The sequence below is a fragment of the Pseudonocardia sp. NPDC049154 genome, assembly GCF_040648315.1.
Classification (GTDB): Bacteria; Actinomycetota; Actinomycetes; order Mycobacteriales; family Pseudonocardiaceae; genus Pseudonocardia.
Map to the genome: position 1 here is coordinate 49,341 of NZ_JBEZDN010000004.1, position 55,651 is coordinate 104,991.

Annotated in this window: 56 protein-coding genes and 2 pseudogenes (1 of these 58 running past the window's edge); 19 read left to right on the plus strand and 39 right to left on the minus strand. The window is 74.3% G+C overall.

Translation table 11 applies throughout. The annotated features are described in order from the left end of the window. Positions 1–131: 131 nt before the first annotated feature. Positions 132–356: pseudogene (locus AB0B41_RS03850) on the minus strand (iron-sulfur cluster assembly protein); the annotation flags it as partial. Continuing rightward, the gene (locus tag AB0B41_RS03855) at positions 356–1,369 is read right to left on the minus strand and encodes an amidohydrolase family protein (protein WP_358198633.1); all 1,014 of its coding nucleotides are present in this window, start codon (positions 1,367–1,369) and stop codon (positions 356–358) included. The gene AB0B41_RS03855 and the pseudogene AB0B41_RS03850, both read right to left, overlap by 1 nt. A 181-nt stretch (positions 1,370–1,550) precedes the next feature. On the opposite strand from AB0B41_RS03855, the gene AB0B41_RS03860 reads away from it, so the two are divergent. Together AB0B41_RS03860 and AB0B41_RS03865 are read left to right on the plus strand one after the other, a co-directional pair. Beyond that, a complete protein-coding gene (locus AB0B41_RS03860; protein ID WP_358198635.1) occupies positions 1,551–2,975 on the plus strand; it encodes a GAF domain-containing protein in 1,425 nt (474 codons plus the stop codon). Between the two features lie 242 nt (positions 2,976–3,217). After that, positions 3,218–3,871, plus strand: a complete 654-nt coding sequence (locus AB0B41_RS03865; RefSeq protein WP_358198637.1) for a TrmH family RNA methyltransferase — start codon at positions 3,218–3,220, stop codon at positions 3,869–3,871. Positions 3,872–4,516: 645 nt separating this feature from the next. Here AB0B41_RS03865 and AB0B41_RS03870 read toward each other — a convergent pair. Together AB0B41_RS03870 and AB0B41_RS03875 are read right to left on the minus strand one after the other, a co-directional pair. Next, a complete protein-coding gene (locus AB0B41_RS03870; protein WP_358198640.1) occupies positions 4,517–5,215 on the minus strand; it encodes an SDR family oxidoreductase in 699 nt (232 codons plus the stop codon). 2 nt (positions 5,216–5,217) lie between these two features. Then, a complete protein-coding gene (locus AB0B41_RS03875; RefSeq protein ID WP_358198642.1) occupies positions 5,218–6,426 on the minus strand; it encodes a thiolase family protein in 1,209 nt (402 codons plus the stop codon). Positions 6,427–6,607: 181 nt separating this feature from the next. On the opposite strand from AB0B41_RS03875, the gene AB0B41_RS03880 reads away from it, so the two are divergent. Continuing rightward, a complete protein-coding gene (locus tag AB0B41_RS03880; RefSeq protein ID WP_358198644.1) occupies positions 6,608–6,952 on the plus strand; it encodes a DUF1330 domain-containing protein in 345 nt (114 codons plus the stop codon). A gap of 31 nt (positions 6,953–6,983) precedes the next feature. Here the strand turns inward: AB0B41_RS03880 and AB0B41_RS03885 are convergent, their stop codons facing one another. The 4 genes from AB0B41_RS03885 to AB0B41_RS03900 form a co-directional block, all read right to left on the minus strand. Continuing rightward, positions 6,984–7,427 (minus strand): hypothetical protein, encoded by a 444-nt coding sequence (locus AB0B41_RS03885; protein ID WP_358198646.1) that lies wholly within the window; start codon positions 7,425–7,427, stop codon positions 6,984–6,986. A gap of 65 nt (positions 7,428–7,492) precedes the next feature. Continuing rightward, positions 7,493–8,131, minus strand: coding sequence for a DJ-1/PfpI family protein (locus AB0B41_RS03890; protein WP_358198648.1), 639 nt, complete (start codon positions 8,129–8,131; stop codon positions 7,493–7,495). Between the two features lie 71 nt (positions 8,132–8,202). Continuing rightward, the gene (locus tag AB0B41_RS03895; protein WP_358198650.1) at positions 8,203–9,207 is read right to left on the minus strand and encodes a helix-turn-helix domain-containing protein; all 1,005 of its coding nucleotides are present in this window, start codon (positions 9,205–9,207) and stop codon (positions 8,203–8,205) included. Positions 9,208–9,303: 96 nt separating this feature from the next. Beyond that, on the minus strand, positions 9,304–9,765 hold the full coding sequence (locus tag AB0B41_RS03900) for a DUF4262 domain-containing protein (protein WP_358198652.1): 462 nt from the start codon (positions 9,763–9,765) through the stop codon (positions 9,304–9,306). A 54-nt stretch (positions 9,766–9,819) separates the two neighbouring features. On the opposite strand from AB0B41_RS03900, the gene AB0B41_RS03905 reads away from it, so the two are divergent. After that, positions 9,820–10,908: a glycoside hydrolase family 76 protein gene (locus tag AB0B41_RS03905; protein WP_358198654.1), complete on the plus strand. Its 1,089-nt coding sequence runs from the start codon at positions 9,820–9,822 to the stop codon at positions 10,906–10,908. A gap of 13 nt (positions 10,909–10,921) precedes the next feature. On the opposite strand, the gene AB0B41_RS03910 is transcribed toward AB0B41_RS03905, so the two are convergent. The 4 genes from AB0B41_RS03910 to AB0B41_RS03925 are packed head-to-tail and all read right to left on the minus strand — an operon-like array spanning position 10,922 to position 13,363. Next, positions 10,922–11,632 carry a DedA family protein gene (locus tag AB0B41_RS03910; protein WP_358198656.1) on the minus strand — a complete coding sequence of 237 codons (711 nt, stop codon included), beginning with the start codon at positions 11,630–11,632 and terminating at the stop codon, positions 10,922–10,924. Positions 11,633–11,668: 36 nt separating this feature from the next. Then, on the minus strand, positions 11,669–12,394 hold the full coding sequence (locus AB0B41_RS03915; RefSeq protein ID WP_358198658.1) for a VTT domain-containing protein: 726 nt from the start codon (positions 12,392–12,394) through the stop codon (positions 11,669–11,671). Between the two features lie 35 nt (positions 12,395–12,429). After that, complete coding sequence (locus AB0B41_RS03920) at positions 12,430–12,714, minus strand: hypothetical protein (protein ID WP_358198660.1); 285 nt, start codon at positions 12,712–12,714, stop codon at positions 12,430–12,432. Between the two features lie 22 nt (positions 12,715–12,736). After that, positions 12,737–13,363: a SigE family RNA polymerase sigma factor gene (locus AB0B41_RS03925; protein ID WP_358198662.1), complete on the minus strand. Its 627-nt coding sequence runs from the start codon at positions 13,361–13,363 to the stop codon at positions 12,737–12,739. Between the two features lie 159 nt (positions 13,364–13,522). Between AB0B41_RS03925 and fbaA the strand changes: the two genes are divergently transcribed. Genes fbaA through AB0B41_RS03940 form a run of 3 tightly spaced genes read left to right on the plus strand, consistent with a single transcriptional unit; the run spans position 13,523 to position 16,114 of the window. Then, entirely contained in the window at positions 13,523–14,557 is a 1,035-nt protein-coding gene (gene fbaA / locus AB0B41_RS03930) for a class II fructose-bisphosphate aldolase (protein WP_358198664.1), read from the plus strand. A 44-nt stretch (positions 14,558–14,601) separates the two neighbouring features. Further along, positions 14,602–15,015 carry a DUF3151 domain-containing protein gene (locus AB0B41_RS03935; RefSeq protein ID WP_232873817.1) on the plus strand — a complete coding sequence of 138 codons (414 nt, stop codon included), beginning with the start codon at positions 14,602–14,604 and terminating at the stop codon, positions 15,013–15,015. A 10-nt stretch (positions 15,016–15,025) separates the two neighbouring features. Then, positions 15,026–16,114, plus strand: a complete 1,089-nt coding sequence (locus AB0B41_RS03940) for an FUSC family protein (protein WP_358198666.1) — start codon at positions 15,026–15,028, stop codon at positions 16,112–16,114. Between the two features lie 36 nt (positions 16,115–16,150). On the opposite strand, the gene AB0B41_RS03945 is transcribed toward AB0B41_RS03940, so the two are convergent. Continuing rightward, positions 16,151–17,764 carry an ATP-binding cassette domain-containing protein gene (locus AB0B41_RS03945; RefSeq protein WP_358198668.1) on the minus strand — a complete coding sequence of 538 codons (1,614 nt, stop codon included), beginning with the start codon at positions 17,762–17,764 and terminating at the stop codon, positions 16,151–16,153. A 126-nt stretch (positions 17,765–17,890) separates the two neighbouring features. Further along, positions 17,891–18,607, minus strand: coding sequence for a hypothetical protein (locus tag AB0B41_RS03950; protein WP_358198670.1), 717 nt, complete (start codon positions 18,605–18,607; stop codon positions 17,891–17,893). Between the two features lie 94 nt (positions 18,608–18,701). Here AB0B41_RS03950 and AB0B41_RS03955 point away from each other — a divergent pair, with 94 nt between their 5' ends. From AB0B41_RS03955 to AB0B41_RS03970, 4 genes are all read left to right on the plus strand, one after another. Continuing rightward, positions 18,702–19,130 carry a hypothetical protein gene (locus AB0B41_RS03955; RefSeq protein WP_358198672.1) on the plus strand — a complete coding sequence of 143 codons (429 nt, stop codon included), beginning with the start codon at positions 18,702–18,704 and terminating at the stop codon, positions 19,128–19,130. Positions 19,131–19,305: 175 nt separating this feature from the next. Beyond that, positions 19,306–19,980, plus strand: a complete 675-nt coding sequence (locus AB0B41_RS03960) for a lysophospholipid acyltransferase family protein (RefSeq protein ID WP_358198674.1) — start codon at positions 19,306–19,308, stop codon at positions 19,978–19,980. 64 nt (positions 19,981–20,044) lie between these two features. Beyond that, a complete protein-coding gene (locus AB0B41_RS03965; RefSeq protein WP_358198676.1) occupies positions 20,045–21,310 on the plus strand; it encodes an aldolase/citrate lyase family protein in 1,266 nt (421 codons plus the stop codon). Positions 21,311–21,469: 159 nt separating this feature from the next. Further along, complete coding sequence (locus AB0B41_RS03970; protein ID WP_358198678.1) at positions 21,470–23,071, plus strand: alpha/beta hydrolase; 1,602 nt, start codon at positions 21,470–21,472, stop codon at positions 23,069–23,071. A gap of 51 nt (positions 23,072–23,122) precedes the next feature. Here the strand turns inward: AB0B41_RS03970 and AB0B41_RS03975 are convergent. The 4 genes and pseudogenes from AB0B41_RS03975 to AB0B41_RS03990 form a co-directional block, all read right to left on the minus strand. After that, positions 23,123–24,548: pseudogene (locus tag AB0B41_RS03975) on the minus strand (nucleobase:cation symporter-2 family protein). Next, the gene (pucL, locus tag AB0B41_RS03980; RefSeq protein ID WP_358198680.1) at positions 24,548–25,444 is read right to left on the minus strand and encodes a factor-independent urate hydroxylase; all 897 of its coding nucleotides are present in this window, start codon (positions 25,442–25,444) and stop codon (positions 24,548–24,550) included. Before pucL ends, AB0B41_RS03975 begins: the two are co-directional and overlap by 1 nt. A 31-nt stretch (positions 25,445–25,475) precedes the next feature. Then, positions 25,476–26,984 carry an NCS1 family nucleobase:cation symporter-1 gene (locus tag AB0B41_RS03985; RefSeq protein WP_358198682.1) on the minus strand — a complete coding sequence of 503 codons (1,509 nt, stop codon included), beginning with the start codon at positions 26,982–26,984 and terminating at the stop codon, positions 25,476–25,478. Positions 26,985–27,103: 119 nt separating this feature from the next. Beyond that, a complete protein-coding gene (locus AB0B41_RS03990; RefSeq protein WP_358198684.1) occupies positions 27,104–27,853 on the minus strand; it encodes an aspartate/glutamate racemase family protein in 750 nt (249 codons plus the stop codon). A 155-nt stretch (positions 27,854–28,008) separates the two neighbouring features. Between AB0B41_RS03990 and uraH the strand changes: the two genes are divergently transcribed. Further along, positions 28,009–28,332: a hydroxyisourate hydrolase gene (uraH, locus tag AB0B41_RS03995; protein ID WP_358198686.1), complete on the plus strand. Its 324-nt coding sequence runs from the start codon at positions 28,009–28,011 to the stop codon at positions 28,330–28,332. A 51-nt stretch (positions 28,333–28,383) separates the two neighbouring features. Here the strand turns inward: uraH and AB0B41_RS04000 are convergent, their stop codons facing one another. From AB0B41_RS04000 to AB0B41_RS04045, 10 genes are all read right to left on the minus strand, one after another. Further along, positions 28,384–29,238, minus strand: a complete 855-nt coding sequence (locus AB0B41_RS04000) for a phytanoyl-CoA dioxygenase family protein (RefSeq protein WP_358198688.1) — start codon at positions 29,236–29,238, stop codon at positions 28,384–28,386. A 198-nt stretch (positions 29,239–29,436) separates the two neighbouring features. Beyond that, positions 29,437–30,597, minus strand: coding sequence for an allantoicase (gene alc / locus AB0B41_RS04005; protein ID WP_358198874.1), 1,161 nt, complete (start codon positions 30,595–30,597; stop codon positions 29,437–29,439). A 65-nt stretch (positions 30,598–30,662) separates the two neighbouring features. Continuing rightward, on the minus strand, positions 30,663–32,006 hold the full coding sequence (gene allB / locus AB0B41_RS04010) for an allantoinase AllB (RefSeq protein ID WP_358198876.1): 1,344 nt from the start codon (positions 32,004–32,006) through the stop codon (positions 30,663–30,665). A gap of 5 nt (positions 32,007–32,011) precedes the next feature. Then, positions 32,012–32,881 (minus strand): urease accessory protein UreD, encoded by an 870-nt coding sequence (locus AB0B41_RS04015; RefSeq protein ID WP_358198690.1) that lies wholly within the window; start codon positions 32,879–32,881, stop codon positions 32,012–32,014. Between the two features lies 1 nt (position 32,882). Further along, entirely contained in the window at positions 32,883–33,611 is a 729-nt protein-coding gene (gene ureG, locus AB0B41_RS04020; RefSeq protein ID WP_358198692.1) for an urease accessory protein UreG, read from the minus strand. Between the two features lie 22 nt (positions 33,612–33,633). After that, positions 33,634–34,377 (minus strand): urease accessory UreF family protein, encoded by a 744-nt coding sequence (locus AB0B41_RS04025; RefSeq protein ID WP_358198694.1) that lies wholly within the window; start codon positions 34,375–34,377, stop codon positions 33,634–33,636. Next, a complete protein-coding gene (locus tag AB0B41_RS04030) occupies positions 34,377–36,077 on the minus strand; it encodes an urease subunit alpha (RefSeq protein ID WP_358198696.1) in 1,701 nt (566 codons plus the stop codon). The genes AB0B41_RS04025 and AB0B41_RS04030 overlap by 1 nt, the downstream gene beginning before the upstream one ends. Beyond that, on the minus strand, positions 36,074–36,448 hold the full coding sequence (locus AB0B41_RS04035) for an urease subunit beta (RefSeq protein ID WP_358198698.1): 375 nt from the start codon (positions 36,446–36,448) through the stop codon (positions 36,074–36,076). The genes AB0B41_RS04030 and AB0B41_RS04035 overlap by 4 nt, the downstream gene beginning before the upstream one ends. Then, positions 36,448–36,750, minus strand: a complete 303-nt coding sequence (locus AB0B41_RS04040) for an urease subunit gamma (RefSeq protein WP_358198701.1) — start codon at positions 36,748–36,750, stop codon at positions 36,448–36,450. Before AB0B41_RS04040 ends, AB0B41_RS04035 begins: the two co-directional genes overlap by 1 nt. Positions 36,751–36,832: 82 nt before the next feature. Next, positions 36,833–37,519, minus strand: coding sequence for a hypothetical protein (locus tag AB0B41_RS04045; protein WP_358198703.1), 687 nt, complete (start codon positions 37,517–37,519; stop codon positions 36,833–36,835). 44 nt (positions 37,520–37,563) lie between these two features. Between AB0B41_RS04045 and AB0B41_RS04050 the strand changes: the two genes are divergently transcribed. Then, positions 37,564–38,844, plus strand: coding sequence for an adenylosuccinate synthase (locus tag AB0B41_RS04050; RefSeq protein ID WP_358198705.1), 1,281 nt, complete (start codon positions 37,564–37,566; stop codon positions 38,842–38,844). Here the strand turns inward: AB0B41_RS04050 and AB0B41_RS04055 are convergent. From AB0B41_RS04055 to nth, 5 genes are read right to left on the minus strand one after another with little or no spacing between them, the layout of a single operon-like run. Further along, a complete protein-coding gene (locus AB0B41_RS04055) occupies positions 38,828–39,247 on the minus strand; it encodes a PaaI family thioesterase (protein ID WP_358198708.1) in 420 nt (139 codons plus the stop codon). The two genes, AB0B41_RS04050 and AB0B41_RS04055, sit on opposite strands and share 17 nt — an antisense overlap. After that, positions 39,244–40,440, minus strand: a complete 1,197-nt coding sequence (locus tag AB0B41_RS04060; RefSeq protein ID WP_358198710.1) for a MarP family serine protease — start codon at positions 40,438–40,440, stop codon at positions 39,244–39,246. Before AB0B41_RS04060 ends, AB0B41_RS04055 begins: the two co-directional genes overlap by 4 nt. Before the next feature lie 22 nt (positions 40,441–40,462). Next, positions 40,463–41,185, minus strand: coding sequence for a CoA pyrophosphatase (locus tag AB0B41_RS04065; protein WP_358198712.1), 723 nt, complete (start codon positions 41,183–41,185; stop codon positions 40,463–40,465). Next, positions 41,182–41,835 carry a TlpA disulfide reductase family protein gene (locus tag AB0B41_RS04070; protein WP_358198714.1) on the minus strand — a complete coding sequence of 218 codons (654 nt, stop codon included), beginning with the start codon at positions 41,833–41,835 and terminating at the stop codon, positions 41,182–41,184. Before AB0B41_RS04070 ends, AB0B41_RS04065 begins: the two co-directional genes overlap by 4 nt. A 7-nt stretch (positions 41,836–41,842) precedes the next feature. Further along, positions 41,843–42,592, minus strand: coding sequence for an endonuclease III (gene nth / locus AB0B41_RS04075; protein WP_358198878.1), 750 nt, complete (start codon positions 42,590–42,592; stop codon positions 41,843–41,845). Between the two features lie 202 nt (positions 42,593–42,794). On the opposite strand from nth, the gene AB0B41_RS04080 reads away from it, so the two are divergent. The 3 genes from AB0B41_RS04080 (at position 42,795) to AB0B41_RS04090 (ending at position 45,198) form a co-directional block, all read left to right on the plus strand. After that, entirely contained in the window at positions 42,795–43,043 is a 249-nt protein-coding gene (locus tag AB0B41_RS04080; protein ID WP_037041896.1) for a hypothetical protein, read from the plus strand. Positions 43,044–43,229: 186 nt separating this feature from the next. Next, a complete protein-coding gene (locus AB0B41_RS04085; protein ID WP_232873804.1) occupies positions 43,230–43,904 on the plus strand; it encodes a Crp/Fnr family transcriptional regulator in 675 nt (224 codons plus the stop codon). Positions 43,905–43,983: 79 nt separating this feature from the next. Then, positions 43,984–45,198, plus strand: a complete 1,215-nt coding sequence (locus AB0B41_RS04090) for an MFS transporter (RefSeq protein WP_358198716.1) — start codon at positions 43,984–43,986, stop codon at positions 45,196–45,198. On the opposite strand, the gene AB0B41_RS04095 is transcribed toward AB0B41_RS04090, so the two are convergent. Both AB0B41_RS04095 and AB0B41_RS04100 read right to left on the minus strand, forming a co-directional pair. Beyond that, on the minus strand, positions 45,187–45,978 hold the full coding sequence (locus AB0B41_RS04095) for an MBL fold metallo-hydrolase (protein WP_358198719.1): 792 nt from the start codon (positions 45,976–45,978) through the stop codon (positions 45,187–45,189). The genes AB0B41_RS04090 and AB0B41_RS04095 overlap by 12 nt on opposite strands. Continuing rightward, a complete protein-coding gene (locus AB0B41_RS04100; RefSeq protein ID WP_358198721.1) occupies positions 45,975–46,811 on the minus strand; it encodes an NUDIX hydrolase in 837 nt (278 codons plus the stop codon). Before AB0B41_RS04100 ends, AB0B41_RS04095 begins: the two co-directional genes overlap by 4 nt. A gap of 242 nt (positions 46,812–47,053) precedes the next feature. Here AB0B41_RS04100 and AB0B41_RS04105 point away from each other — a divergent pair, with 242 nt between their 5' ends. After that, positions 47,054–47,947, plus strand: coding sequence for a Gfo/Idh/MocA family oxidoreductase (locus AB0B41_RS04105; protein ID WP_358198722.1), 894 nt, complete (start codon positions 47,054–47,056; stop codon positions 47,945–47,947). A gap of 192 nt (positions 47,948–48,139) precedes the next feature. Here the strand turns inward: AB0B41_RS04105 and AB0B41_RS04110 are convergent, their stop codons facing one another. The 4 genes from AB0B41_RS04110 to AB0B41_RS04125 are packed head-to-tail and all read right to left on the minus strand — an operon-like array spanning position 48,140 to position 54,102. Then, positions 48,140–52,855, minus strand: a complete 4,716-nt coding sequence (locus tag AB0B41_RS04110; protein ID WP_358198724.1) for a hypothetical protein — start codon at positions 52,853–52,855, stop codon at positions 48,140–48,142. Positions 52,856–52,874: 19 nt separating this feature from the next. Continuing rightward, entirely contained in the window at positions 52,875–53,471 is a 597-nt protein-coding gene (locus AB0B41_RS04115; protein WP_358198726.1) for a hypothetical protein, read from the minus strand. Beyond that, positions 53,471–53,929, minus strand: a complete 459-nt coding sequence (locus AB0B41_RS04120; RefSeq protein WP_358198728.1) for a RidA family protein — start codon at positions 53,927–53,929, stop codon at positions 53,471–53,473. The genes AB0B41_RS04115 and AB0B41_RS04120 overlap by 1 nt, the downstream gene beginning before the upstream one ends. Continuing rightward, entirely contained in the window at positions 53,926–54,102 is a 177-nt protein-coding gene (locus AB0B41_RS04125; RefSeq protein ID WP_197040498.1) for a DUF4177 domain-containing protein, read from the minus strand. Before AB0B41_RS04125 ends, AB0B41_RS04120 begins: the two co-directional genes overlap by 4 nt. Positions 54,103–54,257: 155 nt before the next feature. On the opposite strand from AB0B41_RS04125, the gene AB0B41_RS04130 reads away from it, so the two are divergent. Then, complete coding sequence (locus AB0B41_RS04130; protein ID WP_358198730.1) at positions 54,258–55,262, plus strand: ArsA-related P-loop ATPase; 1,005 nt, start codon at positions 54,258–54,260, stop codon at positions 55,260–55,262. After that, positions 55,259–55,651, plus strand: the 5' end (the start) of a protein-coding gene (locus tag AB0B41_RS04135; RefSeq protein WP_358198732.1) for an ArsA family ATPase. The gene runs 783 nt beyond the window's last position; 393 of the gene's 1,176 nt are visible here — the first part of the coding sequence; the start codon lies at positions 55,259–55,261; its stop codon lies beyond the right edge, outside the window. Before AB0B41_RS04130 ends, AB0B41_RS04135 begins: the two co-directional genes overlap by 4 nt.

A 55,651-nucleotide genomic window follows, 5' to 3' on the forward strand; every position in this document is an offset into this window, starting at 1 on the left:
CGCCCCCCCTCTGGGCCCTGCGGTGCGGGGGGGTGTTGGGGGCGGGGGGCGCGGCGGCGGGCGCCCCCCCGTTTTTTTCGGGGGGGGGGGGGGGGGGGGCCGCCCCCCCCCCCCCCCACGCGGCGGGTCCACGGCAGCGCCGTGAGCACGTCCTTCGCGTCCGACGCCATCAGGTAGGCGAAGTTCGGGGCGCAGAAGCTGGTGGGCAGCCGCAGGTGCACCATGACGTCGGCGCCGGTCACGTCGAGGGACCGCACGAACTTCAGGTCGGTGATCGGCTCGTCGAGCTCGGGGTCGACGACGGCGTCGAGCGCCCGCCAGGCGTCCTCCTGCCGGGACCGGCCGACGGGGCTCATCACGCCACCGCCACGGCCTGCGGCTCCTCGCGCGGGAGCTGCAGCTCGGCCGGGACCGGGATGTCGTACATCGCGGCGGCGTTGAGCCCGAGGATCTTCTTCTTCTGCGCGGTGGTGAGCGGCGCGTACTCGGTCATGTCCTCGGGGATCTGGAAGTCGACGAACTTCTCGACCAGCCAGCGCGGCGTCCAGAGGGCGTAGTCGCTGGAGAACTGGATGCGGTCCTCGTCGAGCCAGTAGAGGAGCTCGCCGATGATCTGCGCGAAGTACTTCGGCCGGGTGTGGATGAAGGGGATCGCGACCGCGAGACCGGCGTGGACGTTCGGCTCCTGGGTGGCGATCCAGCAGAAGTCCTCGAGCCGCGGCAGGCCGCAGTGCTCGACCACGAAGTTCATGTCGGGGAAGTCGGTGGCGACCTTGTCGACGTCGGCCACGTCGAACGCGTCGCGGTCCAGCGGCCGGATGGTCGGGCCCTTGTGGATGTGGATGTTCGTGATCCCCAGCTCCTGGGCCGCCTCGAGGTAGCGGTAGGACCACGGGTCGTCGAGCTTCCAGCCGCGGGAGTCGCCGTGCCACTCCGCGGTGTAGAGCTTGCAGCCCTTGAGGTTGAACCGCTTCGCGTCCTCGCGCAGCTGCTTCAGGCCTACCTCACCGAAGCGCGGGTCCCAGCAGTGGTTGTAGGTGAGCTTGTCCGGGTGGGCCTGCGCGAGCGCGAACGCCTCCTCGGTCTGCCCGAATCCGTTGTTGTAGAACTCGCCGAGCGCCGCCGGCTGGAAGATCGCGTGGTCGACGTAGCCGACCTCGAACAGGTCGTGCATCAGCCGGTCGCCGCCCTGGTAGAGGTACTCCTCGTAGGGCCAGACCTCGGACTCCGGGCTGAGGTTGCGGTGGTAGTCGTAGAAGCAGTCGATGAACTGCTTGCCGTGGATGTTGCGCTGGTTCTCCGGTCGGGCGTCCCACAACGCGATGTGGGCGTCGACGATGAGGTAGTTCTCCCCGTCCTTCGAGTACATCGTTGTCCTCCTGGCTGGTCGGCTCTGGTCGTCGCAGCAGCGTGTTCGGGTTGGCGGCGACGCTAGGCAGCCGGACGGCCGGGTTGGGCCGATTCGAGTCTCAACCTGAGACGCGGGTCGCACCGGGCGTCCGGCGCGCTGTGTCAGAGTCGAGGGGCGGGTGGCGCTCGAGGAGGTGCGCGTGGAGGAGATCCGACGAGGCGGCGGTGTCGCGGCCCCGCGGTTGTCCGCGTCGTGGCGGCGCAGCGAGAGCTACGGGATCCCGCTCGACGCGGTGAACCCGGCGTTCACCGGCGCGGTCGACGACCAGTCGCTGTTCTACGAGTGCGGCAACGAGGTGCTGCACGGCCTGCGGGACACCCTCGCCGGCGAGCCGGTCAGTCTCATGCTCACCGACGCCGACGGCCTCGTGCTCAGCCGGATGTGCGACGAGAAGGCGCTGGTCGACGCGCTCGACCGGACCTACCTCGCCCCCGGCTTCGCCTTCTCCGAGCGGGAGGCGGGCACCAACGGGCTCGGCCTCGCGCTGGCCGACCGCGCGCCGTCGCTCGTCCGCGGCGACGAGCACTACTGCACCGGCCTCTGGGGCTACACCTGCGCGGCGGTGCCGGTGATGGACCCGGTGTTCGGGCGGCTCGTCGGCAGCGTCAACCTCACCACCTGGTCGGACAAGTCCGACGGGCTCCTCCTCGCCCTGGCGCAGATGGCCGCCGGGCACACCAGCGCGCTCATGCTCGCCCGCGGCCGCGGCGCCGAGCCGCGGCCGACCCCGCGGGGCGAGGTCTTCCGCGTGTACTCCACGCACCGCGGTGCCGACGCGCCGCCCGAGCTCGGCCGGGCCTGGCGGGCGGCGCTCGACGAGGTGGTCGCGGCGCTGCGCGCGGGGCAGGTCGTCGCCGTGGTCGGCGAGGCCGGCGCGGGCAAGACCGCGCTGCTCGGCACGGCGCTGCGGATGGTGCACCGCGACCACCGGATCCTCAACGCCCGGCCGCCGAACCCGCGCGACGCCGAGGCCTGGCTCGCGCTGTGGACCCCCGAGCTCGCCAAGGAGACGACGAGCGTCATCGCCGGCGGGGTCGACGCGCTCCCGCAGTGGGCCGCCACCGAGCTGGCGGGGATCGTGGCGGCCGCGCCGCGGTCGTCGCTCGCCGTGACCGCGTCGGAGGCCGCGGCGATCCCGGCCCCGCTCGCCCGGCTCGTCGACGTCGTGGTCGAGGTGCCGCCGCTGCGCCGCCGTCCCGACGACGTCCTCCCCCTCGCCGAGCACCTCGGCGCCCGGGCCCGCGGGCGGGAGGTCCGGTTCACCCCGGCCGCGGTCAAGGCGATGCGGACCTTCTCCTGGCCGGGCAACGTCGAGCAGCTGCGGCGGGTCGTCCGCGAGGCCGTGACCCGAAGCGACGTCGTCGACGCCCGGCACCTCGCCCCCGAGGTCCTCTGCGGCTCCAGCCGCACGCTGACCCGCATCGAGACCCTCGAGCGCGACGAGATCGCCCGCTGCCTCGCCGAACCCGGTGTCACGGTCACCCAGGCCGCCGAGATGCTGGGGATGAGCCGCGCCACGGTCTACCGCAAGATCGCGCAGTACGGCATCCGCACCTCCGACTGACTGCTCCCTGCACCGCAGTCGGCGGCAAGATCCACGGTTCGGCAGCGAACGTCCGGAAAGCGAACGTTGCGCTGCCCGGACGTGGATCATGGTCGACGGCGGCGCGCATTGCTGATCGGGAGTCCGGTCGACCGGGGTGGCGCAGTCTTTGCGGGCACTCGCGCACGGGTTGTGGGGGTGCGGCGGGTGTGCGGTGGCGGAGTCGTGTGCGACTGGGCGACGTCGGGCGGGATCATGGGGTCGTGGAGGAGGACAGTCGCGGGGCGACCGAGTGGGCCGTGCCCGACCAGGTGGGCGTCGGCCCGTGGGAGGGGCCGTGGCCCGACGACCCGCGCTACGACCCCGAGCTCCTCGCCCACGGTGACCGGCGCAACGTCGTCGACGCCTACCGGTACTGGCGGCGCGAGGCCGTGGTCGCCGACCTCGCGACCCGCGTCCACCCGTTCCACGTCGCGATCGAGAACTTCGGGCACGACCACAACATCGGCACGGTCGTCCGCACCGCCAACGCGTTCGCCGCGGCCGCGGTCCACATCGTCGGTCGACGGCGCTGGAACCGGCGCGGCGCGATGGTCACCGACCGCTACCAGACGCTGCACCACCACCCGGACGTCGCCGAGCTGCTCGCCTTCGCCCGCGAGCACGGGCTCGCGGTGGTCGCGGTCGACAACACCACGGGCTCGGTGCCGCTGGAGACCGCCGAGCTGCCGCGCGAGGCGGTGCTGCTCTTCGGCCAGGAGGGCCCGGGCCTGACGGACGAGGCCCGGGCCGGCGCCGACCTCCTGGTCTCGATCGCCCAGTTCGGCTCCACCCGCTCGATCAACGCCGGTGTCGCCGCCGGCATCACCATGCACGCCTGGGTCCGGCAGCACGCCGACCTCTCCCGCGCCTGGTAGCGGCGCCGCCCAAGATTCGCACGAGTGTGACAGCGCGGCGGGTCCGGCAGCGCTCCGGTCACGCCGGCGACGATCACGGCCCGGTCAGCAGCACCATGATCGCTTCGAGTGTGACGGCGCGGCGGTGCCGACGCTCCTGTCGCACTCGCGTGGATATCCGGGAACGGGTACCGCCAAAGATCGCCGCGAGCGTGACGGTGCGGTCGTGCCGACAGCTCTCCTGTCACACTCGCGCGGATCTTCAGGGACGGGTACCGCCAAGATCGCTGCGAGTGTGACGGTGTGGTGGTGCCGACAGCCCTCCCGTCACGCTCACGCGGATCTTCGGGAACGGGTACCGCCAAGATCGCCGCGAGTGTCACGGTGCGGTGGTGACGACGACGCTCCTGCCACATTCGCGCAGATCTTCGAAGCGTGTGCCGCCAAGATCCTTGCGAGTGTGACGGTGCGGTCGTGCCGACAGCCCTCTCGTCACGCTCACGTGGATCTTCAGGGACGGGTATCGCCAAAGATCGCTGCGAGTGTGACCGTGTGGTGGTGCCGGCAGCGCTCCCGTCACGCTCGCGCGGATCTTCGGGGAGGCGTGCCACCACGATCCCCGCGAGCATCGGTCCGTACCTCGACGTCCGTCACCGCGCCCGTTGGTCAGCGCGACGGGGCGAGGGCGCCGGGAGGTCCGCTGAGCAGCTGCTTGGCTCCGCGGGTGATGTCGTCCGCCAGGACCTCCTCCTCACCTGCGGCGACGGCGTCGAGGATCTGCGCGGCGACCTGTGCCGGCGGGATCTTCGGGACGTCGAGACTGGCGGTCATGTCGGTGTCCATGTAGCCCATGTGCGCCCCGACGACGAGCGTGCCCTGGCCGCGCAGCTCGGCGCGGACCGAGTTGGTCAGCGACCACGCCGCCGCCTTCGACGCCGAGTACGAGCCGGAGGCCGGCAGCGCCAGCCAGGACAGCACGGACAGCACGTCGACGACCGCGCCGCCGCCGTTGCGCGCGAGCACCGGCGCGAACGCCCGGACCACCTGCAGCGGGCCGAGGTAGTTCGTCTCCAGCTCGGCCCGCACCGCGTCGAGGTCGGCGGTGAGCAGCGACCCGGCCCCGGCCCGGCCGGCGTTGTTCACGACGAGCGTGACGTCGCCGCACGCCTCGGCGGCCCGCCGGACCGACTCGGGGTCCGTGACGTCGAGCGCCACGGGGACCAGCCGCTCGTCGCCGACCGACTGCGGGTCGCGGACGGCCGCGTAGACGATCTTGGCGCCGCGCTCGAGAAGCTGCGCGGCGAGCTCCCTGCCGAGCCCGCGGTTCGCGCCGGTGACCAGCGCGACGCTCCCGGAGATGTCCATGGTCAGAGCCTCTCGATGATGGTGGCGTTGGCGGTGCCGCCCGCCTCGCACATGGTCTGCAGTCCGTAGCGCCCACCCGTCCGCTCGAGGACGCCGAGCAGCGTGGTGGCGATCCGGGCGCCGCTGGCGCCGAGCGGGTGGCCGATGGCGATGGCGCCGCCGTCGACGTTGACCTTCGCCGGGTCCGCGCCGGTTTCGGCGAGCCAGGCGAGGACGACCGAGGAGAAGGCCTCGTTGACCTCGAAGGCGTCGATGTCCGCGATCGTCAGCCCGGCCCTGGCCAGGACCTTCGCCGTCGCCGGGATGATCCCGGTGAGCATGTACACCGGGTCGTCGCCGGTGACGGTGGTGGTGTGGATCCGGGCGCGCGGCCGCCAGCCGCGCTGTGCGGCGATCTCGCTCGTGGTCACGACGAGGGCGGCGGAGCCGTCGTTGATCGGCGACGAGTTGCCCGCGGTGACCTTCCAGTCGAGATCGCCGAAGCGGTCGGTCCAACGCGAATCGGCGAACGCCGGCCGCAGCCCGGCGAGCGCCTCGAGGGTGGTGCCCGGACGGACGGTCTCGTCCCGCTCGAGCTGTGTGACGGTGCCGTCGGCGTGCGCGACCTTGAGCGGCGCGACCTGTGAGGCGAAGAACCCCTGCTCCCACGCGGCCGCGGCGCGCTGGTGGCTGGTCAGCGCGAACTCGTCGAGCTGCGTGCGGGACAGGCCCCACCTGCGGGCGATCAGCTCGGCGCTCACGCCCTGGGGGATCAGCCCGCCGGGGTAGATCCGGGCGATCGACGGGCCGTGCACGTCCGCCCGCACGCCGTCGACGTTCGCGGAGCTGCCGATCGGCACGTGCGACATCGACTCGACGCCGGAGGCGACGACCACGTCGTAGGCCCCGGCGATCACGCCCTGCGCCGCGAAGGACAGGGCCTGCTGGCTGCTGCCGCACTGGCGGTCGACGGTGGTGGCCGGCACCGACTCCGGCAGGCCCGCGGCCAGCGCGGCGAACCGGGTGGTGTTGCCGCTCTGCTCGCCGACCTGCCCGACGACCCCGCCGATGACGTCGTCGACCTCGCCCGGGCGCAGCCCCGGCACCCGCTCCACCGCACTGCGGATGGCGTGCGCGTGCAGCTCGACCGGGTGCACCTCGGCGTACGCGCCGCCCGGCTTGCCCTTGCCGACTGGCGTCCGGACGGCCTCGACGATCACCGCGTCCCGCATCGGATCCTCCTCGATCTGAGTGCCTCGATGCAACCCAGTCTGCGTTGCAAAGAGGAACTCAGCAAGGGTGCGCCGCGTCACGTCCGGTCGAGGTGCACAGCGGCCTCATCTCCGACGTCATCGACCGGCGCCCGCTCCGGGGCGACGCTCGACGCCGACACCCGGAACGAGGAGGAACGACATGACCGCCTACGCCGTCGCCCACCTGCGCAGCGTGACGCCGAACGCCGAGATCGTGGAGTACCTGCAGCGGATCGACGCCACGCTCGCGCCCTACGGCGGCACCTTCCTGATCCACGGCGACCTGCCCGAGGTGCTCGAGGGCGAGTTCCCCGGCAACCTCGTGGTGATCGCCTTCCCCGGGCTCGAAGAGGCCCGGGCGTGGTACCGCTCGCCCGGGTACCGGGCGATCCTGCCGCTGCGGACCCGCAACTCGGAGGGCGCCGCGATCCTCGTGCAGGGCGTGGGGCCGGAGCACCTCGCCACCGACGTCCTGGCCGGTCTCCCGGTCGAGGCCGCCCGGTGACGAGGTGACCCGCGGGTGGCGCGGCCCGCGGCTAGTGGTGGTGGCCGACGTACTCGGCGGGCCGGCGCAGCATCGCCAGCAGCATGGCCGGGAGCATCAGGACGTGCCCGGCCATCATCACGCCGTGCCCGTCGAGGAGGCCGGCCCAGAACGGCACGAAGAGCACCACGAACGGCAGGTACATCGCCGCCGCCATCTCGCCGATCGCCGCCCACGAGTGCCGGCGCACCAGCATCCACGCGCTCATCCCGACGGTCATCGAGGTGGCCATCAGCAACGAGTGCAGCTCGACCGAGCCGCTCACGTCGGGCAGGCCGGCGAGCCGCCAGAGCGGGAGCAGCACGACCATGCCGAGGACCATCGCGACGACCATCTCGACGTAGTGCCGGACGAACCGGCGATCCGTCACGACGGCGCGCAGCTCGGCACGGGTGCGGGGGCGGGTGGTGACGGGAAGCGTGGAACGGATCGACATGACGTCTCCTTCGACGGTGGCCGGAGGTCCGGGTCGCGGACCCTCGGCAGAGGGCGGAACACGGATCAGGAGCGGGCGGCGCGGTACTCCGCGATCCGCGCCATGACCTCCTCGCCGACCTGGTCCGGGTGGCCGGCCTTGTACGGCGGCTCCGGGTCGTACTCGACGTAGACCTGGGCAGCCTGCGCGGCGACCTCGTCGACCAGGCGCGCGACCAGCCGGATCGCCATGTCGATCCCGGACGAGACGCCGGCGGCGGTGGTGATCCGCTGCTCCGGCAGCTCGACGACGCGCTGCCGCACGGGCTCGGCGCCGAAGCGCGCCAGGATGTCGACCGCGCCCCAGTGCGTGGTCGCGGGCAGGCCCCTGAGCAGCCCGGCCGCGCCGAGGATCAGGGATCCGGTGCAGACCGACGTGGTCGCACGGGTGCCGGGGTGCACGGCGCGCACCCAGTCGACGAGCGGGCTGCCGTCGAGGTGGTCGCGGCTGCCGATCCCACCGGGCACGACCACGACCGCGGGATCGGGCACCTCGGCGAACGTCGCGTCGACCGTGAGGCCGAGCATCCCGTTCTCGGTGCGGACCTCGCCGTGCTCGGCGCCGACGAACACCACCTCGAGGTCCGGCACGCGCTGCAGCACCTCGTAGGGGCCGATCGCGTCGAGGGCGGTCAGGCGGGGGAAGAGCGGGATGGCGACCTGCATGGCGGGCTCCTTCGGGCAGGACAGGACCGGCTGACCGGCCGACGGCGACGGTCGGTCGGACGGTGCGCGGGTCAGCTCCCGGCGATACCGGGCCGGCCGGCGAACCGGCGGCGGTAGTGGTCGGGCGCCACCCCGAGGCGGCGGAGGAAGGCGCGGCGCATGGTCTCGGCCGAGCCGAACCCGGCCCGCGAGGCCACCGCGGTGACGGTGAGCCCGCCCGACTCGAGCAGGCCGCGGGCCGCCTCGACCCGCACCCGCTCGACGTACACGCCGGGCGGGGTGCCCACGAGCCGGGTGAACTCGCGGGCGAAGTGCCGCTCGCTCATCCCCACTCGCGCCGCGAGCACCGGGACCCGCAGGTCCGCGGCCGGCTCGGCGTGCACGATGTCCTGGGCCGCGCGCACGGACGGCCGCGGGGCCGGCGGCGCCCAGACCGGGCTGGCGTACTGGCTCTGCCCGCCCGCGCGGCGGACCGGCAGCACCAGCTCGCGCGCCACGCTCTGTGCCACGTCCGGCCCGAGGTCCTCCTCGACCAGCGCCAGCGCGAGGTCCATCCCCGCCGTGACCCCGGCCGAGCTCCAGATCCGACCGCTGCGCACGTAGATCGGGTCCGGCAGGACGTCGACCTCCGGGTGTTCCTCGGACAGCCGCTCGGCCCACCGCCAGTGGGTGGTCGCGGGCTCGCCGCGGAGCAACCCGGCCGCCGCCAGCAGGAACGCCCCGGTGCACACCGACACCAGCCGCCGCGTCTGCGGCGCGACGTGCCGGATCCAGTTCACCAGCTCGGTCTCGTTGCCGCGGCTGCCCGACGGCCCCTGCCGACGCGCGCCGCCGCCGCCCGGGACGAGCAGGGTGTCGATCGGCCCGGTCGGCAGGCCGCTGCGGGCGACGAGGTCCAGCCCGGTCTCCGAGCGCACCGGACCCGGCCGCACGCCGACCAGCTCGACGTCGTACCCCCGGCCGCCCGCCACGTAGGTCGCGATGCGCAGCACCTCGTGCGGCCCCACGACGTCGAGCGGCTGGATGCCGTCGAAGAGGGGGACCACCACGCGTTGGCGGCCGGATCGGTGGGTCACGACTCCACGGTCGCGGACCCCGGTCATGGCGTCAACGACGGGGAGCCCTCGGATCCGGCCACGGATTCCGCCGCCGCACCCCGCGGATCCCGCCCCTCACCCACAGAACCGGCAGGGCAGGTCCTCCCCGGGCTCCTCGGCGTAGCCCTCCTCGGGAACCACCAGCAGCGCCTCGACCGGTGGCCCGCCCGGGACCCGGTACAGCCGGTTTGCGCCCAGCAGCCAGTCCGCGGAGTCGGGGAAGGCGAGCAGGCTGACCAGGCCCTCGGGCAGGCCCACCGTGTCCCCGGGGCCGAGCCGGCCGCCGAGCCGGACGTACTCCCCCAGCCGGTTCAGCGCCCGCGCCGCCGTGGCCTGGTTGACCGCGAACACGATCAGCTCGGGATGGTCGAAGCCGGACAGCCCGACCGTGTAGACGAACGGCGGACCGTCGGCATCCCCCAGCACCGCCTGCAGCGCCCAGCCGTGCCGGCGGATGGTCTCGCGCTGCCAGGCCTCGTACTGGTCGATGCGGTGGACGAGCTCGGAGGGGATCTCGGACGGGATCTCGGGGTTCATGCCGCGGACGGTAGGCCCGACCCCCGACAGAAAATCTCTGCGATGATCGCGGCGATGACCAGCCTGTGGACGGACCGGGCGGCCGCCGCGGAACGCGCGGTCACCCGTCGTTACCTGCACCGCGTCGGCGGCGCGCTGCCGGCCACCCGGATCGGGCAGGTCCGCAGCCCGCGGCCCGCCGCGCCGCGCGAGCGGGCCCGGGCGCTCGTCGGGCCGTGGCACTACTGGTGGCAGGCCCACCTGCTCGACTGCCTGGTCGACGCCCAGATCCGGGCGCCGGACCGGAGCCGCGCGGCCGCGATCGCCGGGATGGTCCGGGGCGTGCGGGTCCGCAACCTCGGCCGCTGGACCAACGACTACTACGACGACATCGCCTGGTTCGGCCTGGCCGTCCAGCGGGCGGGGGTGCGGGTGCGCAGCCGCCACGGGGCGCTCGACGCCGTCACGGCCCGGATCCGCGCCGCGCACACCCCGGCGGGCGGCGGTGGGATCTGGTGGCGCCGCGGCGACGACTTCAAGAACGCCCCCGCCAACGGCCCGGCCGCGATCCTGCTTGCCCGCACCGGCTCGTCGGACGACCTGGTGACGGCCGCCGCGCTCACGGACTGGATGGCGGCCACCCTCGTCGACCCGGCCTCGGGCCTGGTCCGCGACGGCGTCCGGCTCGACGCCGGGGGCGCGGTCCGGGAGGTCGCGGGCACCACCTACACGTACTGCCAGGGCGTGTACCTCGGCGCCTGCGTCGAGCTCGCGCAGCGGGAGGGGGACGCCCGCTGGCACGAGCGGGCCGCCGCGGTGCTGGCGGCGACGGCGCGCGGCCTGGCCGAGCCGAGCGGGGTGATCGGCGGCTACGACGACGGCGGCGACGGCGGCCTGTTCAACGGCATCCTCGCCCGCTACCTGGCCGACGCCGCGGTCCGGCGGCCGAGGCTGCCGCACGCCCGCGACCTCGTCCTGGCCAGCGCGGAGTCGGTGTGGGAGAACCGGGCGGACACGGCCGCGGGGCCGGCGTTCGCGCACGACTGGCGCCGGCCCGCCCGCCGGCCGGCCGCCGGGGCGCCGGAGGGTGACCTGTCGGTGCAGCTCTCGGGCTGGATGCTGCTGGAGGCCGCCGCCCGGCTGGAGCGCACGGGCGCCGCCTGAGGATCGGGGCCGATCAGGGCCGGTCGGCCGCCGTGGGGTCGACGCCCGGGCCGGCCCCGGAGGGGGTGGCGCCGGATCCGACCCGCGCCTCGTCGTCGACCGGCCGCCGCACCTCCATGACGTACCGGACGACCCCGACGGCGGTGCCGACCACGAAGAAGGCGATCGCCGCGACGACCGCCACGTGCCGCACCCACGGGATGCGGTCGAGCAGGCCGGCGGCGTAGTAGCCGAGCATCATCAGCGTGGGCACCCACGCGAGGGCGCCGACCAGGTTGGCCAGCAGGAACTTGCGGTTGTCCATCCGCGCCGCGCCCGCGATGGCCGGGGCGAGCGTGCGGACCCACGGCACCCACCGGGCCACGACGACCGACCAGAACCCCCACCGGTCGAGGAAGCGGCCCGCCCGGTCGAGGTTCTCCCTGGTCAGGAGCTTCCCGCCCTTGCGGACCTTGATCCGGTTCCCGGTGTAGCGCCCCACGAGGTAGCCGACCTGGTTGCCGGCGACCGCGACGATCACCGCGGCGGCCGAGAGCAGCCAGGCCGAGAGCTCGTGCTGCTGGGCGGCGAGCACCACGCCCGCCGCGACGAGCAGCGAGTCGCCCGGCAGGAACAGCCCGATGACGAACGCGCACTCCAGGAACACGAACGCGAGCACGACGACCCAGACCGTGACCGGCCCGGCCGAGCCGAGCGGGTCGAAGGCCAGGACCGTCTGTCGCACGTGCTCCTCCGGGTCGGCTGCGTCGGTCGGCGTCGATCAGCGGTGGTGGCCGGGCGGGCGCTCGTCCGGCCGGACGACCGGGATGCGGGTGGTCGCGTCGGGGTCGTGGCCCTCGACCGCGACGGCCCCGTGGGACTGCCGCCGCGCGCGCAGGAACTCGACCGCGATCGGCACCACCGACAGCAGCACGATCAGGATGAGCATCAGTTCGATGTTCTCCCGCACGAACTCGATCTGGCCCAGGAAGTAGCCGAGCACCGTGACACCGGCGGCCCAGGCCACGCCCCCGATCAGCGAGTACGTGAGGTAGCGCTTCGCGTCCATCTTCCCGACGCCGGCCATCACGGTGATGAACGTGCGGACGATGGGCACGAAACGGCCGAGGACGATCGCGCGGTTGCCGTACCTGTCGAAGAACTCCTGCGTCTTCGTCACGTGTTGCGGCTTGAACAACCTGCTCTTCGGCTTGTCGAAGATGGCCGGGCCGGCCTTGCGCCCGATGCCGTAGCCACACGCGTTGCCGACGAAGGCCGCGACCACGAGCAGCAGGCAGACCACCCACAGCGGGGTGCGGATCGCCCCCGTTGCCACGAACAGGCCGGCGGTGAACAGCAGGGAGTCACCGGGCAGGAAGAACCCCAGCAGCAGGCCGCACTCGGCGAAGACGATGAGGGCCAGGCCCAGCAGCGCCCAGGGGCCGAGCCAGCCGATGATGACGTCGGGCTTCAACCATTCGGGCCCCAGGGCAAGCGTGTGGGTCACGCGGAGGACGGTACCGGGCGTACCTGTGCGTCCCGTCAGCCGACCGTGGGAAGGACCCCGGGGAAGAGCAGCGAGACGAGCCCGATCCCCGCGCCCAGCACCAGGCCCGCGAGCAGGGCGATCACCAGCGCCCACACGATCTGCCGGCGCAGCGCGGCGTCGGCCCGCGGCTCCGGGGACCGCCGCGGGGCGGTGTGCGCGACCGGGTGCCCGGCGGGCGCGGACGCGGAGGAGACCGCCTGCGCGTGCAGCGCCTCGGCCAGCCGGCGACCGGGGTCGACCGAGGGGTTCGGGTTCGCGTGGGCGTGCGGGTTCGTCATGGTTGGTGTGTCCTCCCGGGGACTATCTTCCCCCGGACCGTTCGGCCATGACACGGGCCACCGCGTCGAGCGCCCGGCTGGCCGTCGACTTGACCGTGCCGCGGGTGATCCCGGCGGCCTCGGCGATCTCGGCCTCGGACAACCCGCCGTAGTAGCGCAGCACCAGGACCTCCCGCTGCCGCGGGGGCAGCGTGCCCAGCGCGTCGACGACGGCCTGGTGCTCGGCCGAGAGCATCGCCAGGGACTCGGCGGACCGGGCGTTGACCTGGTGCGGGGCCACGTACTCGCGGGCCGTGCGGCGCCGGCGCAGCACCGACCGGGACCCGTTGACGACGGCGGTGCGCAGGTACCCGACGGCGGCGGCCTCGTCGCGCAGCCCGGCCCAGTGCCGGTGCAGCCCGGCGAAGGCCTCCTGGACGACGTCCTCGGCGGTGGCCGGCTCGTCGACGAGCAGCACGGCGAGCCGGACCAGCCGCATCCGGTGGTCGCGGTAGAGGTCGGCGAGGGTGAGCGGGGCGCCCGGGGCCTGCGGCGGCGGGGCGGCCACCGCGGGATCCGGCCGCGAGTCGATCCGGCGCAGCCTGCTCAGCGTGCGCTCGACCGTGCTCTCGTAGCCGCCGGTGTCCACCGGGTTCGCTCCAGCCCCCACGGGGGCCACCTTATCGAGCGTGCGGTTCGCGCAGACGGAGCTCGCGGAGTCGGTGCCGTGGACGGGGCCCGCGGAGTCGACCATCACGTCATTCGGCGCGTCGGCGCTGGTGGGTGATACTGGCGGGCGAAATACGCGGACCCGAGGAGGGCACTTCAGATGCCGATCGCCAGCCCCGAGATCTACAACGAGATGCTGGACAAGGCCAAGAGCGGGGAGTATGCGTACCCGGCCATCAATGTGACCAGCTCCGAGACGCTGCACGCGGCCCTGCGCGGCTTCGCCGAGGCGGGCAGCGACGGCATCGTGCAGGTCTCGACGGGCGGTGCCGAGTTCCTCTCCGGCACCCGGGTGAAGAACATGGTCACCGGTGCGACCGCGCTCGCCGAGTTCGCCCACGTGGTCGCGGACTCCTACCCGGTCAACGTGGCGCTGCACACGGACCACTGCCCGAAGGACAAGCTCGACGGCTTCGTCCGCCCGCTGATCGCGATCAGCCAGGAGCGCGTGGCCAAGGGCGGGAACCCGCTCTTCCAGTCGCACATGTGGGACGGCTCCGCGGTCGAGCTCGAGGAGAACCTCAAGATCGCGGCCGAGCTGCTCGACGAGGCGGCCAAGGCCAAGATCATCCTGGAGATCGAGATCGGCGTGGTCGGCGGCGAGGAGGACGGCGTCGCCAACGACATCAACGAGAAGCTCTACACCGCGCCCGGCGACTACGAGCGCACCGTGGAGGCCCTCGGCGCCGGCGACAAGGGCCGCTACCTGCTGGCCGCGACCTTCGGCAACGTGCACGGCGTCTACAAGCCGGGCAACGTCAAGCTGCGCCCGGAGATCCTCAAGGAGGGGCAGCAGGTCGCCACGCAGAAGCTCGGCCTGGCGGAGGGCTCCAAGCCGTTCGACCTGGTGTTCCACGGCGGTTCCGGCTCGCTGCTGGAGGAGATCCACGAGGCGCTGTCCTACGGCGTCGTGAAGATGAACGTGGACACCGACACCCAGTACGCCTACACCCGGCCGATCGCCGGGCACATGTTCGAGAACTACGACGGCGTGCTGAAGGTCGACGGCGAGGTCGGCAACAAGAAGACCTACGACCCGCGCTCCTACGGCAAGAAGGCCGAGGTCGCGATGTCCGAGCGCGTCGTCGAGGCCTGCGAGTCGCTGAAGTCCGCCGGCAAGTCCCTGGCGGGCTGAGCCCGGGCGGATCGCACGAGGGGTCGACGGGGCAGGATGGAGACATGAGCCTGCACGGCAACCTGCTGGGCCCCGAGCCCACGCGCCTGCCCGTCGACCCCGCCGCGGCCGCGCTGGCCGCGGGCGAGGACCCGGCGGACGTCGCGGCGGCCAACCCCGCGTCGTCGATCGCCTGGGCCGTCCTGGCGGAGAACGCCCTGGCCGAGAAGCACACCGTGGCCGCGTACGCGTACGCCCGCACCGGCTACCACCGCGGCCTGGACCAGCTGCGCCGCAACGGGTGGAAGGGCTTCGGCCCGATCCCGTGGTCGCACGAGCCGAACCAGGGCTTCCTGCGTGCGCTGGGTGCGCTGATGCGCTCGGCCGAGGCGATCGGCGAGACGGACGAGGTCGAGCGGATCCGCGGCTTCCTCGCCGACTCCGATCCCGCCGCGGCCGCCGCGCTGGGCGTGTCCTGACCGCTGCACCGTGAACGTGGGGGCGCGGGCGCGCGCCCGGCTGCACCTGGGCGCGCGCCGCCTGCGGATGTCGGCGGTGCCGATCGTGCAGTGCGGGCTGGCGGCGGGCCTGGCGTGGTTCGTCGCGGCCGACCTCGTCGGGCATCCACGCCCCTTCTTCGCCCCGATCGCCGCGGTGATCATCCTCGGCGTCTCGCTCGGGTCCCGGTTGCGCCGGACCGCCGAGCTGGTGGTGGGTGTGAGTCTCGGGGTGCTGGTCGGCGACCTGCTGGTCGCCGCGATCGGCTCCGGGCCGTGGCAGATCGCCCTGGTGGTGATGCTCGCCGTCGCGGCCGCGGTGTTCACCGACGGCGGCACCCTGATCGTCGCGCAGGCCGGCTCGTCGGCCGTACTCGTCGCGACCCTGCTCCCACCGGGGCAGACGGGCGGGATCGACCGCTGGGTCGACTCGCTGATCGGCGGCACGGTCGGGCTGCTCGTCGCCGCGCTGCTGCCGTCGCACCCGCTCGGCCCGGTCCGGCGGCAGGCGCGCCGGGCCCTCGACGAGCTCGCCGCCGTGCTGTTCGGCGTGGCCGAGGCGCTCCGGCAGCGGGACGAGGCGGCGGCGGCCGAGGCGCTGCAGCGGGCCCGGCGCAGCCAGCCCCTGGTCGACGAGCTGCTCGCGTCCGTGAAGTCCGGCCGCGAGGTCACCGCGGTGGCCCCGCTGCGGCGGCCGCACCGCGCCGAGCTGACCCGGTTCGGCGAGCTGGCCCAGCGCACCGACTACGCCTTCCGCAACGCCCGGGTCCTCGCCCGCCGCGCGCTCACCGCGCTGCAGGACGACGAGCCGGCCGTCGAGGCCCTGCCCGACGCCGTCGCCCAGCTCGCCACCGCGGTGCAGAAGCTGACCGCGCAGGTCGGCGGCGGCGACCGTGAGGCGGCCCGGGAGCCGATCCTCGACCTCGTGCACAACTCGCCGATCCTGGGCGCGGCCGCCGGCGACCTCGGCATGTCCGAGCAGGTGATGATCGCGCAGCTGCGCTCGATCGCGATCGACCTGCTGCAGGCCACCGGCCTGAGCCGGCCAGACGCCCAGCAGGCCCTCCGCGCCGAGCTGTAGTCCCGCCGTGCGCGGTGAGTGGTGCTGGAGCACCACTTACCGCGCACAGGCGCGCAGCGCCAGCTCCCGGCCCGCCCAGCGGCGGCGCAGCCAGCGGTCGTGCGAGGCGACGACGACGGCGCCGGGCCCGCTTCCCAGGGCCTCCTCCAGCTCGTCGGAGAGCCGCGGCGAGAGGTGGTTGGTGGGCTCGTCGAGCAGCAGGAGCTGCGGCGGGTCGGCGATCAGCAGGGCCAGCGCGAGCCGCCGGCGCTGCCCGACCGACAGCTCGCCGACCCGGGCGCCCAGGTCCCGCGGCGCGACCAGGCCGAGCGAGACGAGCGGTACCGCCTCGGCGCGCTCGGGGCCCAGCGTGTGCTCCCAGGTCTCGCGCACCGTGCGGTCCGGCCGGGCGAACACGGTGTCCTGGGCGAGCATCCCGACGCGCAACCGGCGGCGGCGCCGGACCTCGCCCTCCGCGGCGAGCGTCCCGGCCAGGACGGCGAGCAGCGTGGACTTGCCCGCCCCGTTCGGCCCGGTGACCAGCAGCCGGTCGTCCGCGGTCACGTCGAGCCTGTCCACCGCGAGCCGCCCGGGGACGCGGATCCCGCGGAGGGTCACGAGGACGCCGTCCGACGACGCCGCCGCCAGCGCGGGCGCGCGGAACCGCAGCGGCGCGGGCGGGCGGCGCACCTGGTCCCGCTCCAGCTCCTCGAGCCGCCGGGTCGCCGCCCGGACCCGGCTCGACACCTGCCGCTCGATGCGCTGCGAGCGCCGGCCGTAGCCCATCTTGTCCCGGTCGGGCATCGGCCGGTCGTGCGCGACCCGCCGCGAGGTCACCGCCACCGAGTGCCGCAGCTCGGCGAGCTCCTCCTGCTCCTCGGCGAACCGGCGCTCCCAGCGCTCCCGCTCGGCGCGCTTCTCCGCGAGGTAGTCGGTGTAGGTGCCGCCGTAGCGGGTCGGCCCGTCGAGTGCGGGGTCGAGGTCGACGACGTCCGTGCACACCGCGTCGAGGAACGCGCGGTCGTGGCTCGCCACCACGACCGCCCCCGGCATGCCCCGCAGCTCCTCCTCGAGGAAGGCCGCGGCGGCGTCGTCGAGGTGGTTGGTGGGCTCGTCGAGCAGCAGCGCCGCGGGCCGGCGGAGCAGCAGCGCGGCCAGCGCGAGGCGCCCGCGCTGCCCGCCGGAGAGGGTGCCGAGCGCGCGGTCGTGCCCGACCCCGCCGAGCCCCAGCCCGGCGAGGACCAGCTCGGCGCGACGGTCGGCGTCCCACGCCGCGTGCCGCTCGGCCGACTCCAGCCGCTCGCCGTAGGCGGTGAGGAGGTCGCCGTCGTCGGGCGCCTCGGTGAGCGCATGCCCGATCCGGTCCAGCTCGGCGAGGTCGGTGCGAGCCTCGCGCAGGGCGTCGTCGACGACGTCGGCGACGGTGTGGGCCGGGTGGTACGGCATCTCCTGGTGCAGGAACCCCAGGTCCGCCGGCCGCGTGACGGTGCCGCCGTCGGGCTCGTCCGCGCCGGCCAGCAGCCGCAAAAGGGTCGACTTGCCGGCCCCGTTCTCGCCGATCAGGCCGATCCGCCGGCCGGGGGCGGCGGTGAGGGACACGCCGTCGAGCACCCGGCGCGTGCCGAGCGTGCGGACGAGGTCCTGGGCGACCAGAGCAGAGGGAGCGGACATGGCGACACCACCGGGGAAGATCGGGATCTCGCCCGCCGGGCTCGTGCCGCGGCCGCGGGCGCAGGGTGGTGTCAGAGCTCCATGATGTGATCACCCTGGCGCACGGCGGCCCGGCCCGGCAACCGATTAACGGCCGAGGAGCATCCGCCAGGCCGATCGGCGCAGGCCACGGGGCAGGCGCGGGGCCCTGCGCCGGGCCGGGTCGGGCTCGTCGAGCCGGGCCCGCAGGTGCTCGGGGACCCACGGCCCCTCGTCGCGGAGCAACCCGCCCGCGACCGCTCCCGCGCGGACGTGCCGGCGCACGAGCGGGACGTACGCCGGGCCGAACCAGCACCACAGCGGGGGCTCGGGCGGCAGGCCCACCCAGTCCCCCAGCGCGGCGAGGTACGGCTCCTCGCCGCCGGGCCGGTCGTGGACGAGCGTTCCGCGGTCGAGGAGGACGTCGCGGCACACCGAGGCCGACACGTAGAGCGTGTGCCGGCCGGCGAGGGCGAGCGCGAACGCGCGCACCCGGTCGTCGGCCGCGCCGCGCTCGGCGTGCAGGGTGTGCGCCGCGACCGGCCCCCAGCTCGTGGTCGGCCGGGCGGCGAGCGAGGCCGCGTGCACCGGCGGGGTGCCGGCGAGGAAGAGCAGCTGCTCGGCGCGGGCGTGTGCGGCGGCGAGGCCGGCGTCCCCTTCCCGGTCGAACCGCCCACGGAGGGGTTCGCCGTCGCCGAAGCGGCGCGGCACGGCCTCGGGCAGGTGCGCCCGGGCCGCCGCGAGCCAGCGGGGCACGATCGGGCCCGGGCCCTCGCGGCGCTCGTACCAGCGCACGGTGAGCACGTCGAGACGGCGTCCGGCCATGATCCGTGACGGTAACGGGTGGGGGCCGCCCCACCGCGGGCTCGGGGGCCGGCCGGGCGGACCGCGACCCGCCCGACGGGAAGCCTTGCGGAGCATGACGACCACCACCGGGACGGCGCCCGCCGCCGTCAACACCTCCGTCGCGCTGTGGTTCACCGCGATCGGCTGCGGGGTCGCGGAGACCCTCGTGCGGTTCGCGACCCCCGAACCGCCCGGCCCCGTCGCCCTCGCCGTCCGGTTCGCGATCCATCTCGGGCTCGCCGGCCTCGTCCTCGGGCTGTACTCCGGCCGCGACGCGGTGCGGTGGGCGGTCGCGCTGCTGATGGGGCTGCTCGGCACCGTCTCGCTCGTCGTCGAGCCGCTGCGGTGGCTGGCCGCGGGCGGCGCGGTGCCGGAGTTCCTCGCCGCGGCCGACGGCCCGACGATCGTGATCGTCGTGCTGCGCGCGGTGCACGTGCTGGCCGTGCTCGCGGCGCTCGTGGCGATGTTCCGACCGGCGGCGGACCGCTGGTTCCGGCGCTAGGCACGCCTGGCGGAGCGCACAAATCCGCACGACCTCCCTCACGTGGCGGAACCGCCGACGTCACGTCGTCGGTACGTTCCAGGGCGGTGACCTGGGCGTCACAATGGGTGCGCGACACTGGTCCGGACGACGTCGGGGTGCGTCGCGCCGGGTCCCGGGGGAGGATCGAAGAGTCATGCAGTTCCTGATCAGGTGGGTGCTGGCGCCGCTGGTGCGGATGATCTGGCGGCCGCGGGTGCGGGGGGTGCAGAACGTGCCGGCCCACGGGCCGGTGATCGTCGCCGCGAACCATCGTGCGGCCGTCGACACAGCCGTGATCCCACTGGTCACGCCGCGGCCCGTGGCCTTCCTCGCCAAGGCCGAGTACTTCACCTCGCGCAGCCTCAAGAGCCGGCTGATCGGGCGCTTCCTCGGCGCGCTCGGCTACGTCCCGGTCGACCGCGCCAACGCCAAGGCCGGGCTCGCCGCGCTGGAGGCGGGGCGCACGGTGCTGCGGGCCGGTGGCGCCTTCGGCATCTACCCGGAGGGCACCCGCTCGCTCGACGGGCGGCTGCACCGCGGGCACACGGGTGTCGCGTCGCTCGCGCTGTCCACCGGCGCCGTGGTGGTGCCCGTCGGGCTCGTGGGCACCGAGAAGGTGCAGCCCGTGGGGAAGAAGCTGCCGCGCGTGGCCCGGGTCGAGGTCCGTTTCGGCCGGCCGCTGGACTTCAGCCGGTACGACGGCCTGGAGGGCTCCGCCGCCATCCGCCGCGCGGTCACCGACGAGATCATCGACGCGATCGCGCAGCTGAGCGGCCAGGAGTACGTCGACCGCTACCACCGGCGCCCCGGCGAGGCCGCGGCCGCCTGAGGCGCGGGAGGGATCACGCCGCTCCGTCCGGTGTGACCGGCCCCCGGTGAGGCAGGATCCGTCCATGACGGATCTCGCCGAGGAACTGGCGACCGCGGTCGACCGCGACCTCGCCCCGGTCGACGCCGTGCTCGCGACCGCCTACCCCGGCGACCTCGGGACCCGCCAGCCCGTGCACACGGTGTACGTACCGGCGGACCGGTTCGACCGGTCCGTGTCCGCCGCGTGGGGCGCCACCGCCTGCGAGGTGTTCGACTCGCACGCCCCCGGCCGGGCCGAGCTGGCCGCGTGCTGGGGGATCCCGGCCGGCGCGGCCGACGCGCTGCGCGCCCGGGTGCGGGACAAGCTCGTCACCGAGCCGATCGAGGACCTGCGGATCGACTTCGAGGACGGCTACGGCGTGCGGCCGGACGCCGAGGAGGACGCCGAGGTCCGCCGCGCGGCCGCGGAGCTGGTCGCCGCCGTCGACGCCGGGACCGCGCCGCCCTTCACCGGGATCCGGTTCCGCAGCCTGGAGGCGCCCACCCGTCGTCGCGGGATCCGGACGCTGACCGCGTTCGTGGCCGAGCTGGCCGCGCGCGGCGGAGTCCCGGCGGGGTTCGTCCTCACGCTGCCGAAGGTCACCGCGCCGGCCCAGGTCACCGCCCTCGTCGCGGTGCTCGACGCGCTCGAGGAGGCGCACGGCCTGCCCGCCGGCACGCTCCGGTTCGAGATCCAGGTCGAGACCCCGCAGACCGTGATCGGGCTCGACGGCGCCTCGCCGCTGCCCGGCATGATCGTCGCCTCCGAGGGCCGCTGTTCGGGCCTGCACTACGGCACCTACGACTACTCCGCCTCGCTCGGCATCGCGGCGGAGTACCAGAGCATGGAGCACCCGGCGGCCGACCACGCCAAGGCCGTGATGCAGGTGGCGGCGGCGGGGACGGGTGTGCGGCTCTCCGACGGTTCCACCAACGTCCTGCCGGTCGGGACCCCGGAGGCGGTGCGCGCGGCCTGGACCCTGCACGGCCGGCTCGTCCGCCGCTCCCTCGAACGCGGCTTCTACCAGGGCTGGGACCTGCACCCGGCCCAGCTACCCAGCCGGTTCACCGCGGTGTTCGCCTTCTTCCGCGGCGCCGCCGACCCGGCCGCCGTCCGGCTGCGCGCCTACCGCGAGCGTGCCGACTCCGGCTTCCTCGACGAGCCCGCGACGGCCACCGCGCTCGCCGGGTTCCTGCTGCGCGGCATCGACTGCGGCGCGCTCGACGGCGCGTGGGTCGAGAAGGAGACCGGCGCCGACCTCGCCGAGCTGTCCCGGCTCGCCCGCCGCACCACGCGTTCCCCTCGCTGACCGGGCCCGGACGGGGCCGGCCCCACCCCGGCCGTCGGGTCCACCCCCGCCGGTTCGGGTGTGCGCTCCCTCGTCCGGGTGACCCCCACGCCCCCATCCTCCGCTGAACCCCGCCGCGGACCCGTGGCCGGGACCGCGGAGGATCGGGGAGGAAGGACTGTGGGGACCAGGAGAACCAGGCGGGCGGCGGTCGCCGTGCTCGCCGCGGCCGGAGCGGCGGTGCTGTCGTCGTGCGCGGTACCGGGACTACTGCTGACGGCACCGACGCCGGCACCGGTACCCGTCGCGGCGGCACCGGCCGAGCCGCCGGCGGCGCTCGCGCCCTATTACACGCAGGTGCTGGCCTGGGGCCCGTGCCTCCCGCTCGCCGACGACGACCGCGAACGCGAGCTGTTCGGCGCGCCGGGGGTGGAGTGCGCGCGCCTGACCGTGCCGCTCGACTACGCGAAGCCGGAGGGCCGGACCGCGCAGATCGCCGTCCTGCGTGCGGCGGGTGGGGGCGCGAACCACATCGGCTCGCTCGTCCTGAACCCCGGCGGTCCGGGCGGCTCGGGCGTGGAGATGGCGGCGGCCTTCGCGGCGCAGGGGGCGGCCGGCGTGTTCGACATCGTCGGCTTCGACCCGCGGGGGGTCGGGAAGAGCACGCCGACGATCGACTGCACCACCGACGCGGAGTGGGACGCCGCCCGGGCCGAGTCCCTCCGCGACCTCGTCGCCGAGGGGACCGCGGCCGCCGAGGCGCGGGCGCGGCAGGATGCCGAGAACTGCGTCCAGCGCTCCGGCGGCGCCGACGTACTGGCCAACTCCGGCACCCGCGACGTGGCCCGCGACATGGACGTCCTGCGCGCGGCACTGGGCGACGAGAAGCTGACCTACCTGGGCTACTCCTACGGCACCCGGATCGGGGCGACGTACGCGGAGATGTTCCCGCAGAACGTCCGCGCCATGGTGCTCGACGGTGCCGTGGACCCCACGCAGACGGCGGCCGAGGGTGCGATCGCGCAGATGGCCGGCTTCCAGGGCGCCTTCGACACCTACGCCGCGGACTGCACGCGACAGGCCGACTGCCCGCTGGGCACAGATCCCGCACGGGCGACGGCGGAGTTCCAGTCCCTGACCCGGCCGCTGCTCGACCGTCCAGCGCCCGTGTCCGACGGGCGCACCCTCTCCTACTCCGACGCCGTGACCGCTGTGGTCGCCTCGCTCTACAACCCGGCGGCCTGGCCGGGCCTGACGCAGGGCCTCGAGGCCCTGCGCGCCGGTGACGGCACCCCGCTGATGACGGAGGCCGACGGGTACTTCGGCCGCCGTCCGGACGGCAGCTACGGCAACGACCAGGAGGCGCTCATGGTCGTGAACTGCCTCGACGGCGGCCCGATGGCGGGCGAGGCGGAGCGCGCGGAGCTGCAGCGGCGCGCCGCCGAGGCGGCCCCGTTCGCAGACCCCGGCCTGCCGGCCGCGGACGCCGCCCCCGACACCTGCGCGATGCTGCCGGTCACGCCGACCTCGCAGCCGCACCTGCCGCACGCCGAGGGGCTGCCGCCCACCCTGGTGGTCTCGACGACGGGTGACCCGGCCACGCCCTACCAGGCGGGGGTCGACCTGGCCGCGGCGCTGGGCTCGCGGTTGATCACGGTCGAGGGGACCCGGCACACCGCCGTGCTGCAGGGGAACTCCTGCGTGGACTCGGCGGTGGGCGCCTACCTCGTGAAGCTGGAGGTGCCGACCGAGGACCCGCGCTGCCGGTTCGCGGACAGCTGATCGACGAGGGGGCCCGGTGGCAGTTCCCTGCCGCCGGGCCCTCGCGCGTGCTCAGTGACCCCCGGCGGGTTCCTGCGTTCGCGAGAAGTGGTTGAACAGCAGGTTGAGCAGCACGGCGAAGATGGCGCAGGCCGAGATCCCGGACTCGAAGATCGTCGCCAGCCACTCCGGCAGGTGCAGGTAGACCTCGGGCACGGTGATCGGGACGAGCCCGACGCCGATCGACGTCGCCACGATCAGCACGTTCGCGTTCGTGAACTCCACCCGGGACAGCGTCCGGATGCCCGCCGCGGCGACCGAGCCGAACAGCACGATGCCGGCGCCGCCCAGCACCGGCTGGGGGATGGCGTTCATGATCCGGCCGAGCACGGGCAGCAGGCCGAGGACGACGAGGATCCCGCCGCCCGCGGCGACCACGAACCGGGACCGGATGCCGGTGATGGCCACCATGCCGACGTTCTGGGCGAAGGCCGAGATCGGCATGCCGTTGAACACCGGCGAGATCGCCGTCGCCCCCATGTCGGCGCGCAGCCCTGCCGCGATTCCGCTTCCGGTCGACCTTGGTGCCGAGGATCTCGCCGACGGCCAGCAGGTCCGCCGTCGTCTCGGCCATGATCACCAGGATGACGATCGTCATGGAGACGATCACGCCGATCTGGAACTGCGGCGCGCCGAAGTGGAAGGGCTGCGGCAGGGCGAAGACCGGCCCGGTCGCGACGGCGCCCCAGTTCACCCGGCCCATGAGCGTCGCGACGACCGTGCCCACGACCAGGCCCAGCATGACGGCCAGCCGGGACCACAGCCCCTTGCCGAAGCGCGCGATCGCCAGCGTGACCACGAGCGTCAGGAACCCGAGCAGCAGGCTCGTGCCCGAGCCGAAGTTCGGGTTGGGCGCCCCGTTCACCGTGGGGTTCCCGCGGATCCAGCGCAGCGCCACGGGGAACAGCGAGATGCCGATGATCGTGATGACGCAGCCCGTCACGACGGGCGGGAAGAACCGCACGAGGCCCGCGAACAGCGGGGCGATCACGAAGCCGATCACGCCGGCGACGATCACGGCCCCGAAGATCGTGGCCATCCGCGCGGCCGGCGGGACCGACTCCTCGGTGGCGACGGCGGTCATCGTGCCGACCGCGGCGAACGAGACGCCCTGGACCAGCGGCAGCTGCGAGCCGACGTACCTCACGCCGAGCGACTGCAGCAGGGTGCCGAGGCCCGAGACGAACAGTGCGGCGGTGACCAGGAGCGCCTGGTCGGCAGCGGAGAGCCCGGCCGCGCTCGCGACGATGATCGGCGGCGAGACGACCCCGGCGTACATCGCGAGGATGTGCTGCAGGCCGAAGAAGAACGCGGTGCCGACGCGGACCTTCTCGTCCTCCGGCCGGGGCGCCGGGGTCGGGTCGGTGGTGGTGGTGGACGCGTCGGCCCGCTCGTCGGTGCCGGTGTCGGGCGTGGACTCCGTGGGGTCGGCGGCCATCAGATGAAGCCCTTGACGCCGTCCCACGCCCCCGGGGCCGGGGGCGCGTCGTCGCGGACGATCGACGCCTCGATCAGCCCGTAGGGCCGGTCGGCGGCGAACCAGACCTCGTTCGGGTTGTCGAGGCCCCACTTCTCCAGGTCGACCAGGAAGTGGTGCTTGTTGGGCATGGAGAACCGGATCTCCGCGACCTCCGGGTGGGCCGCCAGCGCCGCCTCGCCCATCGTGTACAGCGTCTGCTGCAGCGACAGGCTGTGGGTCTGCGCGAAGCGGTCGAGCAGGATCTGCCGGATCGACGTGAAGGACTTGTCCCAGTCGACGTCCGTGCCGAGGTGGCGCCACCGGGCGGTGACGGCCGTGGCGAGGATCCGGTCGTCCGTCTCGACGAGCGAGGTGTACGGCACGTCCGGGAACCCGTGGAACTCGCTGCCGGTGCTCTTGAGCACCGTCAGCCCGGTGAGCCCGGAGATGACAGTCTCCTCGGCCCCGTGCTTGGTCACCACGCACGTCCGGACCTCGGAGCCGGCCTTCGTGAACGCGTGGTCGTGGGGGCCGCCCTCGGTGGTCGGGATCCGCTCCCAGTGGTCCAGGTTCACCTCCTGCCGCGCGCCCGTGACCTGCGCGAAGCCGTCGACGAAGTACCGGGCCAGGAGCAGCCCGAACGCCTCCGGCGACCCGACGCCGTGCTGCCGGGCGAGCGCGTACACGGTGTTCTTCTGGGTGTCGGTGGCGATCACCTTGCCGTTGTCGCCGGTCAGGTGCGTGTCGGCGAAGTCGCCGATCAGCTGGCTGGTCACGGTGACGTCGGTGATCGCGTGGACCGGCGTCGACCGGTCCACATGCACCATGTGGCACTCCGCCTTGCCGTACTGGTTGTAGCCGAGCGAGATGCCCATTCGTCCTCCGGTGGTCGTGCTGCATGCGTGCTCAGGCCGCGTCGGCGGCAGGCTCCGGCGTGCTGCCGGTCCGGCTCCGGGAGATCGTCCAGTGCAGGACGAACGCCACGGCCGCGCCGATGAACCAGCTGAAGGCGGCGGCCGTCGTCGAGCCGAAGAGCACCACGGCCATGGCGACGACGGCGCCGGCCACGGTCGCGACGATCGCGACCGGGTTGTAGCCCTTGCTGTAGTGGTAGGTGCCGTCCGCCTTCAGCGTGTACAGGTCGTCGACGACGACCCGGCCCTTCTTGATCAGGTAGTAGTCGGCGATCAGGACGCCGTAGAGCGGGCCGATGAAGGCGCCCAGGGTGTCCAGCGTGTAGTGGATGACCTCGGGGCTGGAGTAGAGGTTCCACGGCGTGATCAGCACGGACCCGACGGCGGCGATCATGCCGCCCATCCGCCAGCTGATCTTCCGCGGGTTGACGTTGGAGAAGTCGAAGGCGGGGGACACGAAGTTCGCGACGATGTTGATGCCGATCGTGGCGATCATGAAGGTCAGCGCCCCGAGGACCACGGCGAACGTGCTGTCCAGCTCCGCGACCGTCTCGACCGGGTCGGTGATCAGCCGGCCGAACACCGGCAGGGTGGCGGCCGCGGTGATCACCACGAGCAGGGCGAAGACGATGAAGTTCAGCGGCAGCCCGAGGAAGTTGCCCTTCTTCACGTCCCGGAAGGTCCGGCCGTAGCGGGCGAAGTCGCCGTAGTTGAGCATCGGGCCGGAGAAGTAGGACACGATCAGCGCGATGGCGGTGACCATGACGCCGATGGACTGCCAGCCCGACAGGTCGACCTCGGACAGGTTGAGGTCGATGTTGCTCCAGCCCGCCTCGATCACGAGGTAGCCGGCCAGGAGGAACATGACGACGTAGACGGCCGGGCCGCAGAAGTCGATGAACGTGCGGATGGCCTCCATGCCGCGCCAGAACACCGCGGCCTGCAGCACCCACATGGCGAGGAAGCAGATCCAGCCCAGCAGCGACAGCCCGGCGAAGCCATACTGCCCGACCTCGGCGTACGGGGCGAGCCCGGGCCACAGCTTCAGCGCGACGATGACCAGCGAGTGCGAGGCCAGGTAGGTCTGGATGCCGTACCACGCCACCGCGATCAGGCCGCGGATGATCGCGGGGATGTTGGCGCCGAGCACGCCGAAGGACACGCGGGAGATCACGGGGTACGGCGTGCCCGTGGCCTGCGACGGCTTCGCGACCAGGTTGCAGAGGTAGTAGACGATCGTGATGCCGATCAGCAGCGCGACCAGCACCTGCCAGGCGGCCAGGCCGAGGGCGAACAGCGAGCCGGCGGTGACGTACCCGCCGACGCTGTGCACGTCGGACATCCAGAAGGCGAAGAAGTTGTAGGACTTCCAGCTCTGCTTCTTCAGGGGGGCGAGGTCCTCGTTGGTGAGCCGCTCGTCGTACCCGGCCTTCACCTCGCCCGGCGTGCCGCTCGTGGCGACCGGCGCGTTCCCCGCCGTCGCGTCCACCGACTCCGTCATCTCCCGCTCCGCCCTCCGCCGACCAGAAGTCCAGTGCGGATGACGGTAGGTGGCCCTCGTACCCGAAAGAGGGATACGGCCGCGGAATTCACGAGACCGATGCGTGAGTCAACGCAGTCTCAACATATATCCGCAATCCCGAGCTGGAAATCGCGCAGCAGCCCGGTGTAGGGCTTCGCCGGGGGCCGCGCGAACTCGCCGCGGTCCCCGGTGCGCAGGCCCAGCGCGACGAGCGACTCGACGGTCCGGGTGGCCGCCGCGACGCCGTCGACCACCGGCACCCCGACCGCCGCCGAGATGTGCGCGCACAGGTCCGCCATGCCCGCGCAGCCGAGCACGATCGCGTCCGACCCGTCCTCGGCGACGGCCCGGCGGCACTCCTCGGTGATCCGCTCGCGGGCCCCCGAGGCGGGGTCCTCGAGTTCCAGGACGGGGATCTCGCAGGCGCGCACGCCACGGCAGAAGCGGGCGACGCCGTAGTGTTCCGCCAGGTCCTCGGCCCGCCCGACGGTCCGGCCGAGCGTCGTGACCACGCTGAACCCGCGGCCCAGGTAGCTCGCGGTGCGCATGGCGGCCTCCGCGATCCCGACGACGGGGCCGCGGGCGAGCTCGCGCGCCGCGTCGAGGCCGGGATCGCCGAAGCAGGCGATGACGTAGCCCGCCGAGCCCGCCTCCTCGCCGGCCGCGATCTCGGCCAGCAGCCCGGGGACGGCCAGCGCCTCGTCGTAGTGGCTCTCGATCGACGCGGGGCCGGTGGCGGGGGTGACCGCCCGGACCGTCGTGCCGGGCGACGCGACGGCGGCGGCGGCCTTCCCGATGGTCGCCGTCATCGATTCCGTGGTGTTGGGGTTGATGATCGTGAGCAGCACCGCGGCCCGTCCTTTCCGTGCGCCGGGACTCGGCATCGACGCTAGCCGCTCGGGCGCAATTCCGGGACGCGGGCGGATATATGTGACGACGGCGTGAACGATTTCCCTGAGCCCATTCCGGAAGAGTTCCGGTGGCTCCTGCAATGCTCTGCGGCATGGCAGGCATCAGCACGCACGTCCTCGACGCCGCCCTCGGCCGCCCTGCCGCCGGCGTCGCGGTGACCCTGACCGCGCCGGACGGCACGGTCCACACGGGCACCACGGACACCGACGGGCGGGTCGGCGACCTGTACACCGGCGCGCTCGCGGCCGGCACGTGGACCGCGGTGTTCGCGACCGGCGGCTACCACGCCGCGACCGGGCAGGAGGCCTTCTTCCCCGAGGTCACGATCGCCTTCACCGCCGACCCCGAGAGGGGCCACTATCACGTCCCGCTCCTGCTCTCCCCGTACTCGTACACGACGTACCGCGGCTCCTGACCCCCGTGAGTGGCGATAGTCGCCATAGCAGCTATCGCCACTCACGAGGTGTCAGCGGGCGGCGTTCTTCACGAAGCCCGTCTCGGTGTCCCGCAGGCCCGGGTCGCCGCCCTGCCAGCCGCCGCGGACGTGCCGGCGGACGGTGGCGTCGTCGGTCGCGCGGGCGGCGGAGTGCCAGAGGAACGCGTCGTGCAGGATCACGTCCCCGCGCTCGGCGTAGACCGGGAGCTCGCCGCGGACCTTCTCGAACCCCAGCGGCATCGGGAAGGGCGGCGGGGTGTCGGTGTAGCCGCGGGCCGCCGGGGCGCCCTCGGGGACCACCGCGCCGTTGACGTTCTCGAAGGGCGAGGGCGTGGCCCACAGGTGGCTGCCGGGCACGACGCGGAGGAAGCCGTTGGCCGGGCTGGTGCCGTCGACGTGGATGGTGAAGGCGGTGCCGGGCCAGATGTCCAGGTGTGGCACGGCCTGCCAGTCCGCGTGCCAGCCGATGCGGCTGTAGCCGGACTCCCGGCCCGGCCGCGCGTCCTGGTAGACTACGCCGTTCCGGTTGCGCCAGAAGCCCTCGCCGAGCAGGTCGGCCACCAGTGCCTGCAGCGCGGGCAGGGCCAGCGCCTCCTCGACGCCCGGCGCCAGCTCCTCGACGTGCTCGACGTAGTTGACGAACTTCTCGACCTTGCCCTCGTCGTCGAGGTACTTCGTCGAGCCGTACCGGGGTTCGGCGGTGCCGGCGAGCACGTCCTGCTGGGCGGCCACGCACTCGGTCTCGATCCGCTCGAGCAGCGCGGCCGGGAGCAGGTCGCGGAGGACCACGAAGCCCCAACGGCGGTAGAACTCGGCGGCCGCGGCCGGCTCGTCGGGCGTGTACACGCCGAGATCGGTGAACGCGCCCAGGTCGAGCGTCTGCACGGTGCCTCCACAGGTGTGAACCACTTGGTTCACCGAGCATGACCGGCGCGTCCCGTGCCGCGCAAGACACCACGGTTACGTTCGCGTGAAGGCCGCGATGACCGCCAACGGCATCTGGCGCCGCACCCGCACTCCCGTTGAGCGAACGGCGCTTTCGCTCATTCCTCATGACCGAGAGCGCCGCTCGCTCAGGTCGGATCAGGGGCGGCGGGGGGCGAAGGCGTCGAGCAGCTCCTGCGGCCACTCCGAGCCGGGGGCGCGGGCCGCGCGGAGGGCGCCGTTGATCAGGGCGGGGTCGAGACCCGCGCCGGTGAGGGCGTCCCGCAGGTGCATCGGCGGCAGGGCGTCGAGCCAACGACCGGCCGCGGTCTCCACCCCGCCGTCCGTCAGCTCGCCGTGGGCGCGCAGCCGGGCGAACCCGCCGTCCGGGTAGATGTCGATCTTCAGGTGCGTGACGACGGGGGAGCCCGGCCGGATCCCGAAGCGGTGCGGGGTGTCGGGCCGGACCGTCCGGCGCGGCACGACCGGCGTCCACACCCGCGAGACCAGGGCGTCGGGCGAGATCGGGCCGTCCACCCGGCAGCCGCTGATCTGCACCTCGCCGGGCGCGTTGCCCACGAAGTGGCTGGTGTCGAACTCGATGTCGCGCAACCGGCTCGGCCCCGCCAGCGCGACGATCACCCAGTCGTTCCCGGAGTCCCGGCGCCGCGCCGTCTCCCAGCCCTCGCCCATCGTGCGGGCGGGCCCGGGGAGCAGCAGGTTCGCCGGGGACGAGAAGAACATGTCCGAGCAGGTCATGACGAGCCCGCCGCGGTCCTGCGCGGCCAGGTCCACGGTGCCGTGCAGCAGCCGCGGGTCCACCACCGCCTTGCCGTGGACCCGGAACCGTGCGACGCCGCCGTCGGGGTGGATGGTCAGCCGGACGTGGGTCCAGCGGTGCGGGTTGCGGACGTCGTAGACGTTGGCCCGGTCGCCCTTCGCCGGCGAGCGCGCCACGAGCGTCTCCCACTCGGCGGCGGCCAGCTCCTTCTCGCCGGGGTAGTCCTCCAGCGCGGTGGCCTCGACCGAGATCTCGGGCGGGTAGTTGCCGCGGAAGTACGAGGTGTCGACGACGACGCCGTGCACGATCCCCGGGATCCCCAGCCGGACGATCGCGTGGTCGGAGCCGGGCTCGCGGCGCCGGCGGGTCTCCCAGCCGTCGTAGACCTTGCCGCGGTAGCCGAACTCGCTGCGCGGCTGCACCGGACCGGGCATGACGAGCGCGGCGCGGTCGGCGAAGAAGTCGTCGTTGGCCGCCACGACCGCCCCTCCGAGCCGCCGCGCGGCGAGGTCGGGCAGCCGCACGAAGTCTGCGTCCATGTCGGGCCCGTCGAGGCGGGCCGCGTCCGCGGAACGCGAGCGTGCGGGTCGGGTGTCGGGCCGGGTCATCGGTCTCCTCGTCGCAGCAGTCGGCCGGCCGGTGGGCCGGAGGTGGTGGAGTCGGCGCAGATCGTCGACCCGCGCAGCCAGGTGCTCCGCACGACCCCGGACAGCGCGCGGCCGTCGTACGGGGTGACCGGGTTGCGGTGGGCGAGCCGGTGGGCGTCGACGACGAACGCGTCGTCGGGGGCGAACACGCAGAAGTCGGCGTCGTTGCCCAGCGCGATGCTGCCCTTGTGGGCCAGCCCCGCCAGCCGGGCGGGCCCGGTCGCCATCCACTCGACGACGTCGGCGAGCGTGTGGCCGCGCACCCGCGCCCCGGACCACACCGCGGGCAGCCCGACCTGCAGCGACGCGATGCCGCCCCAAGCCGTGCCGAAGTCGCCGGTGTCGAGGTGCTTGAGGTCCGCGGTGCACGGCGAGTGGTCGCTGACCACGATGTCGATCACGCCGTCGCGCAGGCCCTGCCAGAGCAGCTCGCGGTTCTCGGCCTCCCGGATGGGCGGGCAGCACTTGAACTGCGTGGCACCGTCCGGGACCTCCTCGGCGTCGAAGGTCAGGTAGTGCGGGCAGGTCTCGACGGTCACGCGCACCCCGTCGCGCCGGGCGCTGGCCAGCATCGGCAGGGCGTCGGAGCTGGACAGGTGCAGCACGTGCACCCGCGCCCCGGTCCAGCGGGCCCGCTCGAGCAGCCAGGCGATGGCGAGGTTCTCCGCGCCGCGCGGGCGGGAGGCGAGGAAGTTCGCGTACAGCTCGCCGTGCGGTGTCTCCGCACGATCGATCGCGTCCGAGTCCTCGGCGTGCACGATCAGCTGCGAGCCCATCGCGGCGATCCTCCGGAGGACGCCCTCCAGGTCCTCCGGCGGCAGCGGCCGGAACTCGTCCACCCCGGAGTGCAGCAGGAAGCACTTGAAGCCGAACACGCCGGCGTCGTGCAGGCCGCGGAGCTCGTTCTCGTTGCCGGGCACGGCGCCGCCCCAGAACCCGACGTCGACGTGCGCCTGGGTCTCGGCGGCCTTGCGCTTCACCTCGAGCGCCGCGACGTCGATCGTCGGCGGGATCGAGTTCAGCGGCATGTCGACGATCGTGGTGACCCCGCCGAGCGCAGCCGCCGCGGTCGCGGAGGCGAAGCCCTCCCACTCGGTGCGGCCGGGCTCGTTGACGTGCACGTGCGTGTCGACGAGGCCGGGGAGCAGCACCTCGTCGTCGCCCAGCTCGACGACCTCGGGCGCGGTGAGCGGCGAGTCGTACGGCTCGATCGCGACGATCTCACCGCCCCGGACGCCGACGCACCGGGCCACCTCGCCGTACGCCGTGACCACCCGGCGGGCGCGGAACACCAGGTCCAGCTCGGTCACGGTGCCTCCTCGGCGAGTGCACGAACGGCGGTCCCGCTCGTACCTGGCGAGCGAGCGGGCCGTTTGTGCAGGGTTGCGGCGGTCCAGCCGGGGTGGGCCGCGACGGCCTCGGCGAGGGCCCGCTGCGCGCTCACCGCGTCGGGTCCGACGGCGGTGGCGAGGCTCCCGCGCACGGCGAGCGGGGTGAGCGACCACCAGCTCCCGGCCGCGGCCTCCCCGTCCTCGCCCCAGAGCAGCACCTCGGTGCCCAGCACCCGGCGCCCGGCGAGGTGCGCGGCCGAGCCCTGCAGCACGGCGTCGCCCAGCTCCTGGGTCTGGTGCAGCAGGGGCCTTGTGCGGACGGCGCTCTCGCTCATATCTGGTGAGCGAGAGGGCCGTTCACCGGACTCCTCGATCCGCACCGTGCCCCGGTACCGCCCGCTCGGCTCGCCGGCACGCCCGGCCACCAGCACCTCGCGGGCGCGCAGCCGGGCGGTCGGGTGGAGCCGGGCGTGCAGCAGCGTGTGGTGGTGCGCCCGCGCGGTGACGACGGTGGGCTCGGGCAGGTACTGCACGCTCGCGTCCTCCGCGACGGTGAACCGCAGCGTGAGCGAGCTGGGCCGGTCGGTCCCCGGCAGGGCGACGGCCGCGGCCACCCCGGTGAGGACCAGGTCGGCGCCGGGGCCGACGCGGACGTCGAGCTCGACGTCGTCGCCGGCCAGGGGCGTGCTCGCCGAGCCGACCATGTGGACCGTCACCGCGAGGTCGGCCGCCGCCGCGGTGCCGCGCCGGGGCACGAGCGAGAGCGGGGACTGCGACCGCAGCTCGCGCACGACGGTGCGCCCGCCGGCTCCCCGCTCGACGGTCAGGACGGCCCGGGCGTGCATCTCAGGCGGCCACCCGCGACGACAGCTGCGCCAGGACCCACGACCCGACCTCGCCGGCCGACGGGTCCTCCACCAGCGACTGCGTGATCACCGGCAGCGCGCCCCGGATCCGGCGGGCGTCGCCCGTCATCACGTCCATGTCCGCCCCGACAAGCGGCGCGAGGTCGGTCTTGTTGATCACCAGCAGGTCCGCGGTGGTGACGCCGGGGCCGCCCTTGCGCGGCACCTTGTCGCCGCCCGCGACGTCGACCACGAAGATCTGGGCGTCGACGAGGCCGCGGGAGAACACGGCGGTGAGGTTGTCGCCGCCGGACTCGACGAGCACGAGCTCCAGGCTCTGTCCGTCGCTCGAGGCGAAGCGCTCCTCGAGGGTGTCGATGGCGTCGAGGTTGGCGGTGATGTCGTCCCGGATCGCGGTGTGCGGGCAGCAGCCGGTCTGGACGGCCTCGATCCGCTCCGGGGGAAGCACGGCGTTGCGACGCAGGAAGTCCGCGTCCTCGGTCGTGTAGATGTCGTTCGTCACGACGGCGAGCCGGACCCGCTCGCCGAGGCTGCGCGCGAGCGCGGCGACCAGCGCGGTCTTGCCGGACCCGACGGGCCCGCCGATCCCGATCCGCAGCGCCCGGCCCTGCGCGGGCGGCGCGGCGTGGTGGTCGGGCTCGGACTCGGTGGGGTCGAACGAGATCAGATGGCCGTGACCGTGGCCGTGCTGCGCGGTGGGGTCGCTCATCGGCGTGCTCCGTTCATCGGGGTCAGGAGGCGAACAACCGCAGGCGTCCGCGGTGCTGGTCGACGTGGGCCTGCGCCATGAGGTCGAGCACGGGGGCGCTCGGCGCGGGCAGGTCGGACGGGGGACCGTCGGCCGCCGACACCGCCTCCGCGACGACGGCCTCCAGCGCGGGGCCGAGCCGGACCAGCACGGCGTTGACGGCGAAGGGGTCCAGCCCGAGCAGCCGCACCGCCGCCGACGCGGGCCCGGAGATCGCCAGGTACGCGACGCACCGCGCGGCCTCCCCCGGCGGCTCCCCCGCGACCCCGCACACCGCGCCGACCAGCAGCGGATGGTGGGGGCGCGGGTGCACGGCGACGAGGTCGTCGAGCACGGGCGACGGCCAGGCGGCGCGGACCGCCCGGAGCGTTCCGCGACCCTGCGCCCGGGAGGCCTCCCGCTGGGCCGCGGACGGCGTCCGGGCCTCCAGCTCCGCGTCCAGCTCCGTGAACCGTGCGCGGATCGCGTCGGCGTCGTCGCAGCTCAGCGAGGGTCGTGAGTGGGAAGTGCTGCTAGAGGGGCAGTAGGCACTCACGGGTACGGAGGCCGCGGCGAAGGCAGCCGCGACCAGCCCGGCCGTCCGCAGCCGCCCGAGGAGGAACCCCTCCAGGGACGGGACGTCCGAGACCAGGTCGCGGGAGACCGCCTCCTCCAGCCCGCCGGAGTGCACGTGCCCGCCGCCCGGGAACCGGGCGTCGGCGAGCACGAGGGATGCGAGGCCCGGCATCAGAACAGGAAGTACCGCTGCGCCATCGGCAGCTCGGACACCGGCGCGGGCTCCACGAGCGTCCCGTCGATGCGGACCTCGAAGGAGTCCGGGTCGACCTTCACCGCCGGTGTCGCGTCGTTGAGCAGCATGGACGCCTTGGTGATCGACCGCGTGTCGTCCACCGCCACGGCCCCCTTCGCCAGGCCGGCGAGCGCGCCGGTCCCCAGCGCCACGGACGCCACGAAGTTCAGCGAGGTCGCCGACGCCACCAGCGGCGCCGCCCCGAACTGCGGGCGGGCGAACACCGGCTGCGGGGTGGGGATGGAGGCGTTCGCGTCCCCCATCTGCGCCCACGCGATGAACCCGCCCTTGAGCACGACGTCCGGCCGCACGCCGAAGAACTTCGGCTCCCACAGCACCAGGTCCGCCAGCTTGCCGACCTCGACCGACCCGATCTGCGACGCCATGCCGTGCGCCAGTGCCGGGTTGATCGTGTACTTCGCGACGTACCGCCGGGCGCGCAGGTTGTCCGCGGGCCCCTCGAGTGCGCCCTGGGACTCCTTCATCACGTGCGCCGTCTGCCAGGTCCGGATGATCACCTCGCCGATCCGGCCCATCGCCTGCGAGTCCGAGCTCATCATCGAGATGGCGCCCATGTCGTGCAGCAGGTCCTCGGCGGCGATCGTCGTCGGCCTAATGCGGCTCTCGGCGAAGGCCAGGTCCTCGGGCACCGAGGAGTTGAGGTGGTGGCAGACCATCAGCATGTCGAGGTGCTCGTCGAGCGTGTTGACGGTGTGCGGCCGGGTCGGGTTGGTCGACGACGGCAGCACATGGCCCGTCCCCACCACCTCGATGATGTCCGGCGCGTGCCCGCCGCCCGCGCCCTCGGTGTGGAAGGCGTTGATCGAGCGTCCGGCGATCGCCTCGAGCGTCGACTCGAGGAAGCCGGCCTCGTTGAGCGTGTCGGTGTGGATGGCGGCCTGGACGCCGGACTCCTCGCACACCCGCAGGCAGGCGTCGATCACAGCAGGGGTGGTGCCCCAGTCCTCGTGCAGCTTGAACCCGCCCGCACCCGCGCGCAGCTGCTCCCACAGCGCGTCGGCGCTGGTGGTGTTGCCCTTGCCCATGAGCAGCACGTTGATCGGCAGGTGGTCCAGCGCCTGCAGCATCCGCCTCAGGTTCCGCGGGCCGGGCGTGACGGTGGTGGCCTTGGTGCCCTCGGCCGGTCCGGTGCCGCCGCCGGCCAGCGTGGTGATGCCCGCGGCGAGCGCGGTGTCGACCAGGCCGGGGGTGATGAAGTGGACGTGGGCGTCGATGCCGCCCGCCGTGAGGATCTTGCCGTTGCCGGAGAGGACCTCGGTCGACGGGCCGATCACGAAGTCGACGCCGTCCATCGTGTCCGGGTTGCCGGCCTTGCCGATCCCGGTGATCCGGCCGTCCGTGATCCCGACGTCCGCCTTGACGACGCCCCAGTGGTCGAGGATCACGACGCCGGTGATGACGAGGTCCGGCGCGCCCTCGGCCGAGGTGACGGCGGACTGCCCCATGGACTCGCGGATCACCTTGCCGCCGCCGAAGAGCACCTCGTCGCCCGACGCGGCGCCGCGCGAGCGGTCCTCGGTGACCTCGATCAGCAGGTTCGTGTCGGCGAGCCGGATCCGGTCCCCGGTCGTCGGGCCGAAGAGGTCGGCGTAGCGGCCGCGCTCGATGCTCGTCATCCGCCGTAGTTCCTCTCGGTGGGCTCCGCGGAGCGGGAGTCCAGCTCACCGGCGTACTCGGCGCGCAGGCCCGGGACCTGCCGCTTCCCGGCCAGCGGCACCAGCACGACCTCCTTCTCGACGCCCGGCTCGAACCGCACGCTCGTCCCCGCCGGGATGTCGAGGTGGGTGCCCCAGGCCGCCTCGCGGTCGAATGCCAGGCCGGGGTTGACCGCGGCGAAGTGGAAGTGCGAACCGACCTGCACGGGCCGGTCCCCGGTGTTCGTGACGACGAGCGTGGTCCGCTCCCGCCCCGGGTTCAGCTCCACCGGCTCGTCGCCCGGAATGATCTGGCCGGGGGCCCAGCCCCCGGACGTCGCCCCGCCCGCCATCAGACGATCGGGGAGTGGACGGTGACGAGCTTGGTGCCGTCCGGGAAGGTGGCCTCGACCTGCACCGAGTCGATCATCTCGGGCACGCCCGCGAGCACCTGCTCGCGGCTCAGGACGGTGCGCCCCGAGTCCATGAGCTCGACCACGCTCCGGCCGTCCCGCGCGCCCTCCAGGACGTGATCGGTGATCAACGCCACCGCCTCGGGGTGGTTCAGGCGCAGGCCGCGCGACTGCCGCGCCCGCGCCACGTCCGCGGCGACGTGCACGAGGAGCTTGTCGCGCTCCTGGGGGCTCAGATGCATGGCGACAGTTCTACGGCCCGGATGTTTCCGCACCGTTTCGCGTGACAGATATCCGCGCCGCCCCGTCTGGGATCACCGCAGGTCAGGGACGCACGAGCAGCCAGTCCGCGGTGTGCCGGTACCAGGTCCAGCGGGGCGCCCGCCGCGGGTGCGGCACGCCCTCGATCTCGACGCGAGCACCCGTGGAGCCGATCTGCAGCGCCCGTCCGGTGGCCGCCCGCACCCCCGTGCCGGGCAGCGCGGACACCCCGCCGGGCCCGGGCACCGCGACGAGCCGGCGCACCCGCCCGCGCAGCACCAGGGTGTTGTCGCAGTAGGCCTCGCCCTCGACGTCCCGGAGTACCCCGCGGCCGACGAGCACGCCGCCGGCGTCGTCCCGGATCAGGGGCGTGGGGCGGGCGGGGCCGTCCAGGGCCAGGGCCGCCGCATCGCGTGGCAGCTCCCACGCCATCGCGACGGCCGAGCGCCGCACGGCGGGCACGAACGCCACCTCGACGTGGAGCAGGTCCCGTCGCAGCAGCCTGACCAGCACGGACGCGAGGTCGGCGTCGTCGCCGTGGACGATCACCCGGCGCGGTTCGCGCTCCTTCAGCACCGGATCCACGTCGTCCTTGCCGGGCCGCGCCGGCAGCGCGACGGCGGGGACGTGGGCGAGCACGCCGGGCACCCGTCCGAGCCGCGCCGCGGGGCGGCTACCGTGGAACGGGAAACGGCGCACCGGCCTGTCGCCACAGGTCAGCAGCACCAGTTCCTGATCGATCGAAGCCACCTGATCGGTTACCCTCCCGCCGCAAGCCAGGACTGGAGTTTCACATGCCGGCGATCGTGCTGATCGGTGCCCAGTGGGGCGACGAGGGCAAGGGCAAGGCCACGGACCTGCTCGGCGGGTCCGTGCAGTGGGTGGTGCGCTACCAGGGCGGCAACAACGCCGGCCACACCGTCGTGCTGCCCGACGGGCAGGACTTCGCGCTGCACCTGATCCCCTCGGGCATCCTCACCCCGGGCGCCAAGAACGTGATCGGCAACGGCGTGGTGGTCGACCCGGGCGTGCTGCTCGAGGAGCTGAAGGGCCTGGAGAACCGCGGGGTGGACACCACGGGCCTGATGATCAGCGCGGACGCGCACTTGATCATGCCGTACCACGTGGCCATCGACAAGGTGACCGAGCGCTTCCTGGGCAAGTCCAAGATCGGCACCACGGGCCGCGGCATCGGCCCCGCGTACCAGGACAAGGTGGCGCGCGTCGGCGTCCGGGTGGCGGACGTGCTGGACGAGAAGATCCTGCACCAGAAGGTCGAGGCGGCCCTCGACTTCAAGAACCAGGTGCTGGTCAAGGTCTACAACCGGCGGGCGATGGACCCGGCCGAGGTCGTCGACGGCGTGCTCGCGCAGGCCGAGGGCTTCAAGCACCGGATCGCGGACACCCGGCTCCTGCTGAACCAGGCCCTCGAGGCGGGCGAGACGATCCTGCTCGAGGGCTCGCAGGGCACGCTGCTCGACGTCGACCACGGCACCTACCCCTTCGTGACCAGCTCGAACCCCACCGCCGGCGGCGCCGCGGTCGGCTCGGGCATCGGCCCGAACAAGATCGACCGGGTCATCGGGATCCTCAAGGCGTACACCACGCGCGTCGGCTCCGGCCCCTTCCCGACCGAGCTGTTCGACGCCTCGGGCGAGTACCTGCGCAAGACCGGCGGCGAGGTCGGCGTGACCACCGGCCGCCCGCGGCGCTGCGGCTGGTTCGACGCCGTGATCGGCCGCTACGCCCAGCGCGTCAACGGCATCACGGACTTCTTCCTCACCAAGCTCGACGTGCTCTCCTCGCTCGAGAGGGTGCCGATCTGCGTGGCCTACGAGGTCGACGGCAAGCGCGTCGACGACATGCCGATGACCCAGACGGACATCCACCACGCCGTGCCGGTGTACGAGGAGCTGCCGGGCTGGTTCGAGGACATCTCGGGCGTGCGGGAGTTCGACGACCTGCCGGCCGCCGCGCGCGACTACGTGCACCGCATCGAGGAGCTCACCGGCGCGCCGGTCTCGGCCATCGGCGTCGGGCCCGGCCGGGACCAGACGATCACGCGCGAGGTCTGATCCGCGCCAGGACCACCGAGCCGCGGGCGACCAGCCGGTCGCCCGCGGTGACCCGGCACGTGGCGAACACGGTCCGCCCGCCGACCCGGTCCACCGTCGTGACCAGCTGGATCCACTCGCCCACGTCGACCGGCGCGAGGTAGTCCATCGTCATCGTGACGGTGCTGACCCCGGAGCCGTCGCCCATCGCGGCGCGGGCGCCGCGGGAGGTGGCAACGTCGACCGCGGTCGCCAGAAACCCGCCGTGGGCCCGGCCGCGGACGTTCGCGTGCTCCGGCCCGACCCGCATGCCGAACGTGTGCTCCGGCGCGTCGGGCGCGTGGTAGAGCCCGCCGACGTGCTCGACGAAGGCCGACGTCGGCAGCGGCACGAACCCCTCCGGTACCCCGTTCGTGCCGGTCATGCCGCGCAGGAGCCGGTGTCGACGGAGCGGGTGAGCCCCGGCGCGTTCCCGAGCGCCCGCGTCACCTGCTGCGCCGTGAGCACGAAGCCGGTCTCCGAGTCGTCGAGCGCGGCGCCGAACACCACGCCCAGGACCTGCCCGTCCGGCGCGATCATCGGGCCGCCGGAGTTCCCGGACTGGACCTTGGCGCGCACGGTGTACACGTCCCGCGTCACGGTGTTGGCGTCGTAGATGTCCGGGCCGCGCAGCTGGATGCGGTCGCGGACCTTGCCGGCCGAGATCGTGTACGGGCCGTCGAGCGGGTAGCCGAGGATGATCGCGTCGTCCCCCGGGGTGGCCGGCGCCTGCGCGAAGCTCAGCGGGTCGGCCTCCAGGTCCGGCACGGCCAGCACCGCGACGTCGATCTCCGGGTCGTAGCTGACCACCCGGGCGTCGAGCTGGCGGATGCGGTTCGACGACGTCGGGACCTCGACCGTGGTGTCCGTGGTCCCGGCGACGACGTGGGCGTTCGTCATGACCCGCTGCGGCGCCACCACGAAGCCGGTGCCCTCCAGCTGGCGCTGGCAGGACGGCGCCCGGCCGTGCACCTTGAGCACGCTGCCGCGCACCTCGGAGACGATCGGCAGGTTGAGCAGCGCCGGGTCCGGCGGGCCGACCTGCTGGATCGGGGTGGCCTGGAACGGGCTCAGCACGTCCGGGAAGCCGGAGCGGTCCAGGAGCGTGCGCAGCTCGGCGGGCAGCGAGCGGGCCTGGTCCGGCATCACCGAGTCGACGCCCTTGAGCACCTCGGACTGGCGGACGCTGGCGGCCAGGCCGGGGAAGCTCGCCGATGCCAGCGGCAGCGCCACCAGCCAGGCGGCGATCACCACCGTGACGGCCTGGACGATCGCGCCCAGCGTGGAGTCGACGGCGAGGAAGCGCTCGCCGCGGATCCGGTCGCGGATCTTGCGGCCCAGGTAGACGCCGAGGGTCTCGCCGAGCGCGACCAGCAGCACGACCACCACGATGCTCACGATGATCCGCGTGGTCTGCGCCTGGATGTCCGCGACCAGCAGTGGGGCCACGCGGACGCCGATGATCGCGCCGCCGAGCACGCCGACGAAGGACAGCAGCGCGACCGCCATCCCGTGCCGCCACCCGGACACCGCCGCGATCAGGGCCAGGACGACGACCGCGACGTCCACCCAGCTCATCGAGTCCCCTCGAGGATCCGCCTCACGTGCCCGCAGCCTCCTGCCCGCCGTGTCGGCGTCCGTTCCGGTCGCCACCGCGTGCCGAGCGAGCTGCCGACCACGCCGCGCCCAGGTCCACGACCCGGGACTCGTCCCAGGGATGCGCCCATCCCGCGCGATCCAACAGGCCGGACAATAGGCCCCCGGTGAAACCCCACACGAGCACCCCCGCCACCAGGAAGGCCGGGCCGCGGTGCCCGCTGGGGTGGTGCACGGTGATGCGGTTGGCCGGGTCGACGAGGTCGGCCACCGGCACCCGCACGACGGCGGCGGTCTCGGCCGGGTCCACGGCGTGCACCGCGCTCGGCTCGGCCCAGTACCCCAGCACCGGGGTCACCACGAAGCCCGACGGCGGAATGAACAGCTCGGGCAGCAGCGCCAGCGGGACGACGCCCGCGGGGTCCAGCCCGGTCTCCTCCTCGGCCTCGCGCAGCGCGGCGCCGAGCGGACCGGCGTCGCCGGGGTCGATCCGGCCGCCGGGGAACGCCACCTGGCCGGCGTGGTTGCGCAGCGTGGAGGCGCGCTCGACGAGCAGCACGTCCGGCCCCTGCAGGCTCTCGCCGAAGAGCATCAGCACGGCCGCCCTCGGGCCGCCCGCGGGCGGCGGGACGCGGTGGGGGGCGAGGTCGTAGGCCTCGACGCTGTCGAGCGAGCCCAGCAGCGGCTCCAGGAAGGCGGGCGCCGCCTCCGGGTGCACGTCGGTCATGGGGACAGCTTGCCCACCGCGGCCGCCACCTCGTCGGCCGACCCGAAGGGGACGGGCGGGTCGACACGTGCCACCGAGCCGTCCGCCCGCACGACGTAGCTGGCCGGGATGGCCGGCGGCACGGCCAGGGCGGCCCGCATCGCGCCGTCGGGATCGGTGACCGACGGGAGCCGGACGCCGATCTCGGCCAGCAGCGCGAGCGCGGCCCCGTCCGTGTCCTGGATGTCGACGAGCAGCACGGGCACCGCGCCGGGGCGGGCGGCGTACCCGGCGAGCGCGGGCAGCTCCTCGCGGCACGGGGCGCACCACGAGGCCCACACGTTGACCAGCGCCGGACGGCCGGCGAGCGCGCCCCCGACGTCGACCGGCGTGCCGTCGGCCAGGCAGGGGGCGACGATCCCGGCGAGCGGGCCCGCCCCGCCCGTGCCCGAGGGGCAGGGCGGCAGGTCCGCCCGCGCACGCAGGTCGGCGAGCCGGGCGGGATCGGGCGCGGCCGTGGTGGTCGCGGCGGCACCGGACGTGCCGCCGGACGGGGCCGGATCGCGCGGCCACAGCGCGACGACCCCGATCACCACCAGCACCACCACGACCAGGGTGCTGACCAGCTCGGACCGGTGCCGCCGCAGGACGGCCCGGGGTCCGGTGCTCATCGGGGGCTCATTCCCCGCCCAGCCCCGCCAGCTGCAGCAGGTGCGGCGCCTCCGGCCCCTTGACCAGCTTCGCCGCCGCGACCGGGTCGGTGGGACCGAGGCCGAACGACGGGCAGTCCATCGCCAGCGTGCACGCGCCGCAGGCCGGCTTCTTGGCGTGGCAGACCCGGCGCCCGTGGAAGATCACGTAGTGCGACGCCATGGTCCAGTCCTTCTTCGGGACCAGGTCGCCGACCTCGTGCTCGACCTTGACCGGGTCCTCCTCGGCGGTCCAGCCCCAGCGGCGCACGAGCCGGCCGAAGTGGGTGTCCACGGTGATGCCGGGGACGCCGAACGCGTTGCCCAGGATGACGTTCGCGGTCTTCCGGCCGATTCCCGGCAGGGTGACGAGATCGTCCAGGTTCCCCGGGACCTCGCCGTCGAACCGCTCGACGAGGGCGGCGCCCAGGCCCATCAGCGCGTTCGCCTTGTTGCGGTAGAAGCCGGTCTGCCGGACGTACTCCTCCAGCTCGGTGCGGTCGGCGCCGGCGTAGTCCGCCGCGGTGCGGTAGCGCGCGAACAGCGCCGGGCTGATTTCGTTGACCTTCTTGTCGGTCGACTGCGCGGACAGGATCGTGGCGACGGCGAGCTCGAGCGGGTTCGTGAAGTCCAGCTCGCAGTGCGCGTCGGGATACGCGACGGCGAGCGCCCGCAGGATTCGGCCGACCCGCCGGGCGCGGCCGATCCCGCTCTCGCCGGCGGCGATCCGTGCGGACAGCTTCGCGACCTCACGGCTGGTGGGACGCCGGAGTGTGGTGGTCACACGGCGAGACTACGGCGACCCACCGACAACCTCGGGCGCGGTACGCAGGGTGACGCCACGTCGCTGCAGGTGACGGGTCTCGATCGCGCATCGATCCCGACACGCGGGGGACCCGGTCGGGCTGGGACGCCGGGGGTAGGCCATCATCGACCGTGACATGACTGCCTGGTTAGCCGTCCTCGTGCCGCTCCTGGTGATGTTCTTCGCGCTCGGTATGGAGCGTGTCGAGTCCAGGATGCGGGAGTCCACCGTGCGGCAGGACGAGCTCGACGAGCTGCTCGAGCGTCCCCGCCCCGACGAGGTGCGCGCGTTGTTCCGCCAGGGCACCGTCCGCGCACTGGAGCTCTTCCGCCTGCGCAACCGGGGCGGGAGGCGCGGGACACGCCGGAGTAAAGTCTCCTCGTAGCCCGTTCGGCCCGTGAGGGTCGGCCGGGAAGGGGGGCCGAACGGGTCGGTCCGCGGTGCCCGGGTACCCCAATCCGGGCATGGTGTTCACACGGCGTCTCGTCACACTGTGCGGAGCGACCCCCTAGACTGGCGCGCCGATGATCCGCCGCGTGGCTGCGGTGGATGTGGACGAGGAGCAGGTGTTGTGGACGATGTTCTGATCCGGGCTGGGATCTTCCAGGGTGTGGAGCCGCACGCCGCCGAGGTGCTGGCCCAGACCCTGGAGCCCGTGGAGTTCCCGCGTGGGCACGTCATCTTCAGTGAGGGCGAACCGGGCGACCGGCTCTACATCATCGCCAGCGGCAAGGTGAAGATCGGCCGGAAGTCCCCCGACGGCCGGGAGAACCTGCTGATGGTCGCCGGCCCGTCGGACATGTTCGGCGAGCTGTCGATCTTCGACCCGGGCCCCCGCACCTCGTCCGCCACCTCGGTGACCGAGGTCCGGGCCTACACGATGGACCGGGCCGCGCTGCGCGAGTGGATCGGCAAGCGCCCGGAGATCGCCGAGCAGCTGCTGCGCGTGCTGGCCCGCCGGCTGCGCCGCACCAACAACATGCTGGCGGACCTGATCTTCACGGACGTGCCCGGCCGCGTCGCCAAGTCGCTGCTGCAGCTGGCCCGCCAGTTCGGGTCGCAGGAGTCCGGCCTGCTCCGCGTCACGCACGACCTGACCCAGGAGGAGATCGCGCAGCTGGTCGGCGCCTCCCGCGAGACGGTCAACAAGGCGCTGGCGGACTTCGCGCACCGCGGCTGGCTGCGGCTCGAGGGCAAGAGCGTGCTGATCCTGGAGCCCGAGCGGCTCGCGCGCCGGGCCCGGTAGAAACCCTCCGCGCCACCCTCGTGGTGGCGTGCGGCAGATAACTGGTACGGCCGTACCAGACCGTGCGATCCTCGACGGCGTGTCCGTCTCGCTCGCCGACTACCGCGCCGCCGTCACCGCTCCCGGCGCGACCGTGCCCGTCCTCACCTCCGCGGTGGGGCGGTTCCCGGTCGCCATGTTCAGCTTCGCCACGCTGCTCTACGTGCAGCGCGAGTCGGGGTCGTTCGCGGTGGCCGGCGCCGTCTCGGCGGGCTCACTGGTCGGGGTCGCACTCGGTTCGGTGCTGCAGGGCCGGCTGATGGACCGGCGCGGGCCCTCGGGCGTGCTGCTGGCCGTCGCCACCCTGTTCGCGCTGGGCGCCGGCGGGCTCGTCGCGGCCGTCGAGACGCGGGTCGCGCTGCCCGTCGTCGTCGCGGTCGCCCTGTTCACCGGGCTGGTCATGCCGGCCATGCCCGGCGCCTCCCGGGCGCTGTGGGAGCGGCTGGTGCCGTCCGGGGCGCGGCGCGAGGCGGCGTACAGCTACGAGGCGATCAGCCTCGAGGTCTTCTTCATCCTCGGACCGGGTGTGGCCGCGCTGCTGGCCTCCACACCCTGGCCCGGGACCGGCACGGCGGTGGCCGTGGTCGCCACCGTCGTCGGGACGGTGGGGTTCGCGCTGAGCGGCCCCGTGCGGGGCAGCCGGCCGCTCCCATCGACCGGGGCGACGCTGTGGGGCGCGATCGCGAGCCCCGGCATGCGGACGATCGCGCTGGCCGGGCTGGGCTTCGGGCTCGTCGTCGGCGCCGTCGAGGTCGGGGTGCCCGCGGTCGCCACGGGACTCGGCGAGCCGTGGCTGGGCGGCGCGTTGCTGTCGGCCTGGTCGGTCACGTCCGTGCTGGTCGGGGTGCTCTACGGGATCCGGCCGTGGCCCCGCGCGCTGCACCTGCGGATGCCGGTGCTGGTCGCCGGGTTCGGCGTGCTCGTGCTGGCCATGTGGCTCGCGGGCGCGGCGGGTTCGCTCGTGCTTCTGGTGATCGCGATGCTGGCCGCCGGCGGGCTGATCACGCCGCAGACCACGGGGCACTCGCTCATCGTGGAGGTGGTGGCGCCGAGTGGCGCGGCCACCGAGGCGTTCGGCTGGGTGGTCACGGCGATCACCGTCGGCGCCGCCGTCGGTCAGTCCCTGGCCGGGGTGGTGGTCGAGGCGGCCGGGGCCTCCGGGGCCTTCCTGACCGGCGGTGTGGCCGGCCTGCTCGTCGGCGCGGTGCTCTGGGCCCGGCGCCGGACCATCGAGGGCACGCCCTCAGCCGCGTAGGTAGTCCAGCTGGGCCTTCACCGAGAGCTCCGCGGCGTCCCACAGCCGCTGGTCGACGTCGGCGTACACGACCTCGACCACCTGCCGGGGCGTCGCGTCCCCCGGCAGCGTGCGCAGGGCCTCGCGGACCTGGTCGAGCCGCTGGTGGCGGTGCTCGCGGTAGTACGTCGCGACGGTCGCGGCGTCGGGCAGCTCGGGGCCGTGGCCGGTCAGCACGGTGGTGCCGGGCGGCAGGTCCGCATACCAGTCGAGCGAGGAGAGGTACGGAGCGAGCGCACCGTCCGGGTGCGCGATCACGGTGGTGCCGTGGCCGAGGATCATGTCGCCGGCCAGCAGCGGCGGCGGCCCGTCGCCCGGGCCCTCCACCAGGAACGACGTCGAGTCCGACGTGTGCCCGGGCGTCGCGACCACCCGCAGCTCCAGGCCCGCCGCGGCCACCACGTCGCCGTCGGCCAGGGCCTCGGACCCCAGCACGAGGCTCGGGTCCAGGGCCTGCACCGGCGCCTTCGTGAGCTCGGCGAGCCGGCGGGCCGCGCCACAGTGGTCGTGGTGCCGGTGGGTCAGCAGGATCCGGGCCACGGGGCCTTGCGCCGTGAGCCGCTCGAGGTGTTCCTCGTCGTCGGCCTCCCCGGGGTCGACGACGATGCACTCCTCCACCCCGGGCGCCCGCAGCACCCAGGTGTTGGTGCCCTCCAGCGTCATCGGGCCGGGGTTGTTCTGCAGCAGCACCGAGACGAGCGGCGTGACCTCCCGCAGGACGCCGTAGGCGGGAGCGGTCACGCCGACCGCGCGGGCGCGAAGCGGTGCTCGGAGCCGTCGGGGAGGATGACGTAGCGGACGCCCGCGTCGTCCTTGCGGAACTTGGGGTGCACCGGGGTCATGTCCCGGCCCGCGCACCCGGCCAGCGCCTCGGCCGTCGTCGAGAAGGCGGACAGGTCCCGCAGCGAGAGCAGGGTCGGCGGCATCAACGTCATCTCGCCGGCGTCGAACGCCGCCAACGCCTCCTCGGGGTACCACCAGGTCGCTTCGACGGCCTCGGTCGTGTGCGCATCGGCCTCCTGACCGGCCGGCATGCCCGCGACGAAGAAGATCGTGTCGTAGCGCCGGCCCTCCTGCGGCGGCGTGACCCAGTGCGCCCAGGTCCGCAGCAGGTCCGAGCGCAGCACGTAGCCGGAGTCGACCAGCACCTGGGCCAACGAGAGCGTGTGCTCGGTGAGCTGCTTGCGCCACAGCGGAGCCTGGGCGGTGAGGGAGCCGGGCTCGCCGCCGGGCGGGCCCGCCAGCAGCACGCCGGTCTCCTCGAACACCTCGCGCACGGCCGCGGACACGGCCTGCCCCGCGACCTCCGGTGTCACGCCGATCAGCTCGGCCCACTCGGTGGGGTCGGGGCCGGCCCAGCGCTCGGCGTCCGGCACGTCGGAGGGGTCGACGCTGCCGCCCGGGAACACGGTCATGCCGCCCGCGAAGGCCATCTGCTTCACCCTGCGCTGTAGGAAGACCTGCAGGGGGGCGCGACCGGGCGGGGGTGCCGGGTCGTCGCGCAGCAGCAGCACCGTCGCGGCCGGCTTCGGCTGCGCGGCGCTCTCGGTCGTGTTGTCACCGGCGACGCTCACGATCGGACCTTAACCCGGCGCCCCCCGGGGGACGGTCGTGAAGATGGCCACGCCCCCCTGATCGCGGTACCGATCGACCGGGCTGCGTCATGGATCCATAGCGCGCTGGAGGTGGTGTTTCGCTCGCGTTGTGGATCCGTAGCGCGCTGGAGGTGGTGTTCTGCTCGCGTTGTGGATCCGTAGCGCGCTCGGAGCGGGGTGCGTGGCGGGGGTCCGCCGGGGCGAGCGGGCAGGATGGGGCCGTGGACCAGCTGCGCGTCGGACTCGTCGGGGGTGGGCCGTGGGCCCGCTCCGTGCACGCCCCCGCCCTCGCCGCCCATCCCGGGGTGGAGCTCGCGGGCGTCTGGACCCGGCGGCCCGAGCCGGCCCGGGAGATCACCGCGCTGCACGGCGGCACGCCGTTCGCCGAGGTCGAGGAGCTGTTCGAGGCCGTCGACGCCGTCGCCTTCGCCGTGCCGCCCGCGGTGCAGGGCGCGCTGGTGCCCTCGGCCGCGGCCCTGGGGAAGCACCTGATCCTGGACAAGCCGCTCGCCGACACACTGCCCGCCGCCGAGCGCGCCGCGGCCGCGATCGCCGAGGCCGGTGTCTGCTCGACGACCGTGTTCACCCTGCGCTTCCACCCGCCGGTCCGCGCCTGGCTCGCCGGGATCCCGGCCGGTCCCGCCGACGCCGACACCACCGCCACCGCCCGCTGGCTCTCCGGGGCGCTGCTCGGCGGGCCGTACTCGGCGTCGGCGTGGCGGGCCGAACGGGGCGCGCTGCTCGACATCGGCCCACACATGGTCGACCTGCTCGACGCCGCGCTCGGCGAGGTCGTCGACGTCGAGTTCGCCCACTCGAGCGCACCGGACCTCTGGCAGGTCGGCCTGCGGCACGTCGGCGGCGCCCGCAGCACCCTGATGCTCTCGCTCGCGCTGCCGATCGACCCCACCGAGATGGAGGTGACGGCCTTCGGGTCGGTCGGGCGGCACGTGCTCACCGACCGCCCCGCCGACGCCACCGCCTCCTACGCCGTCCTCCTCGACGAGCTGCTCGACGCGGTCGCCGGCGGCCTCGTCGACGGCCCGCACTCCGCCGCCCGCAGCCTCCACGTGCAGCGGGTGCTGGCGCGGGCGGAGGAGCTGGCGCGGGGGTAGGTGGGACGTGAGAGCTGCACACGAACCAGCTCTCAGCGCTGTCAGCGGGCTTCAGAACTCGCTCGGGAGGGTCGGGCCGCTACTGCTGAGGCAGCGCGGGCTGGCGGTACCCCCGTTCGAGCGGGACCTGAGGGCTGTTCTCGGGTTCGGAAACAGCCCTCACGTCCCGTTCGACGCGTGCGCCACTGTTGATCAGCCTGCGAGGTCCGGCGGGCCGTAGGGGCCGGAGCCGTTGCGACGCTCGGGCGCGGACTCCCGCACCGCCAGCTCCTGCTGGAGCAGCCGCAGCAGGTCCTGCTCGCGGCTGGAGAGCGAGGAGTACGACTCCGACGAGGGCTCTTGCTCCACAGCCTCGTCGGGCGCCGGGCCGGCGTCGGCGTGCGGCTCGTCGTCGGTCCGCGCCGGGCCCGGACCGGTGCCGAAGGGATCGTCCGGCCGGCTGGGCGGCACCTCGCCGGGACCGAAGAGCCCGCTGACGGGCTGCTCGGAGGTGCGCCGGATGCGCGGGATCGTCCGCGGCACCGGCCGGGGCGGCGGCAGCCCGTCCGATCGGTCCTGCGGGCCCTCGTCGGGCTGCGGCGCGGACTCCGCAGCAGCCGGGGGCGCCGCGGGCTCGGCGTCGGTCGCGAAACCCCACGGGTCGGGCTCCGCGTCGTCCGGACGATGCCGGGCGCGACGACGGCCACCAGGCACCGGACGGATCGTCGGGACCCCGTCCCTGGCCGCGCGGCGCCCGGTGGGGGCGTCGTCGCCCTCGGCGTCATCCGGGGTGTCGCCGGTCGCGGTGATGCCGGAGCCCGTGTCCCGGCTGTCCGACGCTCCGTCGCCCGGCAGCGAGCCGAGGCGGTCGCCGGGAGAGCCGGACCCGGCTGGTTCGAGGGGACCGTCCGACCGGGAGCCATGCGTCTCTGCGCGCGAGCCGGAAGCGTCGCCGCTCGGCGGGAAGCCCGGGGCGTCGCTGCTCAGGTCCGCGGAGGAGGCGCCTGAGTGCGCGTCGGAGGTCGCGTCGCCCAGGTGCCGATCCGCTGGGCCGGCGGTATCGCCCGAGCGCGACGCCACCGTGTCGCTCGAGTGCGAGGCGGTGGTGGCGTCGGTGTGCGAGCCGGCGACATCGCGGCCCGCGGAGGGTCTCTCGAGGGGCGAACCGGAGGTGCCCGTCGGACGCGCGGCGGTGGCTCCGCCCCGGCCCGGGCTCGGGTTCTCGCCGTCGAGGGGCGAACCGGCGATTCCGGTCGGGCGCGAGCCGAGGATGTCTCCGCCCCGGTCGGGCCCGCTCGCGCTGCCGAGGTGCGGGCTCGAGGGGTCGCTCGGGCTCGAGGCAGAGGTGTCCCCGCCCCGGTCCGGTCCGGTGGCCTCGCCGGCGAGGGGCGAGTCGAAGACGCCGGTCGGGCGCGAACCGGGGGTTTCCCCGGCCCGGTCCGGGCCGGGGAGCTCGCCCTTGAGGGGCGAGTCGGCGACGCCGGCCGGGCGTGAGCCGTAGGGGGCGCCGCCCTGGGTCGGGTCGGTTGCGCTGCCGAGGTGCAGGCTCGAGGCGGAGGTGTCCCCACCTCGGTTCCGGCCGGGGCCCTCTTCGGTGAAGGGCATGCCGAAGGCGCCGGTCGGGCGCGAGTCGGAGGGCTCGCCGCCCTGGGTCGGTCCGGTTGTGCTGCCGAGGTGCGGGCCGGAGGGGTCACGCGGGCTCGAGGCGGAGGTGACCCCGCCCTGATTGGATCCGGCGGCCTCAGCGGCGAGGGGCGAGCCGGAGACGCTGCTCGGGCGTGAGCTGAGAGTGTCCTCGCCCCGGTCCGGGTCGGGGGCCTCTCCGGCGAGGGGCGACCCGAACCTGCCGGTGGAGCGCGATCCGGAGGTGTCCCCGCCCCGGTTCGGGTCGGTTGCCTCGCCGGTGAGAGGCGAGCCGAAGAGGCCGGTGGAGCCCGACCTGGAGACGTCTCCGGCCCGGTTCGAGTCGGGGGCCTCGCGAGCGAGCGGCGAGCCGAGGTCGCCGGTCGCGCGGGAGCCGGAGGTGTCCTCGTCCGGGTGCGCGCCGGGCGCGTCAGCCTCGGGGAGCGGGCGGGAAAGGCCGTCGCTGGCGGACGGGTCGGAAGCCGCCGCGCGCGGGGACGGGTCGGGGGCGCCCGCGTCCGCGGAGCGCAGCGCCTCGTCGACGCGATCCGACGAGTCGCCGGTCTTGGACGGGGTGCTCGAACGGTCGGCGGCCTCGCGGCCGGCAGGCGGCCGATCGGTCGCGCCGCGGTCGTCCCGGCCGAAGACCCTGCTCGCCCCGCCGAGCGGGTCGAGCGGGTCGATCCGGAGGGGGCTGTCGGGGAGCGAGTCGTCGCCCAAGTCCGGAGAGTCCGCCGCGCTGGCCGTGCGATCGGCACGTCGACGTCCCCCGGAGCCCGTCGGCGCGCCGAACGGGGTGCCCGCGCGGGCGGACGCATCGGCGCGGCGCCGGCCTCCACCGTTCGCAGAGCCGCCGGAGGGCGAGTCGGCATCACGCGCATCGTGCCGGGTTCCGTCGGGGCTCGCGGTCGCCTCGCTCGTGCGGTGCTCGCCCTGCGAGCAGACGGCCCCGGGTGCGCCGTTTCCGCTGCTCAGCGGCTTGGGCAGGGTCGAGTGCACACCGAACCCGGGTGTGTCGACCGTCCGGTCGAGCTCGTCGGAGCTGCTCGCCGGGCGGTCGGCCGCAGAGGCGACAGCGTTCGCGTCGTCGAGCGAAACGGGCAGGTCCGACGGGTCCTGTGCCGGACCCGTCGGGTCGGTGGTGTCCGTCTCCGCGGACCCGTGCGAGGCCGCCCCGAGCGGTGCGGTGCGGCCCGCATCGTGGCCCGCGACGGCCCGGCCGGCGGCCGGATGGTCGGAGGCGGGGCGACGCTCGGTGGTCGGCATGGCCCAGGCACCGGAGGTCCAGTCGCGCGTCCACTCCGCCGCCGGCTCCCGCCGGGGCTCCTCGGCGCGGCGGCGCCGCCCGGTCGTCGGAGCGGGGGCCGGGGTTTCCGACGGCCCGGCGGCGTCGGACTCCGCCTCGGCGGTGTCCTCGTCGACGGGCGAGCCCTGCGGCGGGGTGAGGCCGACGATCGGCACGGGGCCGGTCTCGGCGCGGTCGAGCTGGGCGTCGAGCAACGGCTCGCGCAGCGGACCGCTCAGCGGGTCCCGCATCGACGCGAGGACGGGCGGGTCCGCCTCCTCGGTCTCCTCCCCGCGGGACGCCGGCCAGGGCTCGACCGGGGTCGGGAGCGACTCCTCGTCGGCGCGCACGACCGGCGTCGGACGCGTGACGGGCGCCTGGCGCGGCCCGCTCGGCGGCTCGTGCCCCGGCGCGGGCGGCACCACGCTGAGCGTGGGGCCGGACCGGCGGGACCCGGGCGCCCGGGTGCGCTCGAAGGGGGTGGTCCGCGGCTCGTCCTGCGGACCGGCCCGCTCGACGGCGCCGGGTCGGAGGCCGTGAGGCCGGGGCCCGGGGCTCGGCACCGGACGCGGCCCGGGGCGCTCCGCCGGGGCGTCGGGGAGGCGCGCCGGCTCGTCGGCGACCGCGCCCTCGGCGGCTTCCGGGCGTGGGCGCAGCGGCTGGAACGCGGCCGGCGGCTGCGCGGTCGTCATCGGCTGACCGAGGACGGGGCGCGGCACGGGCGGGAGGGTGCCCGGACCCGCGGACACGGGCCGGGGCGACGGCGACGGCCGAGGGCCGTGCTCCGCCGGACCGTGCGTCGGCCGAGCCTCGTCGGGACGGCCCGCCGGCTCTTCCCCGTTCGGGGCGACCTCCGGGGCCTCGTCGGCTGTTGTGAAGCTCGCGGCCGCAGAGCCGCCTGCCGCACCGAGCGCCGTGGCCGTGCCGAGCTCCGCCGCGGAACCTGAGCCGGTCGCGGGGCCGCCGGCCGCAGAGCCGTCGAAGCGGGATCCACCCGAAGCGCCCGCAGGAGCCGATTTCGCGGGCACAGCGAGGTCACCCGTTGCCCGCCGACCACCGATCCCGACGCCGGCACCGTGCTGGACGCCCGCCTCGTCGACGGCACCCGCACTGCGGTGAGCGCCGTCCTCGGCCCCGGCAGCCGCACCGCCCTGGGCAGCCGCACCGCTTTGGGCGGCCGCACCGCCGTGAGCAGGTGCTCCGCCGTGAGCAGGCGCTCCGCTATGGGCGGCTGCTCCGCCGTGAGCAGCCACACCGCCGCCCCGAGCAGCGGACTCACCGCACGGCCCCGAGCCGCCGTGAACAGCCGGCCCGCTCCCGCTGCGACCGGCCCCGTGAGCTGCCGCCCCCTGACCCGGCACCCCGTGAGCCGCCCCATGACCGGCCCCGAACGGAGCCGCAGCACCGCCGAAGGGAACCGGCCCACCGACCCGCCCCCCACCGATCTCCCGCGCCCGCTCCAGCGCCGCACGCTGGTACGCCGGGAGCGCGTCGGCGGGCGTGTACGCCTCCACCGACGCCGGCAGGCCGGACCGCGTCAGGTGCGCCCCGAGCCGGTACGACACGACCTCGGGCGCGATCCCCGGCCCGGACAGCTCCACCAGCACCACCGGGTGCGGCACCGGCCCCGGCGCGGCACCCGCGGGCGTCAACCGCCACGTCACCCGCACCGTCGAGCCGGGGGGCGGGGAGGTGATCAGCTCCGCGAGCCGCTCGTCCGCGCCGGCCGGCCCGGCGCCGAAGACGTGCCGGGTGCCGTCGAGCGAGCCGACGCCGGGGGCGAGGAGGCCGTCGACGTCGAACTCGACCGCGCGTCGGCGCGACAGCTCCACGACCTCGGACCGCAGCGGGGCGGGGAGCGCGGTGCGGTCGGCGACCAGGGTCGCGACGAGGATCTCCAGCGCCTGCGGCTCCTCGCCGATCGCGACGAGCTCGCGGGCGGTGGCCAGCAGGTCGTCGTCGACGCGGCCGGCCAGGGCCAGCAGCAGGTGGTGCGTGCTCGGGGCAGGTGGGGCCGTCATCGGGCCCTCCTTCTTTCGGTCAGCTCGCGCCGGAGGTCGCCGGCGTCGCGGACTCGGTCTCGGCGCCGGGCCGCACCCACACGGGGCGGGACCCGACGATGGCGGCCTGGTGGTAGACGGGCGGCTCCAGCCCGTCGGGGAGCACCTCGACGCACGGCGTCCGGTCGCCGTGCACCCGCAGCAGCCGTTGCAGGGTGCCGGTCAGCTCCCAGGCGCGCTCGGCGCCCAGGACGAGGAGCACCCGTTGTTCGCCGTGCCGGCCGCGCCGCGCGTGCCGCAGCTCCTGCGTGCCCCGGTGCCCGGCGACGACGGCCAGCGCGCCCAGCACGGCGAGATCGGGCAGTTCCGGGCCCGCCGCGAACGCCGGATGGGGAGCGTCCGGCGTGTGCAGCGGGAGGACGGCGTCGACCAGGCGGTTCTCGCCCGCCGTGGCGGCGAGCAGGGTGCGTTCGGCGTCGGTGATCCCGACGCGGTTGCGCAGCAGGGCGCGCGGCAGCAGCGCACCGACCGGCGCCGCGGCACCGGCGGCGAGCCAGTCCCGCAGCCGCCAGAGGACGTCGTCGGGCAGCCGTCCGGCGAGCCGGACGAGCAGCTCGTGGGCCGCTGCCGCCTCCACTACGCGACCTCGACGATCAGCTCGACCTCCACCGGGGCGCCGATCGGCAGCTCGGCGACGCCGACGGCGGACCGGGCGTGCGCACCCGAGTCGCCGAACACCGCGGCGAGCAGGTCCGACGCGCCGTTGACCACGCCCGGCTGCCCGCCGAACCCGGGGGCGGACGCCACGAACCCGACGACCTTGACCACGCCCTTGACGTTGTCCAGCCCGACGAGCGCGTCGACGGCGGCGAGCGCGTTCAGCGCGCAGATCCGGGCGAGGTCCTTCGCCTCCTCGGCGGTGACCTCGGCGCCGACCTTGCCGGTCTGCGGGAGCTTGCCGTCGACGAAGGGCACCTGGCCGGCGGTGAAGACGAGCGAGCCCGAGGCCTTGGCCGGGATGTACGAGCCGGCGGGCGCGGCCACGGTCGGCAGCTCGAGACCCAGCTCGGCCAGCCGCTGTGTGGGAGTGGTCACGACTGCTGCACCGGGCGCTTGAAGAACGCGATCAGGTTCTCCGGCGTGGCACCGGGGACGACCGAGACCAGCTCCCAGCCGTCCCGGCCGAAGTTGTCGAGGATCGCCTTGGTGTTGTGGATCAGCAGCGGGGCGTTCAGGTATTCCCACCTGGTGACGGCCGGGGAGGTCATGGGCCGGGACTGTAGCCCGGCGCCGTCACCCGGTAGCGGGTCGGACGGCCCGGTCTGCGACGAGCGGGCGTCCCCGGACGGATCGGCGGGAAGCGGGCACGGAGACCGGTCCGGTCGAACGGGCCGCTCGCCGCACCGCTCCGTACGCTGGTGGCGTGACGTCATCCGCCGGGGCCGCCGATCCGTGGGCGGCCCGACTGCACGTGGTCTCGGGCAAGGGCGGGACGGGGAAGACGACGGTCGCGGCGGCGCTCGCCCTGGCGCTCGCCTCGCGCGGCCGCCGGACCCTGCTCGTGGAGGTCGAGGGCCGGCAGGGCATCGCCCAGGTCTTCGACACCGCCCCGCTGCCCTACGAGGAGCGCCGGATCGCCGTTGCGCCGGGCGGCGGCGAGGTCCGCGCGCTCGCCGTCGACGCCGAGGCCGCGCTGCTCGAGTACTTCGAGATGTTCTACAAGCTGGGCGTGGCCGGCCGGACCCTGCGCCGGATGGGCGCGGTCGAGTTCGCCACCACCCTCGCGCCGGGCCTGCGGGACGTGCTGCTCACCGGCAAGGTCAAGGAGACGGTCTCGCGACGGGAGAACGGGAAGCCGGTCTACGACGCCGTCGTGCTCGACGCCCCGCCCACCGGCCGCCTGGTGACGTTCCTCGACGTCACCCGCGCGATGGCCGAGCTCGCCCGCACCGGTCCCATCCACAGCCAGGCCGAGGGCGTGGTCGAGCTGCTGCACTCGGACCGCACGATGGTCCACCTGGTCACGCTGTTGGAGGACCTGCCGGTGACCGAGACGCTCGACGCCGTGCGTGAGCTGCGGGCCGCGGACCTGCGGGTCGGCTCGATCGTCGTCAACCGGGTGCGGGAGCAGTGGCTGCCGGACCGCTCGGTGGCCTCGGCCGCGCACGGCCGGGTCGACGCCGGGCGCGTCCGCACCGGGCTCGCCACCGCCGGCCTCGATCTCCCGCCGGAGGTGATCGACGGGCTGGTGGCCGAGACCGTCGAGCACGCCGTCCGGGTCGCCGCGGAGGCGGCCGCCGAGGACCGGCTGACCAGGGAGAGCGGGGACATCGCGCGCCTGGAGCTGCCGCAGCTGCTCGGCGGGGTCGATCTCGGCGCGCTCTACGAGCTGGCCGAGCACCTGTGCGAGCAGGGGGTGCGCCGATGAGCCCGGCCGCCCCGCCCGTGCTCGACGCCGACGCCCTGATCGACGACCCGGACACCCGGATCCTCGTCTGCTGCGGCTCCGGCGGCGTCGGCAAGACGACCACGGCCGCCGCCCTCGCCCTGCGCGCGGCCGAGCGCGGCCGCACCGTCGTGGTGCTCACGATCGACCCGGCGAAACGGCTGGCCCAGGCCCTCGGGCTGGACGAGCTGAGCAACGAGCCGGGCACCGTCCCGGGCCTCGACGGCTCCGCGAAGGGCGGCTCGCTGCAGGCGATGATGCTCGACATGCGCCGCACCTTCGACGAGATGGTGTACGCGCACTCGACCGCGGACCGGGCCGAGAAGATCATCGCGAATCCCTTCTACCAGACGATCGCCAGCTCGTTCTCC

Coding starts and splice junctions, on each gene's coding strand:
- AB0B41_RS03855 (WP_358198633.1), bottom strand. CDS start 1,369: ATGTACTCGAAGGACGGGGAGAACTACCTCATCGTCGACGCCCACATC.
- AB0B41_RS03870 (WP_358198640.1), bottom strand. CDS start 5,215: ATGGACATCTCCGGGAGCGTCGCGCTGGTCACCGGCGCGAACCGCGGG.
- AB0B41_RS03875 (WP_358198642.1), bottom strand. CDS start 6,426: ATGCGGGACGCGGTGATCGTCGAGGCCGTCCGGACGCCAGTCGGCAAG.
- AB0B41_RS03880 (WP_358198644.1), top strand. CDS start 6,608: ATGACCGCCTACGCCGTCGCCCACCTGCGCAGCGTGACGCCGAACGCC.
- AB0B41_RS03885 (WP_358198646.1), bottom strand. CDS start 7,427: ATGTCGATCCGTTCCACGCTTCCCGTCACCACCCGCCCCCGCACCCGT.
- AB0B41_RS03890 (WP_358198648.1), bottom strand. CDS start 8,131: ATGCAGGTCGCCATCCCGCTCTTCCCCCGCCTGACCGCCCTCGACGCG.
- AB0B41_RS03900 (WP_358198652.1), bottom strand. CDS start 9,765: ATGAACCCCGAGATCCCGTCCGAGATCCCCTCCGAGCTCGTCCACCGC.
- AB0B41_RS03905 (WP_358198654.1), top strand. CDS start 9,820: ATGACCAGCCTGTGGACGGACCGGGCGGCCGCCGCGGAACGCGCGGTC.
- AB0B41_RS03920 (WP_358198660.1), bottom strand. CDS start 12,714: ATGACGAACCCGCACGCCCACGCGAACCCGAACCCCTCGGTCGACCCC.
- fbaA (WP_358198664.1), top strand. CDS start 13,523: ATGCCGATCGCCAGCCCCGAGATCTACAACGAGATGCTGGACAAGGCC.
- AB0B41_RS03935 (WP_232873817.1), top strand. CDS start 14,602: ATGAGCCTGCACGGCAACCTGCTGGGCCCCGAGCCCACGCGCCTGCCC.
- AB0B41_RS03945 (WP_358198668.1), bottom strand. CDS start 17,764: ATGTCCGCTCCCTCTGCTCTGGTCGCCCAGGACCTCGTCCGCACGCTC.
- AB0B41_RS03950 (WP_358198670.1), bottom strand. CDS start 18,607: ATGGCCGGACGCCGTCTCGACGTGCTCACCGTGCGCTGGTACGAGCGC.
- AB0B41_RS03955 (WP_358198672.1), top strand. CDS start 18,702: ATGACGACCACCACCGGGACGGCGCCCGCCGCCGTCAACACCTCCGTC.
- AB0B41_RS03960 (WP_358198674.1), top strand. CDS start 19,306: ATGCAGTTCCTGATCAGGTGGGTGCTGGCGCCGCTGGTGCGGATGATC.
- AB0B41_RS03965 (WP_358198676.1), top strand. CDS start 20,045: ATGACGGATCTCGCCGAGGAACTGGCGACCGCGGTCGACCGCGACCTC.
- pucL (WP_358198680.1), bottom strand. CDS start 25,444: ATGGGCATCTCGCTCGGCTACAACCAGTACGGCAAGGCGGAGTGCCAC.
- AB0B41_RS03985 (WP_358198682.1), bottom strand. CDS start 26,984: ATGACGGAGTCGGTGGACGCGACGGCGGGGAACGCGCCGGTCGCCACG.
- uraH (WP_358198686.1), top strand. CDS start 28,009: ATGGCAGGCATCAGCACGCACGTCCTCGACGCCGCCCTCGGCCGCCCT.
- alc (WP_358198874.1), bottom strand. CDS start 30,597: ATGGACGCAGACTTCGTGCGGCTGCCCGACCTCGCCGCGCGGCGGCTC.
- AB0B41_RS04015 (WP_358198690.1), bottom strand. CDS start 32,881: ATGCACGCCCGGGCCGTCCTGACCGTCGAGCGGGGAGCCGGCGGGCGC.
- ureG (WP_358198692.1), bottom strand. CDS start 33,611: ATGAGCGACCCCACCGCGCAGCACGGCCACGGTCACGGCCATCTGATC.
- AB0B41_RS04025 (WP_358198694.1), bottom strand. CDS start 34,377: ATGCCGGGCCTCGCATCCCTCGTGCTCGCCGACGCCCGGTTCCCGGGC.
- AB0B41_RS04030 (WP_358198696.1), bottom strand. CDS start 36,077: ATGACGAGCATCGAGCGCGGCCGCTACGCCGACCTCTTCGGCCCGACG.
- AB0B41_RS04035 (WP_358198698.1), bottom strand. CDS start 36,448: ATGGCGGGCGGGGCGACGTCCGGGGGCTGGGCCCCCGGCCAGATCATT.
- AB0B41_RS04040 (WP_358198701.1), bottom strand. CDS start 36,750: ATGCATCTGAGCCCCCAGGAGCGCGACAAGCTCCTCGTGCACGTCGCC.
- AB0B41_RS04050 (WP_358198705.1), top strand. CDS start 37,564: ATGCCGGCGATCGTGCTGATCGGTGCCCAGTGGGGCGACGAGGGCAAG.
- AB0B41_RS04055 (WP_358198708.1), bottom strand. CDS start 39,247: ATGACCGGCACGAACGGGGTACCGGAGGGGTTCGTGCCGCTGCCGACG.
- AB0B41_RS04060 (WP_358198710.1), bottom strand. CDS start 40,440: ATGAGCTGGGTGGACGTCGCGGTCGTCGTCCTGGCCCTGATCGCGGCG.
- AB0B41_RS04065 (WP_358198712.1), bottom strand. CDS start 41,185: ATGACCGACGTGCACCCGGAGGCGGCGCCCGCCTTCCTGGAGCCGCTG.
- AB0B41_RS04070 (WP_358198714.1), bottom strand. CDS start 41,835: ATGAGCACCGGACCCCGGGCCGTCCTGCGGCGGCACCGGTCCGAGCTG.
- AB0B41_RS04080 (WP_037041896.1), top strand. CDS start 42,795: ATGACTGCCTGGTTAGCCGTCCTCGTGCCGCTCCTGGTGATGTTCTTC.
- AB0B41_RS04110 (WP_358198724.1), bottom strand. CDS start 52,855: ATGACGGCCCCACCTGCCCCGAGCACGCACCACCTGCTGCTGGCCCTG.
- AB0B41_RS04125 (WP_197040498.1), bottom strand. CDS start 54,102: ATGACCTCCCCGGCCGTCACCAGGTGGGAATACCTGAACGCCCCGCTG.